Annotated in this window: 41 protein-coding genes; 22 read left to right on the forward strand and 19 right to left on the reverse strand. The window is 72.2% G+C overall.

The window, feature by feature from the left end; all coding sequences use genetic code 11:
• Together VG276_29405 and VG276_29410 are read right to left on the reverse strand one after the other, a co-directional pair.
• Window positions 1-227, reverse strand: a 227-nt coding sequence (locus VG276_29405; GenBank protein HEV8653404.1) for a hypothetical protein, incomplete at its 3' end; no start/stop codon positions are given.
• A gap of 151 nt (window positions 228-378) precedes the next feature.
• Window positions 379-1,848 (reverse strand): aminotransferase class I/II-fold pyridoxal phosphate-dependent enzyme, encoded by a 1,470-nt coding sequence (locus VG276_29410; GenBank protein HEV8653405.1) that lies wholly within the window; start codon window positions 1,846-1,848, stop codon window positions 379-381.
• A 457-nt stretch (window positions 1,849-2,305) separates the two neighbouring features.
• Here VG276_29410 and VG276_29415 point away from each other — a divergent pair, with 457 nt between their 5' ends.
• Both VG276_29415 and VG276_29420 read left to right on the forward strand, forming a co-directional pair.
• Window positions 2,306-3,844 carry a hypothetical protein gene (locus tag VG276_29415; GenBank protein ID HEV8653406.1) on the forward strand — a complete coding sequence of 513 codons (1,539 nt, stop codon included), beginning with the start codon at window positions 2,306-2,308 and terminating at the stop codon, window positions 3,842-3,844.
• Between the two features lie 62 nt (window positions 3,845-3,906).
• Window positions 3,907-5,790 carry a prolyl oligopeptidase family serine peptidase gene (locus VG276_29420; protein HEV8653407.1) on the forward strand — a complete coding sequence of 628 codons (1,884 nt, stop codon included), beginning with the start codon at window positions 3,907-3,909 and terminating at the stop codon, window positions 5,788-5,790.
• Window positions 5,791-6,037: 247 nt separating this feature from the next.
• Here VG276_29420 and VG276_29425 read toward each other — a convergent pair whose 3' ends face one another.
• Window positions 6,038-6,964 (reverse strand): hypothetical protein, encoded by a 927-nt coding sequence (locus tag VG276_29425; protein ID HEV8653408.1) that lies wholly within the window; start codon window positions 6,962-6,964, stop codon window positions 6,038-6,040.
• Window positions 6,965-7,349: 385 nt separating this feature from the next.
• Between VG276_29425 and VG276_29430 the strand changes: the two genes are divergently transcribed.
• From VG276_29430 to VG276_29450, 5 genes are all read left to right on the forward strand, one after another.
• Entirely contained in the window at window positions 7,350-7,985 is a 636-nt protein-coding gene (locus tag VG276_29430; GenBank protein ID HEV8653409.1) for a 50S ribosomal protein L25/general stress protein Ctc, read from the forward strand.
• 47 nt (window positions 7,986-8,032) lie between these two features.
• Window positions 8,033-8,644, forward strand: coding sequence for an aminoacyl-tRNA hydrolase (pth, locus tag VG276_29435; protein ID HEV8653410.1), 612 nt, complete (start codon window positions 8,033-8,035; stop codon window positions 8,642-8,644).
• A 77-nt stretch (window positions 8,645-8,721) separates the two neighbouring features.
• On the forward strand, window positions 8,722-9,492 hold the full coding sequence (locus VG276_29440; protein HEV8653411.1) for an ABC transporter ATP-binding protein: 771 nt from the start codon (window positions 8,722-8,724) through the stop codon (window positions 9,490-9,492).
• Window positions 9,468-11,126, forward strand: coding sequence for a hypothetical protein (locus VG276_29445; protein HEV8653412.1), 1,659 nt, complete (start codon window positions 9,468-9,470; stop codon window positions 11,124-11,126). The genes VG276_29440 and VG276_29445 overlap by 25 nt, the downstream gene beginning before the upstream one ends.
• Before the next feature lie 85 nt (window positions 11,127-11,211).
• The gene (locus VG276_29450; GenBank protein HEV8653413.1) at window positions 11,212-12,168 is read left to right on the forward strand and encodes a threonine/serine dehydratase; all 957 of its coding nucleotides are present in this window, start codon (window positions 11,212-11,214) and stop codon (window positions 12,166-12,168) included.
• Between the two features lie 43 nt (window positions 12,169-12,211).
• On the opposite strand, the gene VG276_29455 is transcribed toward VG276_29450, so the two are convergent.
• Window positions 12,212-13,045, reverse strand: a complete 834-nt coding sequence (locus tag VG276_29455) for an IclR family transcriptional regulator (GenBank protein ID HEV8653414.1) — start codon at window positions 13,043-13,045, stop codon at window positions 12,212-12,214.
• 85 nt (window positions 13,046-13,130) lie between these two features.
• Between VG276_29455 and VG276_29460 the strand changes: the two genes are divergently transcribed.
• From VG276_29460 to VG276_29510, 11 genes are all read left to right on the forward strand, one after another.
• Window positions 13,131-13,715 carry a flavin reductase family protein gene (locus VG276_29460; GenBank protein ID HEV8653415.1) on the forward strand — a complete coding sequence of 195 codons (585 nt, stop codon included), beginning with the start codon at window positions 13,131-13,133 and terminating at the stop codon, window positions 13,713-13,715.
• A 308-nt stretch (window positions 13,716-14,023) separates the two neighbouring features.
• Window positions 14,024-15,529 carry an APC family permease gene (locus tag VG276_29465; GenBank protein HEV8653416.1) on the forward strand — a complete coding sequence of 502 codons (1,506 nt, stop codon included), beginning with the start codon at window positions 14,024-14,026 and terminating at the stop codon, window positions 15,527-15,529.
• A gap of 219 nt (window positions 15,530-15,748) precedes the next feature.
• The gene (locus tag VG276_29470) at window positions 15,749-16,138 is read left to right on the forward strand and encodes a hypothetical protein (protein ID HEV8653417.1); all 390 of its coding nucleotides are present in this window, start codon (window positions 15,749-15,751) and stop codon (window positions 16,136-16,138) included.
• 130 nt (window positions 16,139-16,268) lie between these two features.
• Window positions 16,269-17,666, forward strand: a complete 1,398-nt coding sequence (locus tag VG276_29475; protein ID HEV8653418.1) for a glutamine synthetase — start codon at window positions 16,269-16,271, stop codon at window positions 17,664-17,666.
• Window positions 17,667-17,736: 70 nt separating this feature from the next.
• The gene (locus tag VG276_29480) at window positions 17,737-18,666 is read left to right on the forward strand and encodes a glutamine amidotransferase (GenBank protein HEV8653419.1); all 930 of its coding nucleotides are present in this window, start codon (window positions 17,737-17,739) and stop codon (window positions 18,664-18,666) included.
• A 71-nt stretch (window positions 18,667-18,737) separates the two neighbouring features.
• Entirely contained in the window at window positions 18,738-19,562 is an 825-nt protein-coding gene (locus VG276_29485) for a GXGXG motif-containing protein (protein ID HEV8653420.1), read from the forward strand.
• A gap of 56 nt (window positions 19,563-19,618) precedes the next feature.
• On the forward strand, window positions 19,619-21,013 hold the full coding sequence (locus VG276_29490; protein HEV8653421.1) for an FMN-binding glutamate synthase family protein: 1,395 nt from the start codon (window positions 19,619-19,621) through the stop codon (window positions 21,011-21,013).
• Window positions 21,014-21,026: 13 nt separating this feature from the next.
• Window positions 21,027-21,518 carry a hypothetical protein gene (locus VG276_29495; GenBank protein ID HEV8653422.1) on the forward strand — a complete coding sequence of 164 codons (492 nt, stop codon included), beginning with the start codon at window positions 21,027-21,029 and terminating at the stop codon, window positions 21,516-21,518.
• A 182-nt stretch (window positions 21,519-21,700) separates the two neighbouring features.
• Complete coding sequence (locus VG276_29500; GenBank protein ID HEV8653423.1) at window positions 21,701-23,035, forward strand: FAD-binding oxidoreductase; 1,335 nt, start codon at window positions 21,701-21,703, stop codon at window positions 23,033-23,035.
• Window positions 23,036-23,094: 59 nt separating this feature from the next.
• Complete coding sequence (locus VG276_29505; protein HEV8653424.1) at window positions 23,095-24,504, forward strand: acyl-CoA dehydrogenase family protein; 1,410 nt, start codon at window positions 23,095-23,097, stop codon at window positions 24,502-24,504.
• 60 nt (window positions 24,505-24,564) lie between these two features.
• Window positions 24,565-27,012 carry a DUF1989 domain-containing protein gene (locus VG276_29510; protein HEV8653425.1) on the forward strand — a complete coding sequence of 816 codons (2,448 nt, stop codon included), beginning with the start codon at window positions 24,565-24,567 and terminating at the stop codon, window positions 27,010-27,012.
• A gap of 192 nt (window positions 27,013-27,204) precedes the next feature.
• Here the strand turns inward: VG276_29510 and VG276_29515 are convergent, their stop codons facing one another.
• The 3 genes from VG276_29515 to VG276_29525 form a co-directional block, all read right to left on the reverse strand.
• Window positions 27,205-27,669, reverse strand: coding sequence for a CYTH domain-containing protein (locus VG276_29515; GenBank protein ID HEV8653426.1), 465 nt, complete (start codon window positions 27,667-27,669; stop codon window positions 27,205-27,207).
• 124 nt (window positions 27,670-27,793) lie between these two features.
• On the reverse strand, window positions 27,794-28,147 hold the full coding sequence (locus VG276_29520; GenBank protein HEV8653427.1) for a hypothetical protein: 354 nt from the start codon (window positions 28,145-28,147) through the stop codon (window positions 27,794-27,796).
• 23 nt (window positions 28,148-28,170) lie between these two features.
• A complete protein-coding gene (locus VG276_29525) occupies window positions 28,171-28,560 on the reverse strand; it encodes a MarR family transcriptional regulator (GenBank protein HEV8653428.1) in 390 nt (129 codons plus the stop codon).
• 260 nt (window positions 28,561-28,820) lie between these two features.
• Here VG276_29525 and VG276_29530 point away from each other — a divergent pair, with 260 nt between their 5' ends.
• Window positions 28,821-29,390, forward strand: a complete 570-nt coding sequence (locus VG276_29530) for a YceI family protein (protein ID HEV8653429.1) — start codon at window positions 28,821-28,823, stop codon at window positions 29,388-29,390.
• Between the two features lie 330 nt (window positions 29,391-29,720).
• On the opposite strand, the gene VG276_29535 is transcribed toward VG276_29530, so the two are convergent.
• Window positions 29,721-30,263, reverse strand: coding sequence for a plastocyanin/azurin family copper-binding protein (locus VG276_29535; GenBank protein HEV8653430.1), 543 nt, complete (start codon window positions 30,261-30,263; stop codon window positions 29,721-29,723).
• Window positions 30,264-30,532: 269 nt separating this feature from the next.
• On the opposite strand from VG276_29535, the gene VG276_29540 reads away from it, so the two are divergent.
• Complete coding sequence (locus VG276_29540) at window positions 30,533-31,687, forward strand: hypothetical protein (protein HEV8653431.1); 1,155 nt, start codon at window positions 30,533-30,535, stop codon at window positions 31,685-31,687.
• A 42-nt stretch (window positions 31,688-31,729) separates the two neighbouring features.
• Here the strand turns inward: VG276_29540 and VG276_29545 are convergent, their stop codons facing one another.
• The 10 genes from VG276_29545 to VG276_29590 all read right to left on the reverse strand — a co-directional run bounded on the left by VG276_29545 (window position 31,730) and on the right by VG276_29590 (window position 44,015).
• Window positions 31,730-32,350 (reverse strand): cyclodeaminase/cyclohydrolase family protein, encoded by a 621-nt coding sequence (locus VG276_29545; protein HEV8653432.1) that lies wholly within the window; start codon window positions 32,348-32,350, stop codon window positions 31,730-31,732.
• Window positions 32,347-34,050, reverse strand: coding sequence for a formate--tetrahydrofolate ligase (locus VG276_29550; protein ID HEV8653433.1), 1,704 nt, complete (start codon window positions 34,048-34,050; stop codon window positions 32,347-32,349). Before VG276_29550 ends, VG276_29545 begins: the two co-directional genes overlap by 4 nt.
• On the reverse strand, window positions 34,047-34,790 hold the full coding sequence (locus tag VG276_29555) for a sarcosine oxidase subunit gamma family protein (protein HEV8653434.1): 744 nt from the start codon (window positions 34,788-34,790) through the stop codon (window positions 34,047-34,049). The genes VG276_29550 and VG276_29555 overlap by 4 nt, the downstream gene beginning before the upstream one ends.
• A complete protein-coding gene (locus VG276_29560; protein HEV8653435.1) occupies window positions 34,783-38,151 on the reverse strand; it encodes a sarcosine oxidase subunit delta in 3,369 nt (1,122 codons plus the stop codon). Before VG276_29560 ends, VG276_29555 begins: the two co-directional genes overlap by 8 nt.
• A 28-nt stretch (window positions 38,152-38,179) precedes the next feature.
• Window positions 38,180-39,370 (reverse strand): FAD-dependent oxidoreductase, encoded by a 1,191-nt coding sequence (locus VG276_29565; protein ID HEV8653436.1) that lies wholly within the window; start codon window positions 39,368-39,370, stop codon window positions 38,180-38,182.
• A gap of 361 nt (window positions 39,371-39,731) precedes the next feature.
• Window positions 39,732-40,373, reverse strand: coding sequence for an XRE family transcriptional regulator (locus tag VG276_29570; GenBank protein HEV8653437.1), 642 nt, complete (start codon window positions 40,371-40,373; stop codon window positions 39,732-39,734).
• A 453-nt stretch (window positions 40,374-40,826) separates the two neighbouring features.
• Window positions 40,827-41,249: a PIN domain-containing protein gene (locus tag VG276_29575; GenBank protein ID HEV8653438.1), complete on the reverse strand. Its 423-nt coding sequence runs from the start codon at window positions 41,247-41,249 to the stop codon at window positions 40,827-40,829.
• Window positions 41,246-41,464, reverse strand: coding sequence for a CopG family transcriptional regulator (locus VG276_29580; protein HEV8653439.1), 219 nt, complete (start codon window positions 41,462-41,464; stop codon window positions 41,246-41,248). Before VG276_29580 ends, VG276_29575 begins: the two co-directional genes overlap by 4 nt.
• Window positions 41,465-41,495: 31 nt before the next feature.
• Window positions 41,496-41,861, reverse strand: coding sequence for a DUF742 domain-containing protein (locus VG276_29585; GenBank protein ID HEV8653440.1), 366 nt, complete (start codon window positions 41,859-41,861; stop codon window positions 41,496-41,498).
• 27 nt (window positions 41,862-41,888) lie between these two features.
• Window positions 41,889-44,015, reverse strand: a complete 2,127-nt coding sequence (locus tag VG276_29590) for a nitrate- and nitrite sensing domain-containing protein (GenBank protein HEV8653441.1) — start codon at window positions 44,013-44,015, stop codon at window positions 41,889-41,891.
• Window positions 44,016-44,227: 212 nt separating this feature from the next.
• Between VG276_29590 and VG276_29595 the strand changes: the two genes are divergently transcribed.
• Together VG276_29595 and VG276_29600 are read left to right on the forward strand one after the other, a co-directional pair.
• Entirely contained in the window at window positions 44,228-45,190 is a 963-nt protein-coding gene (locus VG276_29595; protein HEV8653442.1) for an ABC transporter substrate-binding protein, read from the forward strand.
• A gap of 200 nt (window positions 45,191-45,390) precedes the next feature.
• Entirely contained in the window at window positions 45,391-46,359 is a 969-nt protein-coding gene (locus VG276_29600; GenBank protein HEV8653443.1) for a hypothetical protein, read from the forward strand.
• Window positions 46,360-46,493: 134 nt separating this feature from the next.
• Here VG276_29600 and VG276_29605 read toward each other — a convergent pair.
• A partial coding sequence (locus tag VG276_29605; protein HEV8653444.1) for a hypothetical protein occupies window positions 46,494-46,965 on the reverse strand: 472 nt, incomplete at its 5' end.

A 46,965-nucleotide genomic window follows, 5' to 3' on the forward strand; every position in this document is an offset into this window, starting at 1 on the left:
GTTTGGCCGGCGACGGCGACCGGCCAGGTCCAGATGCCTCTGGGCCCGGCCGTGCTGAGGAGGAACCCGAAGGTGGTGAAGATGCCGGTGGTGACCGAGATGAACGAGAATCCCACCCCGAACGACTCCCCCCAGCCCAGCATGCGGGCGAGCTTGGAGTGGTAGCCGAAGCGGCGCACCAGCGCGTCATCGTCGGGGGGTGCGGTGCGGTCGGGGGTGGGATGCATCCCGGGGGGCCTCCAGGTCGTCGGGGGTGGTGGGGTCGTCGGGAGTGGTGGGGCGGTCGGGAGTGGTGGGGCGGTCGGGGTACGCGTCGGGCCAGGCCAGCCCGAGGCTGGTCGTGCGGAGCGGGGATGCGGGACGGGCGGAGGTGGCGGGTCAGCCGCCGCGGTCCCGCGCCGGTGCGTGCGGGGCGAGGTCAGCGCGGATGGCGTCGACCACGACCGGGTGGAGCAGCCCGTTGCTGGCCACGGCCAGCTGCCCCTCAACCCAGGGCCGGCCGGTCAGGTCGGTGACCTGCCCGCCCGCCTCCTGAACGAGGAGGATGGGGGCGGCCAGGTCCCAGACCCGGTCGCCGGGCTGGCCGACCACGACATCCACGGCGCCGTCGGCCAGCAGGCACCACATGAGGAAGTCCCCGATGCCGCGGGTGCGCCAGCACACTCCAGCCAGCCCGAGGAACCACGGATCAACCCGCAGGTCGCCATAAGCCAGGTGCGCGCCGGACAGCGCCTGCACCCGCGACACCGCCAGCGGCCGCGGCGTCGGGTCCAGCGGGCCGGTGGTCCAGGCGCCCTGGCCGCGGACCGCCCACCAGCGCCGCCCCAGCGCCGGGGCCGACACCAGCGCGACCTCGACCTGCCCGTCAAAGGCGTCGTTGTCGGCCGGGGTGCCCACCGTGACCCGCAGATGGCCGGCCAGGCCCGGCTGGTCGGATACATCCCGGACGGCGACCCCCCGATCCAGCAGTGCCCCCCGCACCCCGGCAGCCGTTCCCGGGACGGCAAAGCACACGAAGTTGGCCTGGCTGGGCCAGGGCTCGACCCCCCGGCCGCGAAGCCCCAGCAGCGCACCGACGACCCGCTCCCGTTCGGCGACGACCCGGGCGATGGTGGCCTGCAACTCCGCCAGGTGGTCCAGGGCGAGCAGCCCGGCGGCCTGGGCGAACCCCGACGGGTGATAGGGCAGGCGCACCCGCTCAAGCCCCGCCACGACGGCCGGGTGGGCCAGCAGGTAGCCAAGCCGCAGGTCGGCCAGCCCCAACGCCTTCGAGAAGCTGCGGGCCACCACCAGGTTGGGGTGCTGGCGCAGTAGCCCGACCGCGTTGGGCGCGCTGCTGAACTCGGCGTAGGCCTCGTCGACTACCGCCAGGCTGGTCGGATGCGCTTGGCAGAGGTGGGCCACGACCGGGGGCGGTATCACCTCGCCGGTGGGGTTGTTCGGCGAGCAGAGCACCAGGACGTCGGCTGCTGTGCCGTGTGGGACCGTGGTGGTACCGGTGATGGCGGCGAGATGCCGGTAGCCACCCCAGGTTGGCTCCGGGATGTGTACCGTCCGGCCGGAGCCGGCGAAGGCGAGGAGGACCTGCTGGAGAATTTCCCAGATGCCGGCGGCCACCCAGACCCCCTCGGCGGCGTGCCCATGTCGCTCGGCGAGCCGAGCGCGGAGCTGGACAGCGTCGAGGTCGCCGTAGCAATGCCACGAATGGTCCCTGGCAAGCTCGGTCAGCGCGGCGCGCAGCCCGTTCGGCGGCGGGTAGGGGCTCTCGTTGGTGTCCAGCCGCACCGGCACCCACGGTCGCGGTGAGCTGTAGGGCACGTGGGCGGCCAAGTCGGAGCGGAGCGACACTCTGACTCCTGGTAGCACGGTCGCTGCCGGCCCGCCTGATGCTCCTGCTGGCGGAGCCGCCGCCGTGACCGACGCCTGGATGGCCGCCTTGCCGACATAGGGCCGCCGCTGATCTGGTGGCCATGCGCTCACCTGCGCCCACCTCCCCTGGCGGCCCTCATCACAGGGGCAAGCGGGGCGTCAACCAAGACACGAGCGCCGGGTTCGACGCTGACGGCGAACCCGGCGCCGTCGGCAACCCACGTCCTCATATTGCTGCCCTCGCGGTCGACGGCTGTCTCGCGACCCAACGTCGCGTATCCGCTGCAGCGTCGCCATTGGTCCGTCGTCCAAGTAGGATGACCAGCACGAATGGGGCGACCTGCCCGGGTGGGGCAATGGCAGGCCTACAGAGCGGCGGACGTGAATCGTTGAGCCTACGCAGCCCGGAACGGGTCGAACGAACAAGGCAGGTGGTATGGGGCGACGCAAGGCCGAGGTGAGCCGGGCGCGTCGGCGGCAGCTCATCCAGGAGGCGCGCTGGATCGCCACCCTCGGCCGGACCCGGGAATGGACCGTCGAGCAGATCCAAGACGAGATCCTGCGCCGCTTCGGTGGCGAGGTGTTCCCGGCCGAGGCCCGCATGCACGCCAACGGGTGGGGGGTCAGCTTCGTCCGCGAGGCCCTGCAAGCTCTGGCGACACAAGAGGGGCTGGATGCTTCCGGCTTGCAGGACGCCGACGTGCTGCGCTGGCTGCGCGGCGAGGTCTATCCCCGGGACTCCCTGGACCGGCTGTGCCGGCTGTTCGCCTGCCACCAGGCCAGACTCGGCTGGCCGGTGATCGGCAACGCCGACCCGATCGACTACACCCCAACCCAAGGCCCAGCAGAGCAGTCCTCCGGTCCGGCGGCGCAGGCGGCGCTGCCGGCTCCGCTCATCGGCGACCCGCCGGCCGACGACCAGCTCGACGACATCGGCGCCTCCGACGGCGAGCGCGCACTGCTGGCTCAGGTCGCCGCAATCCTTGGCGTGGCCGGCGGACCCGACATGCGGAGCGTGGTCGGCCAGCACGTCCACACTGGGCCGCTGGATCGGCTGTCGCTGGCCGTCCGCCGCCCAACGCGCGTGGATAAGGTCACGGTCGACCGGCTCGAGCGGGTGACAGCCATCCACCGGGAGCTGTACCACAGCCTGAGCTCCTACGAGCTGGTCGACGAGGTGACCGGCCACCTGCACGCGGTGACCCGGCTGCTGCATGGCACCCAGCAGGGGGTGCTGCGGCGCAGGCTGGCCGCCATTGCCGGCGAGACGGCCGGGCACGCCGCCTGGTTGTCCCATGACCTCGACGACCGCCGGGCGGCCGAACAGCACTACGCCACCGCGGCCATCGCGACCCGCGAGGCGGGCGACCCGGCCCTTGACGCCTATATCCGCGGGTTCAGAAGCCAGGTCCGGGGCAGCGACGGCGCGGTCGCCGACGCGCTCGCGCTGGCTCGCGGGGCGAGCGCGTCGGCCGCGCGTAGTGGGACGGCAACCGTCCGGTCGTGGCTGGCGACCCTCGAGGCGCAAGCCCTGGCCGCCATGGGAGACGCCGAGGGGTGCCTTAAGACCCTCAATCGCGCCGAGGTGGCGATCGAGCAGACTAGACCGGAGGAGGACCCGGCCTGGATGTACCGGTTCGACCGCATCAGGTTCGCCGCCGTTGCCGGCTGCTGCTACCGGCGGCTGGGCGAGCTTGCAACGGCCGAGTGCATGCTCGGCAAGGCGCTGGCCGCCCTCGAGCCGTGGTGCACCAGGCGCCGGGCCGAGGTGCTGCTGGAACTCGCCTACGTCAAAGCCGACCAGCGAGACATCGACCGGGCGGGCTGGCTGGCGGCCGAGTCGCTGACGGCAGCGTTGGAGGCTCGGTCGGTGGCGGGCGTGGACCGCGTCCGCCGGTTCCGTAACGCCTACGAGCGGTGGCGCGACACCGAGGCCATGAAGGCCTTGGATCAGCGGCTCGCCGAGTGCCTGTGACGACTGCGTCCATGAGAGCGGCACGAGGACGGCGGCGGGCACGGGGCGCGTCGGCGAGGGTGATGCCCTATGGGTCGTGGCCCTCCCCGATCACCGCCGAGCTGGTCGCCAGCCGGTCGACCGCCTATGACGCGGTACAGATGACCGACCGGGCGGTGTACTGGTTGGAAGGCCGACCCTGGGAGGATGGCCGCACCGTGGTGGTCCAGTGGACCGCCCAGGAAGGACGGGTGGACGCCGTGCCGCCCGGTTTCAACGTCGGCACGCGGGTGCACGAGTACGGCGGCGGCGCCTACCTGGTCGCTGGCACGACGCTCCTGGTGTCCCGCCTGGACGATCAGCGCCTGTATCGGCTGGACGAGGGTCGGCCACCGCGACCGATCACCCCGGCACCGGCCATACCAGCGACGATCCGCTACGCCGACGCCCGCCTCACCGCGGACCGGCGGCTGCTGATCTGCGTCCGCGAGCGGCACCAGGAGGGGGAGGTGATCAACGAGCTGGCGGCGCTGCCGTCGGACGGGTCGGCCGCTCCATGGGTGGTGGCCGGCGGGCGGGACTTCTACGCGGCACCCCGCCCGAGCCCCGACGGCCGGCGGCTGGCCTGGGTCACGTGGGATCGCCCGAGCATGCCCTGGGACGGCACCGATCTGTGGGTCGCCGACCTCACCGCCGACGGCCGGCTCGGCCCGGCCCGCCACGTCGCCGGCGGCCCTGCCGAGTCGATCGTCCAGCCCGAATGGCACCCCGACGGCACGCTGCACTTCATCTCCGACCGCTCTGGCTGGTGGAACCTGTACCGGCACCGCAACGACCGGACCGAAGCCCTCCTGCCGATGCAGGCCGAGTTCGCCGACGCGCCGTGGGAACTCGACTACGCAACCTACGCGTTCCTCGCCGACGGCCGCCTGGCCTGCCGCTACCACCAAGATGGCACAGACCACCTCGCTCTCCTCGACCCGCGGACCGGTCGGCTTGAGGACCTGCGGTCGCCGTTCACCTCGATCAAGCCCTACCTACGCGCCGTCAACGACCGCATAGCCCTCATCGGCGCCAGCCCAACCCACTACCAGACCGTGGCGACCGTCGACCTTGCAAGCGGGCGGGTGGAGGTGCTCGCCGGCACCGACATCGCGGTCGACCGCGGGTATGTCTCGGTGCCCCGCGCGATCTGGTTCCCGACCGTGGGCGGCCAGACCGCTCACGCGCTCTACTACCCGCCGACCAGCAAGGACGTGACCGGACCGGACGGGCAGCAGCCGCCGCTGCTAGTCCAGCCTCACCCCGGCCCCACCGCGAACGCCAAAGCGCGGCTCGACCTGCGCACGCAGTTCTTCACCAGCCGCGGGTTCGCCGTGGTCGACGTCAACTACGGCGGCTCGACCGGGCTCGGTCGCGCCTATCGGGAGCGCCTGACCGGCCAGTGGGGCGTCGTCGACGTCGACGACTGCCTGGCGGCTGCTCGCTACCTGGTCGAGGCGGGCCGGGCCGACCCCGAGGGCCTGCTGATCGCCGGGGCGAGCGCCGGTGGCTACACCGCCCTGTGCGCCCTTGCCTTCCGCGATCTGTTCACGGCCGGCGCCAGCTACTTCGGGATCGCCGACCTCGAGACCTTCCGCCACAAGGCCCCCAAGTTCCAGGCCCATTACCTCGACCGTCTCGTCGGACCCTACCCGGAGCAGGCCGATACCTACCGGGCAAGGTCACCCCTCCACGCCGCCGACCGGATCGCCTGTCCTGTCATCCTCCTGCAGGGCCTCGACGACACGATCGTCCCCCCGGCCCAATCCGAGGCGATGGCCCAGACGCTCGACCGCAAACGCATCCCGCATGTCTACCTCATGTTCCCAGGTGAAGGACACGGCTTTCGCCGAGCCGAAAGCATCCGGCACGCCCTCCGGGAGGAGGCGGCGTTCTATCGGCGGACGCTGGCTGAGCGCCGCTGAACCACCGGTCAGGCGAGCGCAGCGGCCGGTCCTTGGCGTGAAGTTGACCCGCTCTGCTGTGGTGGACATCTCGACACCGGGGACGACCGTTCCCGGAGGAGTCCACGTCCCACGCACTCGTCGCCCTACCCGCAGGAGTTCCGCACTGAACCAGTCTGGCTGATCCGCTCCAGCCGCCAACACGCCGCGGCTCCGGGAGCGCTCCCGGAGCCGCGGCGTGAGCCGGCGATGACTGGCCTGGAATGGGTCAACTCAGCGGCCGTGTCCGGTCATCGCCCGGCCGGTCCGGTACGGCCTCGCCTGGCCGGTCGGACGGCACCGGGCCTGGCCGGTCGGACGGTGCCGGGCCGGGCCGGTCCGGCGGCACCGGCACCGCGCCCGGCTGGCCTGATTCGGCGGCGCGCCGCCGGTCGGTGGCGATCGTGGTGGCGCCGGGGTCGACGGGGGGTGCGTCGGGCCGCACGGTCTGGGCCTGGGCCGAGGTCCGCACCTGGTCGCGGTACACGGGTCCGCGCTCCTCGACCCGGCTGGCGGCCCGCTCCCAGTACCGCTGCATGGTGCGGATCCCGCCGCCGCCGATGGCGACGACCGCCGAGCCGACCACGATCGCGAGCAGGGCGTACCACAGGCCGGTGACGATCCGCGGGGCGATCTTGAGCTGGTCGAGGGCGGCGAAGACGCCGAAGACCAGGATGGCCACGCTGGCCGCGGTGGCGATGAACCGGCCGCCCTCGACCGCGCCGAGCAGGCTCGTGAGCAGGTCCTTGACCGCCCGCGCGACGACCCCGGCGACCACGACGATGATGATCGCCACGACGACGTTGGGCAGGTAGGCGATCAGGCCCTCGAGCAGGTCGCTGACCGGGTTGCTGCCGAACACGCCGAAGGCGAGCTGCAGGGTGATCAGCACCAGCGTCCAGAACACCAGCTTGGCCAGGATGTCGGAGGCGTCGTACTTGCTGCGGGCCAGCAGCTGCCTGATGCCGCCGCGCTCCACCGCGCGGTCGAAGCCGACCCGCTCGAGCACCTTGTTCAGCAGGCTCGCGGCCAGCCTGGCCACGAACAGCCCGACCAGGATGATGACGATCGCGGCGACCAGCTTGGGCAGGAAGGTGGCAACGTTCGACCAGGCGTTCTCGAAGCCGCGCCGGTACTCGATGGCCAGGATGCCCATGTCCGTGCTCCTCTCGGGCGCGGCACCCTGCCGCGCTTCGCGTCGGCCTTGCCGGTGCGCTCGGGTTTCAAACCAAGCACTGCACAACCACCGAACGGGTTCCGGCACGAGGTTGGCCCACGGAATGGGGGGTACCAGGCCGCCATGGCCAGGATCCGGCGGGTCGACTGCTCCGGCCCCGGCATCGTACGCAGGCGCCACGGCCGGGGCTTCTCCTATACCGACGCGGCCGGGCGGCGCCCGCCTTCGACCTGTCCGCCTGAAGCGTGCTACCCTCGCCGGGCCCCGCCGCAGGCCGGGGCTCTCGGCGCTGGCCCGCGCGTGCGGCGCGTGGCCGCGCCGCACCAGGATTCTGCGCTGTTCAACCTCGAGGAGGCCACCCCCCATGTCCGAGTACAAGCTTGCCGCCGAGCCCCGGTCGGACACCGGGAAGGGAGCCAACCGCCGCGCCCGCGCCGCCGGGCGCGTGCCCGCCGTCCTCTACGGCCACGGCATGGCGCCGGAGCACCTGAGCATCGACGCCCGGGAGTTCGGCCACGCCCTGCGCACCGGCGCCAACGTGCTCATCGCGCTGTCGGTCGGCTCGAAGCGGCGCCTCGCGCTGGCCAAGGAGGTCCAGCGCCACCCGGTCCGGGGCACCTTCATCCACGTCGACTTCCTGCTGGTCCGCCGGGGCGAGAAGGTCCACGTGCAGGTGCCGGTGCACCTGGTCGGCGAGGCGCCCGGCGTGCGCGAGGGCGGCATCGCCGACCAGGACCTCTACCAGGCCAACGTCGAGGCCGAGGTGACCAGCGTCCCCGAGCAGATCGAGGCCGACGTCTCCGGCCTCGCCCTCGGCGACGTGCTGCGGGTGGCCGACCTGAAGGCGCCCGAAGGAGCCACCATCCTCGACGACCCCGAGGCCCCGGTCGTCTCCATCGTGGCCCCCAGGGTCGTCGAGGAGGCCGAGGAGGCCGAGGAGGCCGCCGAGGGCGAGGAAGGCACGAAGGCGACCGCCGAGGGCGGCGCGGAGGAGGCGTAGGGGCCACGGTCGCACTGCGGTTCCCCGGTCTCGCCGCGCTCCGCGCCGTGGCCGCGCCCACCACCGCACCCGGTGTCGGTACCGGTACCGACACCGGGCCCTGGCTCGTGCTCGGGCTCGGCAACCCCGACGACGGGTACGCCAACACCAGGCACAACGCCGGCGCCATGGTGGTCACCCGGCTGGCCGAGCGGTACGGCCAGAAGCTCAAGAAGTCGCGCAACCGCGCCCGGGTCGCCGAGGTCCGCGAGGGCGGCACCCGTGTCGTGCTGGCCCGGCCCGACAGCTACGTGAACGACTCGGGCGGGCCCGCGTCCCTGCTCTCGCGGTACCACAAGGTGCCGGTGGAGCGGGTCGTGATCGTGCACGACGAGATCGACCTGGCCGAGGGCCGGCTCCAGGTCCGCCAGGGCGGCGGCACGGCCGGCCACAACGGCCTCAAGGACATCGTCAAGGCGCTCGGCTCGCCCGCGTTCTACCGCGTCAGGCTCGGCGTCGGCCGTCCCCCGGGCCGCCAGGACCCGGCCGACTACGTGCTGGAGCCGATCCCCAAGCGGATCGCGGAAGACTTCGGGGTGCTCGTCGAGCGGGGCGCCGACGCGGTCGTGGACGTGGTCACCCTCCCGCTCGAACGGGCCCAGGACCGCAACAACCGGTGAGCCGGGGGGGCCGGCGGCGCACCGCGACCCGGCCCAGGCAGGCAGGAACAGGCAGGCACGAAGGAGGACCCGCCAGCATGCCGGTGCTCCAGATCCACGGGCTGGCCAAGCGCTTCGGCGGCAAGGCCGCGGTCGCGGGCATCGACCTCGAGATCGAGCCGGGGGTGTTCTACGGCCTGGTCGGCCCGAACGGGGCGGGCAAGACCACCACGATCCGCATGAGCGTCGGCATGCTGCGTCCCGACGCCGGCAGGGTCCTGGTCGACGGCGTGGACCTGTGGCGGGACCCGGTGCGGGCCAAGGCGCGCCTCGGGGTGCTGCCCGACACCCTCAACCTCTACGAGCGGCTGACCGGCGCCGAGTACGTCGACTTCGCCGGCCACATGCAGCGCCTGCCCGGCCCCGAGGTGGCCAGGCGCCGGGACGAGCTGCTCGGCGTGCTCGGCCTCGAGCGGGACGCCGGCCGCCTGATCGCCGACTACTCCCAGGGCATGCGCAAGAAGGTGGCGCTGGCCGCGGCGATCATCCACTCGCCCAGGGTGCTCTTCCTGGACGAGCCGTTCGAGTCGGTCGACCCCATCTCGGCCCGCACGATGTCGGAGGTGCTGCGCCGGGTGGTGGCCGGCGGGGCCGCAGTGGTGATGACCTCCCACGTGATGGCGCTGGTGGAGCGGACCTCCGACCTGGTCGGCGTGATCCACGAGGGTCGCCTGGTGACCCAGGGGAGCGTCGAGGGGCTCTGCCGCCGGCACGGCGTGGCAGACCTCGACGAGCTGTTCTACCGCCTGATCGGGGTGGAGAGCCTGGCCGCATCGGACCTGGCATGGTTGGCCGCATCGTCTGGCTGAAGTGGCGCCTGGCCGCTGGCGCGGTGGCGCGGGACTGGCGCCGGGCCCTGGCCCTGGTGCTCGCCCTGGTCGGGCTGCTGCCGATCGCCCTGCTGCTGGCCATCGGCACCCTGGTCGCCTACCGCCGCCTGAGCCCCGACGCCGCCCGCGAGCTGCTGTTCACCGTGTTCTTCACCGTCTGGGTCCTGTGGCTGCTGCTCCCGGCGATGGCGGTGAGCCTGACCGAGGGGCTCTCTCCGGCCCGCCTGGCCGTGTATCCCGTCGCCGGCTGGGAACTCTTGACCGGACTGCTCGCGGCGAGCGCGTTCGGCCTGCCCACTCTGCTCGGCGGCCTGTTCTTCCTGGCCGCCCTGGCCGGCTTCGGAGCGGGGCCGCTGGTCTGGCTCGGCGTGCTGCTCGGGCTCGCCCACGTCCTGGTCGGCAACCAGGCACTGGTCACCCTCGCCTCCGGGTTCCTGCGCAACCGGCGCACCCGCGACCTGGTCGCGCTCCTGGTCCCCGTGGTGGCCGCCTCCCTCTGGCTGATGGTGCGCTTCGCCGAGGCCGACCCGTTCGGCGGCGCAGCCGGCGGCGCGGCGGCCGGGGACGCCCAGGGGCCGGGCAGCCCGCTGCTCTCGCTCGGGCCGTCGCGCTTCCTGCAGTTCACCCCGCCCGGGACCGCCGCCCGGGTGGTCGAGCGCGCGGCCGCCGCCGACGTGCCCGGGGCGCTCGCCTGGGCGCTGGCCTCCGCGGCCTTCCTGGCCGCCTCGGTCGCCCTGTGGCGCATGGCCCTGCGCCGGGCGATGACCGGGTCGCCGGCCAGCGGGGACCAGCCCGGCCCGGGGTCGCGCCGGCGCGGACTGCTCGGCGCCAGGACCAGGGGCGTCGGCGGGTCGGTCATCGCCAGGGGCGTCGGCGGGCCGGCGCTCGCCTTGGCCGCCAAGGACCTCCGCTACGCCTGGCGCGCACCCCGGCTCCGGGCGGCCTGGGCCTCGGCCGTGGTCACCTCGCTCGTGCTGGTGGCGGCCGGTCTGGTCAGGGGCAGGGTGGGGCTCGGGCCACGCGAGCTCGAGCCGGCCCTGCTGCTGCCCACGGTGGTGCTGTTCGGCACCCTGAACGTCGGCTTCAACGCGTTCGGCTGGGAGGGCCATCCGCTCGCCCAGCTGCTGGCCGCGCCGGTGCACGCGCGCGAGCTGCTGCTCGGCAAGCACCTGGCCCTGGGCGCCGTGCTGCTGGCCGGTGTGGCCGGGGTGGGCGCGATCCTCGCCGCCGTCACCGGCCGGGTGGGGGAGAGCCTGGTCGGGCTGGCCGCCGCCCCGGCCACGCTGGGCGTGGCGCTGGCCGTGGGCGGGCTCTGCTCGGCCCTGCTGCCCTACCCGGTGCCCGACGACGACGCGAACCTGCTGGCCACGTCCGAGCGGCAGGGGTGCACGGTGGCGCTGTTCCAGCTCGCCGCCTTCGCGGTCGTGTCGGTCCTGCTCGTCCCGGTGGCGGCGGCCGTGGCCTGGCCCCTGTTCGCCGGCCGCGCCTGGTGGGCGCTCACCCTGCCGCTGGCCACCGGCTACGGCCTCGCCGCCTACGCCGTCGCCCTGCTCCTGGCGGCCGCCCTGTTCGAGCGCCGCGGCCCCGAGATCCTCGCCGCCACCCGCCCCTAGGATCTCCGGCGGCCCGGCGCCGGCGCGGTAGGCTCAGTGGGCGCCGAGGGAGCCCTCGGCGGGGGACAAACGAGAGGAGCACGGGGTGGACGCAGACGCGGTACGGTCGGCGGCGGCGCGCATCGCCGGCCGGGTGCACCGCACCCCGGTGGTCACCTCGGCCACCCTGGACCGCCGCACGGGCGCGACGGTGCTGCTCAAGAACGAGGCGGTCCAGAAGACCGGCTCGTTCAAGGCCCGCGGCGCGCTCAACCGGCTCATCACCCTGCCCGACGCCGACCGCGAGCGCGGGCTCGTGGCCGTCTCGGCCGGCAACCACGCTGGCGCCCTGGCCTGGGCCGCGGCCCAGGTGGGGGCGAAGGCCACAGTGGTCATGCCGCGCACCGCCCCCGCGACCAAGGTTGCCGCCTGCCGCGACTACGGCGCCGACGTGGTGCTCCACGGGGAGACCACGGTGGAGTCGTTCGCCGAGTGCGAGCGGCTGCAGCAGGAACGCGGCCTGTACTTCGTGCACCCGTTCGACGACCCTGAGATCGTGGCCGGCCAGGGCACGGCAGGGCTGGAGCTGGTCGAGGGCGCCGGTCCGGTCGACCTCTGGGTCTGCTGCGTCGGCGGGGGCGGGCTGATCTGCGGCACGGCCCTGGCCGTGCGCGACGCCAACCCCGGGTGCCGGGTCCTCGGGGTCGAGCCGGAGGGGGCCGCCGCGCTCACCGCCGCCCTGGCCGCCGGCCACCCGGTGCCGGTCGTGCCCCGCTCGGTGGCCGACGGGCTCTGCGCGCCGTTCGCCGGGCCGGTCACCCTCCCGCTGTTCCGCGAGGTCGTCGACGAGGTCGTGCTCGTGACCGACGGCGAGATCCTGGCCGCGGTGCGCTTCGTGATGGAACGGATGAAGGTCGTGGTCGAGCCGGCCGGCGCGGCGGCGGTCGCCGCCCTGCTCACCGGCCGAGCCGGGGACGTGGCCGGCGCGCGGGTGGGGGCCATCCTGTCGGGTGGCAACGTCGACCTCGGGGTGGTCGTCCCCCGGTTCCCCGCCGATGCTTGATGCCTTTGCGCGAAGCACCTGCTCAGACCAAGCCGGCGGGCGCTCAGGCGAACGGGTCCGGGGAGGGGATGACAGCGCCGGTGGGCGCGCCCAGGTTGCGCGACAGCTCGCCGGCGCGGGGGAGCAGCAGGTCCAGGGCCCGGCGCATGCCGATGCGGTCGAAGCGTTCGGCGGGCCCCTCGATGGCCAGGGCGGCGATGGCCCTGCCCGTCGCGTTCTCGACCGGCGCGGCGATCACGTTGACGCCGGGCTGGTGCTCACCCTCGGTGACGGCATAGCCCAGCCTGCGGATCTCGGCGAGCTGGGAGCGCAGCGCGGCCGGGTCGGTCACGGTCCGCGGGGCGAGCCGGTCCAGGGCGCGGCCCAGCTCGGCCTCGGAGACCTCGTCCGGGGCGTGGGCGAGCAGCACCTTGCCGTCCGCGGTGGCGTGCAGCGGCCGGCGCATGTTGAGCCAGGCGAGCTGCGGTGCCGACCGCCGGCTCGGTACCACGTCGACCAGGGTGGCCGTGGCCTGGCCGCGCACGTCCAGCACGACCGTCTCGCCCGTGCCCTCCTCCAACAGGTAGAGGGTGCGGCGGGCGACCTGGCGGAGCTCGCGCTCGCCGGCGGCGACCGCCACCGGCGCCGAGCTGGCCAGGCGGACGGCGCCCAGGCCCATCCGGTACCGGCCGGTCACCGGGTCGCGGGCGGCGAGCTGGGCGGCCACCAGCGAGGCGAGCAGCCGGGAGGCCGTGCTCGGGTCGACGCCAAGGCGCTCCGACGCCTCCACCACCCCGAGGCCGGCTTCGCCGTCCTCGTCGGCCAGCATCCACAGCAGCGCCAAGCCGCGGTCGACCGACTGCACGGTCCGTGTGGCGGGCTTTCCGGTACGCGGCACTTGTGTCCCCCTGCGCGACACGCTAGGCTTTTGGGTGAGCCGCAATAGCAATTGGCTCCTTGGCAATAATAGCAGAGGAGGTCCGTTGCTCGCCCACCAGGAGGACACTGGCCGGGAGGTCCTCGACCACCGTGCCGGCGTGCCGCACGCCGACCTCGGCGCCGACGCCGCTCCGGTCGAGCTCGACGAGGACGCCGAGCGGATCGCCGTCGAGGACTTCAAGCGCGCCGCTGGCTCGTTCATCACCGGGGTGACCGTGGTGACCACCCGGGCGCCCGACGGCAAGCTCATGGGCTTCACCGCCAACTCGTTCACGTCGGTGTCGCTCGACCCGCCGCTCGTGCTCGTCTGCCTGCACCGCAACGCGCCCAGCCTGCAGGCCTTCCAGGTCGGGTGCGGCTACGCCATCAACGTGCTCAGCGCCGACCAGGAATGGGTCTCCCGCCACTTCGCGCGGCCCTCGGACGACAAGTTCGCCTCGGTGCCCTACTGGATCGGGGCGACCGGGGCACCGCTCATCGAGGGGTGCATCGCGCACATCGACTGCTCGCTCGAGGTCTCCTACGACGGCGGCGACCACGTGATCCTGCTCGGCAGGGTGCAGAGCGTGGCCACCGACGACGGCTCCCCGCTGATCTTCCACCGTAGCCGGTACCTGCGGGCCGTGTAGGAGCTACGCAGGAGCTACGTAACGAGCTGCTAGGTGCGCGCTGGCGCAGGCGCTATGGTATGGCCCGTTTGGCCCCCTATCGTCGGAGGTGGCCTGGCCACCAGAGAGGATGAGCCGTCTTGGCCTGCTCGGGCACGCGCCTCAGCCGCTCCCCGCCGGACTGACGCCACGCACCGGCACGCCTCCTGACGGCAGCCGGGGTCGCCGCGCACCCGACCCCGACCCGGACCGAGGGGTCCGTGCCCGCTCGTGGTCCCTGCCAGCTAGTGCAACGCCCCCAACCTTCTGACACCGGCGGGAGAAGGACCATGGATCATGTTGCCCCAGCACAAGGCGGCGTCGTCGAGGTCGACGACCGCCAGTTGCTGAAGCTGCTCCACTGGTACGACGGCTTCGTCGTCTGCCTGGCCAACCCCGGCTTCCTCATCGCCAGCCTCGGAGCCTCCATCGGCTCGCTCGGCGCGTGGGGAGCCTTCGCCCTGTGGACCGCGTCGATGCTGATCGCGGTCGTGCAGAACAAGGTGTACACCGAGCCGGCCACGATGTTCCCCGACCGCGCGGGCGGCATCCCGATCTACGCCCACGAGGGCTGGCGGCGGTACTTCACCCTGGCCGGGCCGATGGCGGCGCTCGGCTACTGGGCCGGCTGGACGGTCGTGCTCGCGATCAACGGCCTCGTGATCGGCGGGCTCATCCACGCCCAGTGGTTCGCAGACGCCACCTGGGAGACCAGCATCCTCGGCGTGACCCTCACGTTCCCGCGGGTCGTCGCCATCGTGCTCATCGTGGCCGTGTGGGTGCTGAACACGCTGGGCGTCAAGCCGGCTGTGTGGGTCGCCTACGTGACCGGCGCGCTGCTGCTCATCCCGCTCGTGCTGTTCATGTTCGTCCCCTACCTCACCGGTGACTTCCACGGCTCCAACCTCACCTGGGAGATCGACGCCGCAGGCACGACGTGGGACAGCTGGCGGCTGGCCCTGGTGTGGCTCTACCTGATGGCCTGGTCGTCGTATGGCGTGGAGGCGGCGGCCACGTTCGCGCCGGAGTACAAGGACTCCGAGCGCGACACGGCGCTCGCCCTGCGCCGGTCCGCGATGTTCTCGCTGGTGGTGTACGCGCTCCTCCCTATCGGGGTGGGCGGCGTGCTGCCGGGCAGCGAGATCGCCAAGGGGGCGCTGGACTACACCTTCTACGTCACCGAGCTCAACCAGATAGTCGGGGTGGGTGCCAACCTGGTGATCCCGCTGCTCATCGCGGCGTTCATCCTGGCCATGAACACGGCCACCATGGACGGCTCCCGGGCCCTGTACGGGATCTCCAAGTCGGGCATGACGGTCCGGTGGCTCGGGCATCTCAACCGCTTCCACGTGCCGGCCCGGGCGATGACCGTCGACATGGTCGTCAACGTCGTCGCGGTGCTCGTGCTGAACTCCACCATCGCCATCCTGGCCGCCAGCAACCTCGGCTACGTCCTGTGTCACGTGTTCGCGCTGTCGGCCATCCTGCTGCTGCGGCGGGACCGGCCCGACTGGCCGCGACCGCTGCGCCTGGCGCCCGTGTGGCTCTACGCGGCGGGGATCCTTGCCGTGGTCAACCTGGTGTTCCTGCTCATCGGCGCCCCCTCGTTCGAGCTCACCGGCTACGGCAGCTTCAAGGAGCTGCTGATCGGGATCGTGACGCTCGTCGTGGCCATCCTGCTCTACGTCTACCGGCGGGTCGTCGAGGACAAGCTGCCGTTCCGGCTCCAGGACAACACCCCGGCCGTCCCGGCCCAGGCCGACCGGTCGGCGACGGAGGCCGCGCCGCCGAGCTAGGCGGACGAGCATCCTCGCCCCAGTGGGCGGCAGACCGGTCCCGTCCAGGCCCCCACTGGGGCGAGGGGCGAGCCCCCGGCTCGCAGGCTCGCAGGCTCGCAGGCAAGGACGAACGACGGAAGAGGCAAGGACGAACGACACAACAGGCAAGGACGAACGACAACAGGTGAGGACGAACGACAGAAGAGGTCGTATCGCTCGACAGAGAGGTCCGTATCGGTGGCAGAGGTGGAGAAGGTCCCCCACGTCCAGGGCGTGTCGCTGAAGGTCACCTGCACCTGCGGCGAGTCTGCCCGGGTGCCGATCGGCACGGTCTGGCGCTGTGGGCGCTGCGGGACCGCCTGGGACACCGGCAAGGTCCCGGCCGACGAGTACCGCGCCTACGCGCTGGCGGTCCGCCGCGCGAAGTGGACGACGTTCGCCGGGGTGCTGGTGATCGTGCCCGTGTTCGCCGTGCTGGTCCTGTTCGTCGACCGGTCCTTGCTGCTGGCCGGCCCAGTGGCCCTGGGCGTCTGGTACTACTTCTCCCTCCCCGGCCACCGGCGGCGCGTACGGAAGCTGTACAGGAATCTTCCCCGCTGGGAGATCCGTCCGGAGCCGCCCGACTAGATGGCGAGGCGCCTCTTGCCCGGCCTCCTCCTGCTTCGTATCATCCGAGGAGATCTCGTTCACTCGAAGGAAACGATTACCGGCCTGATCCTGCCAGGTTCGCGCCGGTTCTGACCGAGAGGGGAAACGCTTGCCTACCGACCTGGAACGTTTCCTCGCCCAGGACGGGCGTGACGACGCGATCGCCGAGGTGCGTCGACGGATCGACGCCGACGGCATCACCTACGTCTACTACCAGTTCGTGTCGGTGACCGGCCGGATCGTCGGCAAGGGCATCCCTACCCCGCACTGGGAGGCGATCGCCCGTAGGGGCTTCCAGCTCGTCTACGGAGCCACCGCGAACCTGTTCATCGACCGGCACGGCGACTACATCGGCTACGGGCCTGAGGCTCGCGAGCTGGTCGGCCTGCCCGACGTCGACACCTTCCAGGCGCTGCCCTGGGACCCGAAGGTGGCCCGGGTGTTCTGCACCCTGTTCCGGGGCCGCGAGGAGGAGGTCGACGGCGGCGCCTACCTCACCTCCGACTGTCGCGGCAACTTGAGGCGCATCCACGACCAGTTCGAGCAGGACACCGGCCTGCACCTGCGGGCCGGCTGCGAGCCCGAGATGATGTGGCTCAAGCTCGGCCCCGACGGCAAGCCGAGCGTCGAGGGCATGACCAAGCCCTACTGCTACCACATCGACCAGTTCTCCGAGCTGCAGCCGATCATCCACAAGGTCGTCGAGTACGGCCAGAAGCTGGGGCTGGACATGATCCAGGGCGACCACGAGGACGCCCCCGGGCAGCTCGAGCTCAACTTCATGTTCGACCGGGCCGAGCTCACCGCCGACCGGCTCACCACCTACCGCCAGATCTGCCGGCAGGTCGGCCGCGAGACGGGCACCTTCGCCTGCTTCATGCCCAAGCCGTTCATGGGCGTGTCGGCCAACGGCTGCCACCACAACATCTCGCTGTGGCAGGGCGACGAGAACATGTTCCTGCCCGACGGCGACAACCCGCGCCTGCCGGGCAAGACCGGGCTGAACGCGATCGGCGGGGTGCTCGAGCACCTGCGCGGCCTGTCGGCGATCACCTCCCCGACGGTGAACTCCTACCGCCGCTTCGCCGACGCCGGCTTCTGGGCCCCGATCTTCGCCGACTGGGGCTTCCAGAACCGCACCACGGCCCTGCGGATCAGCGCGCCGGGCCGGTTCGAGTTCCGCTCTGTCGACTCCGCGGTCAACCCCTACCTGTCGTTCGCCGGGCTGCTGGTGAGCATGAAGGACGGCATCGAGCGCAACCTCGACCCCGGCCCGCCCGAGGAGCGCAACATCTACGAGGCGATCCAGGCAGGCAAGCCGGTGCAGCGGATCCCGTCCACGCTCGGCGAGGCGCTGGACGCGCTCGAGGGCGACCAGATCGTCAAGTCAGCGCTGCCCGGCGAGATGTACAGGGTCTTCATGCACTACAAGCGCGACGAGTGGGAGCGCTTCATCGCGACGGTCTCGGACTGGGACGTGAAGGAGTACCTCGACATCCTTCCGTGAGGCGTCCTGCCGGACCGCGACAAGGCAGCGGTCCGGCAGGCCCGGTATGGCGTAGGCAGGAGGCACCCGTATGTGCGGTATCGCCGGAATCATCCACAGGGACGGCCCCGCGGACATCGGCCAGGAGATGACCCGCATGCTCCAGGCGATGAAGCACCGGGGGCCCGACTCCAGCGGCTTCGCGCTGTACGGTCCGCCCGGCGACGGGCTGGTCATGCGCCTCAAGCTCGCCGACGCCAACACCCCGCGCGACTTCGGCTTCGCCGAGCGGCTCGAGCAGCACCGCATGGAGCTGGACGCGCGGCTGGGCAAGATCGGCGCCACCGTCGACCGCGTCGAGGGGGCCACCGAGTACGCCTACCGGGTGCGGCTGAGCTACGACGGCGACCTCAAGGCGCTCACCGACTACGTCGAGGACATCCCCGACTGTGAGGTGCTCTCCCTCGGCAGCTCCCTCGAGATCGTCAAGGACCTCGGGGACGCCGAGACGGTCGCCCGCCAGTACGGCCTCGAGTCGTTCCGCGGCACCCACGCCATCGGCCACGCGCGCATGGCCACCGAGTCCGACGTGGACATCTCCGGCGCCCACCCGTACTGGGCCTACCCGTTCTCCGACATCGCCGTCGTCCACAACGGCCAGCTCACCAACTACCACCAGTGGCGGCGCCGCCTCGAGCGGCTCGGCCACCGCTTCCAGTCCGAGTGCGACTCCGAGATCATCGCGGTCTACATCGCCGAGAGGCGCGCCGAGGGCCTGTCGCTGGAGACGGCGATGAAGCAGAGCCTCGAGGACTTCGACGGGGTCTTCACCTACGCGGTGGTCACCGGCGACAGCCTCGGGGTGGCCAAGGACGAGATGGCGGCCAAGCCGCTGGTGCTCTACGAGACCCCGGCCCTGGTCGTCCTGGCCTCCGAGGAGGTCGCGATCCGGGCCGTCGTCGACCGCGAGATCGACACGGTCGACCCCTACGAGAGCGAGGTGCTGGTGTGGAGCAGGTAGGGGGCTTGGGGGCTCGGGCAGGCGGACCCGAGGGCGGTGGCCCCCAGACGAGCCAGGCCGGTGGCCCCCAGATGAGCCAGGCCGGTGGCCCCCAGATGAGCCACCAGCCTGGTGGCCCGAGCGCGCGGCGCATCACCTACGACGCGCGGGGGCTGGTCGAGCCGGTCGCCGAGGTGCCCAGGATCGCCAAGATCGAGGGTGACCGGGCCGAGTTCGACGCGGCCGAGCTGACCGCCCGCCGGATCAACCTCGAGCTGCGCTGGCTCCTGTACGAGCAGGGCGTGCGCGACGTGGTGGTGCGCAACCCGGGCGCCAAGCACTCCATCGGCGTGGGCATCCTGCAGCGCTGCACCCTCCGGTTCGAGGGCAGCTTCGGCTACTTCGGGCTCGGCCTCATCGACGGGCCGGAGGTGACCGTGACCGGCCGGGTCGGCTGGTCGGTGTGCGAGAACATGATGTCGGGCGTGGTCGTGATCGAGAAGAACGCGGGCTCGCTCACCGGAGCGGCCCTGCGTGGCGGCGACCTCGTGGTCAAAGGCAGCGTCGGGGCCCGCACCGGCATCGACCAGAAGGGCGGCACGATCGTGGTCGGCGGCGACGCCGGGCTCATGAGCGGCTTCATGATGCAGCGCGGCCGGCAGATCATCTGCGGCAGCGCCGGCCCGGGCCTCGGCGACTCGATGTACTCGGGATCGATCTACGTGGGCGGCAAGGTCGCCTCGCTCGGCGTCGACTGCGTGGAGGCCGAGCTCGGGCCGGCCGACGAGGAGCTGCTCGACCGCAAGCTCAGCGCGTACGGGGTCGACCGGCCCGACTCGTTCCGCAAGTTCGTCTGTGGCAAGAAGCTCTGGAACTACGACAGCCTCGAGCCCAGCGAGCGCAAGCTCGTCCTGTAGGCACCCCTGTGGGCGCACCCGTGTAGGCACCCTCCGCGAGCCAGGAGCATCGATCGATGGAAGACGCGGTTTCCAGAAAGAACGTCCTCGGCAGGAGCAGCGTCTTCACGCCCGACGTCATCAACGACATCCACGTGAAGGCCGAGATCGGGCGCTACCGGATGCGCGGGTTCTCGATCTTCAAGCCGATCCCGAGCTGGGACCAGCTCATGTTCCTGCCCGGGACGCTCACCCGGTTCGTGATCGAGGGCTACCGCGAGAAGTGCGAGACCAGGACCGTGCTGGGGGCCCGCTTCGCCAGGAAGCCCCTGGAGCTCGACATCCCCGTCTACATCACCGGGATGAGCTTTGGCGCGCTGTCGCTCGAGGCCAAGATGGCGCTGGCCAAGGGCGCCTCGATGGCCGGGACGGCGACCTGCTCGGGCGAGGGCGGCATGATCCCGCCTGAGCGGGACCTCTCCACCAAGTGGTACTACCAGATCATCCAGAGCCGCTACGGGTTCAACCCGCACCACCTGATGCTCGCCGACGGGGTCGAGTTCTTCATCGGCCAGGGCTGCAAGGTCGGCCTCGGCGGCCACCTCATGGGCCAGAAGGTCACCGAGCAGGTCGCCGAGATGCGCTCGCTGCCAGCCGGTATCGACCAGCGCAGCCCCGCCCGCCACCCCGACTGGCTCGGTCCCGACGACCTGTCGCTCAAGGTCCAGGAGATCCGCGAGGCCACCGACTACCAGGTCCCCATCCAGCTCAAGCTCGGCGCCGCGCGCGTCTACGACGACGTGCGCATGGCCGCCAAGTGCGGGCCGGACATCATCTACCTGGACGGCGCCGAGGGCGGGACCGGGGCCGGCCCCCACATCGCCACCGAGGAGACCGGCATCCCGCTGATGGCCGCGATCCCCGAGGCCCGCCGCGCCCTCGAGGACGTCGGCCTGGTCGACGAGATCGACCTGGTGGTGGCAGGCGGCATCCGCAACGGCGGCGACATCGCCAAGTGCCTGGCGCTCGGGGCCAAGGCGGTCGCCATCGGCCACAGCGCGCTGATCGCGCTCAACTGCAACAAGGAGATCCCCGGGGTCACCGACTACGAGGGCACCATCGGCGTCAAGGCCGGCCACTGCTACCACTGCCATACCGGACGGTGCCCGGTCGGCATCACCACCCAGGACCCCGAGCTGCGCCGGCGCCTGGTCGTCGACGAGGCCGCCGAGCGCGTCTACAACTTCCTGCACACCCTCACCCTCGAGGTGCAGATGCTCGCGCGCGCCTGCGGCAAGACCAACGTGCACAGCCTCGAGCCGGAGGACCTCTGCGCCCTCACCGTCGAGGCGGCCGCCATGGCCAAGGTGCCGCTGGCCGGCACCACCTACGTCCCGGGCGTGACCGAGGAGCGGACCCTCGAGGAGATCCGCACCCTGCTCGCCAAGCACCTCAACGAGCCCGGCAGCTAGAGGGGTCCTGACAGTGGCTGAGACGGCACCCGACGAGACGGCACCCGACGAGGCGGCCGCCATGGCCAAGGCGCCGCTGGCCGGCACCACGCGGCGCATCGGGATCGACGCCGAGGAGCTGGCCGGGCAGAGCTTCCCCTACCAGCACGACATCTCGCTGGTGAAGGACATCGACCTGATGGCCGCCACGCCCGGCCCCGACCTCAACTGGCTCGAGGACGTCGAGCTGCTGAGCGAGGACGGGGTGCCCGCGGTCTTCGACCGCTACTCCAACTCGTTCCTGAAGATCCACTTCCCGATCCCGGCCGGCCGGGAGGACGAGATCGCCCGCAAGGTGCTCATCGCCCATCTGCAGGCGGGCAACTCCTACGGCATCCAGCTCAAGCGGCGGCACGCCAAGTTCCCCCAGCCGGCGCTCGGGCCCTGGGTGGAAGGGTCGGAGACGGTGGGAGAGCACTGGCAGCCGCCCAGGCTGGAGGGCTGGGAGGCCCCCACAGGTCACTAGGTCACCAGGAGGGCCGGGGAAAGGCCCACAAAGAGGCTGGAGGCCCCACAAGGTCACGAGAGGGCACAAGGTCACTGGCAGGGCTGGGAGGCCCCGCAGGTCGCTAGGAGGGCCGGGGAGGCCCCACAGGTCACTGGAGAGGGCTTTGGGAGGCCCACACAGGTCCTAAAGGAGGTACCAGCGTGTCGCTGCCGGAGGGCGCGCGGTTCGTGGTCATCGGGGCCGGCGTGCACGGGCTGTCGACGGCCTGGCACCTCGGCGAGCGGCTCAGGGCCCGCGGCCTCGGGTCGGGCCGGGACGTGGTCGTGCTCGACAAGGCCGGGATCGGCGCGGGCGCGTCCGGGATCGCCTGCGGGGTGATCCGCAACAACTACTTCCAGCCGGCCATGCGCGCGCTGATGGCCCACTCGGTCTCGGTGTGGGAGTCCGACCCGGAGGCGTTCTCGTTCCACCCGGTCGGCTACATGCAGGTCGCCCCGGAGGTGATGCACGCCGACGTCGCGCAGATCTACGCGGAGCAGCAGGCGATCGGCTACCCTTCGACCCTCATCGAAGGGAAGCGGGACTGTGCGCTGTACATGAAGAACCTGTTCCACGACTGGCAGGCCAAGGGCATCACCTGCGTCCTGCACGAGAAGCGCGGCGGCTACGCCAACAACCTGGCGTCGCTTCGGGGCCTTGCCGCCAAGGCCGAGGCGACCGGGGTGCGGGTCTTCCCGGGGGCCCCGGTGACCGGGGTGCGGACCGCCGGCGCCGCGGTGACCGCGGTCGAGACCGGGCAGGGCACCATCCGCTGCGAGCAGCTCGTGGTGGCCGCCGGGCCCTGGGTGCGCGACCTCTGGAGCATGCTTGGCCTGCCCGACACGGTGCGCGTCCTCGGCCGCGACGGGCAGGTCTACGACCGGCCCGCTTGGACCTACTGGTCGCTGCAGGAGGGGACGCTCAAGGTCGACCCGAGCTTCCTCACCGACAACGACGGCAACCTGCCGCCGGTCGTGCACGTCGACACCGACGCCCCGCTGTACGACGACGCCGACGGCTCGCTCGTCACCGACCGGCTCTGGGGCATCTACTACAAGCCCGACTTCTCGTTCGGCGGCGTGCAGGGCGGGGCCATGCCGTTCGTGGTGGACCGCCCGGCCGACGACGTGGCCGTCGACCCCTACGGCCCGGCCAGCCCCGACTTCGTGGTCGGCCGGGAGTTCGCCCGCATGTGGACCTCGGCGCTGGCCCACTGCCACAAACGGTTCGAGGGCAAGGGCCACCTGTTCTCCGAGGAGCCGTCGGGTGGCATCGGCGCGTTCACGCCCGACAGCTTCCCGGTCTTCGACGTGTTCGCCGGCAACGCCTACGTCATCGCCGACTCCAACCACGGCTACAAGATGATCGGGGTCGGCGCGCTGGTCGCCCGCGAGCTGCTCGGCGAGCGGCAGGAGCTGCTCGAGCCGTTCCGGTTCTCCCGCTACGCCGAGGGGCGCCTGCACCCCGTCAGCCACTCACCGTTCCCCTGGAGCTGACCGGGCACCCCCGGGCGCCCGCCAGCCCAAATCGACAACTATCCACAAGGAGGAGCCTCGTGCCGGACACCGAGAAGATGTGGGGCAGCGAACCGTTCTGGGGCCTCGGGTATGACTGGGACCCCGACTGGGTCCTGACCGACAGGCAGAAGGAGCTGCGAGAGCAGCTCATCGAGCTGTGCCAGCGAGAGATGCGGGCGAACGCCAAGCGCTTCGACGACGGCTTGGAGTTCCCCAGGCGCAACCTCGAGATTCTGGGCGAGCACGGCTTCCTGGCCCTGACCGTCCCCGAGGAGTACGGAGGCCTGGGCGAGAACCATGCCGCCTACGCGATGGTGTGCGAGACGATCGCCCGCTATGGCTGCGCCTCCACCGCCATGTGCTACGTGATGCATATCGGCGCGGTGAACTGCATCATGCTCCGCCCCACCGAGTACCTGATCGACAAGTACATCCGGCCGCTTGGCACCGGCAAGATCGGCACCCTGTCCTACTCCGACCCGGAGACCGGCAGCCACTTCTGGTACCCGATCTCGTCGGGGGCCGAGCGAGTCAACGGCGGCTTCAAGGTCCGCAAGAAGGCGTCCTGGACGACCTCGGCCGGGTTCGCCGACTTCTACGTGGTGCAGACCACCAGCCCCGACTTCACCGGCTACGACGACCTGTCGGTCTTCGTGGTGGACGCGGCCGACGCCCAGGCCCGGCCCGAGCTGTGGGACGCGCTCGGTCTGCGCGGCAACCAGTCCGGCTCGCTCAACGTCGACGGGCTGGTCCCCGGCGAGCAGGTGGTCGGGCCGGTTGGCGACGGCGCCGCCTCCAACGACGAGTCGGTCGACCCCTGGTTCCTGATCGGGTCGTCGTCGGTGTGGAACGGCATCTCGCTGGGCGCGATCGACATCGCCAAGCGCCACACCACCCGCAAGCGGCACGTGGACGTCGGTCTGCGCGTGGCCGACTACCCGACCATCCAGGACTACGTGGGCGAGGCGCTGATCGACACCAACGCGTCGCGCCTGTTCGTCTACTCGGTCGCCCGGGCCCTCGACAGGGCCACCGACGACAACACCAGGGTGCTCGGCCCGGGCGAGACCGCCCGCGCCGACTTCCTGCACTGGTGCTGGCAGGTCAAGTTCGTGGCGGCCAAGAACGTCGCCCACGTCACCGACAAGATGCTCCACGCCTGCGGCGGGTCGGGCTACAAGCGGGACATGGAGCTGGAGCGCTACCTGCGCGACGGCAAGGCCGGCTGGGTCATGGGGCCGACCAACGAGGTCCTGCGCCAGTTCGTGGGCAAGGCCGTGCTGCTCGGCTTCGACTCCCTCGACTACTGGAACCAGCACGTCAACGAGCGGGCCATCCAGAACGAGACCAAGAAGCTCGACCCGGCGGGCAAGCGCGCCCTGGCCGAGAAGCTGCTCGCCGAGGCGGAGAAGGACGAGGCCAAGGAGCGGCAGCCCGCGGGAAGGTGAGGGAGCTGCGATGACCACGGCGGGCGCCACCCCGAAGCCACGCGGACAGGAGGAGCGCCGATGACCGTCCTGGACCGGCCCCGGCTGATCCTCCCCGGGCTCGCGCCCGTCGAACCCGGGGTGGAGCGCTACTGGGTGAAGGGGGGCGGCGCCACCGTGCTCCGCCTCGAAGGCGGCGACGAGCTGACGGTGATCGACTGGCACGGCCGCCAGCCCGGCGAGCTGACCTTCCTGCGACCGGGCCGGGGCGAGGGGCGGTCCGCGTCCGTGCGGCAGGGCCGGGGCGACGGGCGGTCCGGGGGGCTCAAGGGCAGCCTCCCGGTTGGCGGGTCCGGGGGGCTCAAGGGCAGCTCCCCGGTGGACGGGTCCGCGGCCGTGGGCGCCCGGGCCGACGCGCCCGCGACCGGCCTCGCGGACCTGGTCCGCAGTGACGCCGAGGACGCTGCGGCCGTGCTGGCCGCGCTGGCCGGCATGGGGCTCGACCCGGGCCAGGCACGCGCGGTCGCGGTGTTCGGCCCCTGGTCGGAGCCTGGCGAGTCGGTCACCTTCACCGCCACCGACGAGGTCGTCTGCGTGGCGGTCGCGCCCGGCGGCCCCATGGCCGTGGACGAGCAGAACCCGCCGTCGGACCTGCGCCTGGTCGTGCGCCGGGCCCGGCCCCGGGTCTCCGACGAGGTCGAGCCGCCACCGCCGCTGGCCGCGCCCCTGGTCGACCTGCGGGTCGACCGGGCGACCGCCTCGGCCTACGAGGTCAAGGCGGGGGAGTACATCCAGATCATCGACGTGCAGGGCCGGCAGTGCTCGGACTTCCTCGCCTTCGACCACCAGCGGCTCGACGCGGGCGTCGAGCGCGGCCTGGACGGCACCACCACCCGCACCCTCATGGGCAACGCCTACCCCGGGCCCGGGCTGTACTCCAAGTTCTTCGACCAGGACATGCAGCCGCTGGTCGAGGTCGTGCGCGACACCGTCGGCCGGCACGACACCTTCAACCTGGCCTGCACGGCCAAGTACTACGAGGACATGGGCTACCCCGGCCACGTCAACTGCACCGACAACTTCAATCAGCAGCTCGACCGGTACGGCATCGCCGCCCGCAAGGGGTGGCCGGCGATCAACTTCTTCTACAACACCGGGATCGACGCCAACAACGCGATCTACTTCGACGAGCCGTGGTCGCGGCCGGGCGACTACGTGCTGCTGCGGGCGCTCACCGACCTGGTCTGCGCCTCGTCGGCCTGCCCCGACGACATCGACCCGGTGAACGGGTGGGACCCGACCGAGATCCATGTCCGCACCTACCCGGCCGAACGCACCTTCTCGAAGGCGGTGGCACGCCGAGTGACCCCTGATGCCGAGCCCGTCCTCACCCGCGAGACCGCCTTCCACCCGCGTGTCTCGGCGCTGACCAGGCGCCTGGTCGAGTACCGGGGCTACTGGCTGCCGAGCAGCTTCTCCTCCCAGGGATCGCTCGAGGAGTACTGGGCCTGCCGGGAGCGCGCGGTGGTGATGGACCTGTCGCCGCTGCGCAAGTTCGAGGTCACCGGCCCGGACGCCGAGGCGCTCATGCAGGCGACCGTGACCCGCAACGTCCGACGCCTGGCCGTCGGCCAGGTCGTCTACACCGCGATGTGCAACGACACCGGCGGGATGATCGACGACGCCACGATCTTCCGGCTCGGGCAGGACAACTTCCGCTTCGTCGGGGGCGACGAGCACGACGGGGTCTGGCTGCGCGAGCAGGCCAGGCGCCGCGGCCTGCGGGTCTGGGTGAAGAACTCCACCGACCAGCTCCACAACCTGGCCGTGCAGGGCCCAGCAAGCCGGGACCTGCTGCGCGAGATCGTCTGGACCCCGCCCGCCCAGCCCCGGTTCGAGGAGCTGACCTGGTTCCGGTTCGCGATCGGCCGGATCGGCGACTACAACGGCATCCCGATCCTGGTCTCGCGCACCGGCTACTCCGGCGAGCTCGGCTACGAGCTGTGGTGCCACCCGCGCGACGGGCTCGCGCTGTGGGACGCCGTGTGGGCCGCGGGCCAGCCGCACGGCATGCTCCCGCTCGGCCTGGACGCCCTGGATGTGCTCCGGATCGAGGCCGGGCTCATCTTCGCCGGCTACGAGTTCGACGACCAGGTCGACCCGTTCGAGGCCGGCATCGGCTTCACCGTCCCGCCGACCAAGGAGGACGACTTCGTCGGCAAGGACGCCCTGGACAAGCGCCGGGCCCACCCGCAGCGGGTGCTGGTCGGCCTGGAGCTCGAGGGCAACGAGCCAGCCGGGCACGGCGACTGCGTGCACGCCGGCCGCCCCCAGGTCGGGGTGGTCACCAGCGGCACCCGCTCACCGACCCTGCGCAAGAACATCGCCTTGTGCCGCATGGCGGTCGAGTACTCGATGGTCGGCACCGAGGTCGAGGTCGGCAAGCTCGACGGCTACCAGAAGCGCATCCCGGCAACGGTCGTGCCCTTCCCCTTCTACGACCCGAAGAAGGAGCGACCGCGGTCCTGAGCGCCTGCTCAGAAGTCCTGTCCCTACCTTGGGGCGAGCGCACGGTCCCGCTCCAGTCCGGTGCGGTGTAGTCGACGGCCGCCGCGGCCCCGAGCCGGCGTACGCGCTCGAGCTTGGCCGCGCCGCCGGCGACGCCCCCCGGCGACTGTGCCGCCGGCGACGCCCACGACGACCGCGCAGGCGGCGGGCTGCTCAGCCGTCCGGATGGGACGACAGGTGGGCGGCGATGAGCTCGTAGGCGGCCGGGTGCAGGGTGCCGTCGGCACCGAGCGGGACATCGTCGGCGGCGAGCGGGGCACCGTCGGCACCGAGCGGGGCACCGTCGGCGGCGAGCTGGGCGAGCACGACGTCGAGGGCGGCCGGCGACCAGGGCGCCTCGATCTCGACCCGCTCGGCGCCGACCGCGGTCCGGCGGACCTGCGCCTTGTAGGTCAGCAGGACCGCGCCGTCGACGGCGCGGACCCGCAGCGCGATGCTGCGCGTGCCCAGGGCCCGGTCGGGCGTGTCCACGTAGGTGTCGCGGATCGACTGGGCCGGCCGGCCGATGAGCCGGAACCCGGGCAGCGAGCCCAGCCCGGCGAGCCGTTCCCGGACCGCCAGTGGTGCCGGGGAGCAGACCACCAGCGCCGCCTCGACCTCCCGGGCTTGCTGAGTCAACCGGACCTCCTCCTGGCCGTCGGCCCCTTCGTCACCCACGACACCCTGGCGGTTGCCCACGACACCCTGGCGGTTACCCAGGACACCCCGGCGGTTACCCACGACACCCCGGCGGGCACGGTCTTCAGCAGGGCCAGGCGCCACCGGTGCTGGTCGTGCAGGGCGTGGCAGTCATCTCCGCGCAGGCCCGGGTGGCCTCGCGGTCGACGAACGCGACCGCCGCCGCCCGGCCTTCCCGGGCACGGAGCTTCTTGGCCCGCCCGGCGATGTCGAGCACGGCCACGTACTGGGTGCCGGTCAGGGCCATCTCCTGGTAGTCGTACCCGGCGGCGTCCTTGGCGTCGAGCAGGACGGTGCCCCAGTGGCGGAGCTGCCCGGCGCAGACCTGGACCGGGTTCGAGGTCTGGGTCGTGGCCGCCGCCGTGGCAGCCGTGCTCGACGGCCCCGAGCCCGAGCAGGCGGTCAAGACGAGTGCCATCGCGACCAGCAGGATCCGGCGGGTCACCACGCCGGCCGGCCCAGGGTTGGTGAGGATCTCGGTGAGGCGGCCTTCTCGGCCGTCTCGGCGGCGACCATCTTGCGCAGCAGCTCGACGAAGTCCCGGCGCTCACGCTCATCGAGCCTGCGGATGCCGGGCAGGTCATCGAAGAACTCGTGCTGCAGCCTCGACCGCACCGCCGCTCCCTTGCCGGTGAGGACGAGGTTCTTGCTGCGCCGGTCGGTGCGGTCGATCTCGCGTCTGGCCAGGCCTCGGTCCTCGAGCACGTCGGCGATGGCGGTCACGAAGGACGGGTCGCATCCCAGCTTCCTGCCCAGCTCCTTCATGGGGACGGTGCCGTCGATCTGCGCCAGTGCGAGGGCGTACGGGGGCGGGAGCTCGAACTGCCGCATGGTCTGCTGCAGGCCAGCGTGCATCAGTTCGAATAGCTCGAACAGGGTGTCAAGGATCTCTCGCGTCGGGAGGGGGCCTTGCGAGCTGTCGTCCGCCTCTTCGCGTGACCGTTGCGTCGGGCTCACGTCCAAGAGATTACCTGAGCGACTGAACGGTTGACAAGCTCAAGCGCATCTGGCTAGGCTCCGTTCAGCGGCTCAACCATTGACCCGCTCAGAGATTTCCACCGACGGCGCGAGCGTCAAGGAGGACGGCTGCGATGGCCACCACAGAGGACGGAGCACCGGGCTCGACTCCGGTGGCGGTTCGGCTGCGCGACGGGTCCATGGCGGGCGTCTGGGAGCTGGACCCACGACGATCCAGCGTGGAGTTCCACGTCAAGCACTTCTGGGGGATGGTGACGGTCCGCGGACACTTCACGAAGTTCCAGGGAGCAGCCACCATCGACCGCTCTGGCGCCATCTCGGGGACGATGCGCATCGACGCCACCTCCGTCGACACCAAGCATCCAAAGCGCGACCCCCACCTGCGCTCGGCCGACTTCTTCGACGCTGACAACCACCCCTCGATCACGTTCCAGACCCGCGACGTCAGCCCACGAGGAGGCGACCAGGTGTGGGTGGCCGGGGACCTGACCGCAGCGGGACGCACGCGGCCGATCGAGTTCGAGACGCGCGTCACCGCCGCAACGGCTGAGCGCCTGACGGCCCGTGCCGAGATCACCATCGACCGCACCGAGTTCGGGATGACCTGGAGTCCCATGCGCACGGCCTCACCCCAGGTGCTCGTAATCGTCCAGGGCGAGCTCGCAAGGTCCCCCTCAAGCTAGAGGCGCAGGCCAAGGTCCCCCTCAAGCTAGAGGCGCAGGCAGAGAAGCCTCTACGTGGCCCGCGCGGGCAACGAGCCCGCGCGCCAGCGCCGGCTCGGCCGCCTCGAGCTGGGTGACCACCCCGGTCAGGCCCTGGGCCAGGGTGTCGCGGATCCCTAGCCGCTCCCAACCCGCCCGCTCGCCCTCGGGCAGCTCGCCTCGCCTATGGCGCCGCGCGGCCGGAGTCGGCTCGGCCACTACGCCGCCGGACCCGGGGTCGGCCGATCGGCTGATGGCGCCCGGCGGCCGGCCCGCACCCAGCCCGGACCGGGTACGGGCGCGGCCGCGGTGCTACACCACCGTGATGCTGCCTTTCATGCCGGCGGCGTAGTGGCCGATGACGTGGCAGCCGATGAGCACCGTGCCGCGGTCGGGGAAGCGCCAGGTGAGTCGCTTGGTCTGGCCGGGCAGGACGGACACGGCGTTGAGGTGGTCGTGCATGCGCGTGTCGTCCAGCTGCTGCATCATCAGCTCGTGTTCGTCCTGGGCGGCCCGGTTCCCGATGACGAACTCGTGCTCGAGCTTGCCGACGTTGGTGATCAGGAACGTGACCGTCCGGCCCCGCTCGACGGTGATCCGGGACGGCCGGAAGCGGAACGCGTCGGTCATCTCCACCTCGACTGTTGCCGACCCGGCCGGCCGGGTCGCCGGTAGCGGTGCCTGCGGATGGGACGGGCTGTGCTGCTCGTGGGAGGCGGCGCCCGCCTGCCCGTGCCCTGACCTGGAGTGCTGGTGGGACGGGGCGCTGGCGCCGGGCGCCGCGCAGGCGGCGAGCAGCGCCGCGCAGGCGGCGGCGAGCAGCGGGGGGCGGCGGGGGACGGGGCGCTGCGGCATGGGTGCTTCCTCCGGAGGGCCGGGCGCAGGCACGGCGGGAAGGGCTGACCGCCGTGCCTGCGCCCGGGGGTCGCCGAGCGGACTGGTGGAGCGTGGCAAGCCCGGCTAACGGGTCGGTAACCGCCCGTTCGCCTCCCCCGCGCGGGGGAGGCGGAAGATCCCTCGGCGGACGGAACCCGAGCGGGCCGCCGCCCGTAGACTCCTTACCAACAAGGAACCAACAGGACCAACAAGGAACCAACAGGGAAGCAGCAGCGAGGAGGTCCCCGATGCCGCCGTCGTCGCTCCCGACCCATCCCGACGAGACGGCGCGGACGCCCGCGGCGGCTGGCGCGAACAGGCCGAGCCCGGCCAGGACGGTCCGGGCGCCCGCGACCCGCATGAGCTGGGGGGCCGACCTGCTCACCGTCGTCCTGTCCGCCTGGCTCATCGGCGGGCTGTTCGTGGACGGCTGGGCCCACAGCACCCGCCCCCTGCTCGAGACGTTCTTCACCCCCTGGCACGCGATGTTCTACTCGGGCTTCGCGGCCACGGCGCTCTGGGTGGGGTGGTCGGTCTGGTCCCGCCACCGGGCGGGCGCGGCCTGGCGGGACTCGGTCCCGGCCGGCTACGGGCCGGCCCTGGCCGGCCTCGTCCTGTTCGCCGCCTCCGGGCTCGGCGACATGGCCTGGCACCTCGCCTTCGGCATCGAGCGGGACGTCGCCGCCCTGCTCAGCCCCACCCATCTGGGGCTGTTCACCGGGGGCTTCCTGGTGGTGACGGCGCCGCTCCGGTCGGCCTGGGCCGACCCGTCGCTCGGCCGCCGCGCCGGCCTCGGCGCGCTGCTGCCCGCGGTGGCCTCGGCCGCCCTGACCGGGAGCGCCACCGGCTTCTTCTTCATGTACCTGCACCCGGCTTATGACAACGTCGTGAGCCTCGGCCACGGGAGGTTCCTCGAGCAGTTCTTCACCCCGTCGCAGTCCGGCTTCGTCCAGGATCTCGACCTGGCGGCGGGCGTGGCCGGGTTCATCCTGGCCACGGTGTTCCTGCTCGGGCCGGTGCTGTATCTGCTCCGTCGCTGGGACCTGCCCGCCGGCAGCGTCCTCCTGGTCGCCGGCCTGCAGTTCGTCCTGATCCAGGCGCTGACCGGCTTCGCCGACGGCGGGCTGGCCGTGCTCGGCGTGACCGGCGCGCTCGCCGTGGAGCTGCTGCTGCGACTGCTGCGCCCCAGCGCGGCCGCGCCGGCCAGGCTGCGGGTGTTCTGCGCGACCGCGCCCGTGGCCCTGTGGGGGGTGTGGTTCGCCGGCATCGCCCTCCACGACCGCGGCCTGGGCTGGGAGCCCGAGGTGTGGGGCGGCGCGCTGGTCTGGTCGGGCCTGTCGCTGCTCGCCCTGAGCCTCTTCATGGTCCCGCCGCCGGTGCCGGTCGCGGCCGAGCCACGCTGAGCCAAGGGAATTGCCGTCGATGACGCTGGCGGCCACGTCCCCTTACCGCCTGGCGTCCATCGCCCGGCGCGCGGCCCCGGCGGCCGCGTGGGCCAGGTTCCCCGCCCGCACGGCCCGCTGGTCGCCCGCGCCCACGTTGATCTCGACCAGGCAGGCGGCCGACCAGGCCCCCGCCTCGGCCAGCAGCGCGGCCGTGACCGCGTCGCCGCGCAGGTTGGGGTTGCCCCCGGCCGCCAGCACGGCGGCCAGGTCGGCGACGTCCGCGGCGATCTCGGCCACGGTCAGGGGCACGTCGGCGGCCCGCGACAGCGCGGCCCGGATCTGCCGGCGCCGGGCCTCCGGCTTGGGCTCCCGCGGCAGGCGGGTGGCGGCCAGGTAGTCCCGGTAGGCGTCCGCGTCGGCCTGGGCGAGCGGTGCCACCCGCCGCCGCAGCACCTCGGCGCAGGACACGACGTCGGTGGCGTCGGCGAGGTGGTCGACGGCGAAGCGGGCCGCCATCCCGACCAGGCCGGCGGCCATCGCCACGGTCACCGCGGCGGCGGCGCCACCCCCGGGGGCCGGCTGCTTGGAGGAGACCTGCTCCAGGAAGCACCCGAGCGTGCCGTCGAGGTAGCTGGCCGCCTGAGGCTCGGCCGGCGCCTCGCGTGCGGTGACCGGAGTCATGACAGCCCCACGATCTGGTCGTGTTCGTCGATGTCGATGCGCTCGGCGGCCGGGTGCAGCCCGAGACCCGGCATGGTCCGCATGTCGCCGCAGATGGGGTAGATGAAGCCGGCCCCCACCGACGCCCGCACCTCCCGGACCGGCAGCACCCAGCCGGTCGGGGCGCCCTTGAGGGCGGGGTCGGACGAGATCGACAGGTGCGTCTTGGCGATGCAGACAGGCAGGTTGCCGAAGCCGTTGCGCTCGTAGCTGTCGAGCTGGCGGGCGGCGGCCAGGTCGTACTCGACCTCCGCGGCGCCGTACACCTTGGTCGCGATGGTCTCGATCTTCTCCCGGAGCGAGGCCGAGTCCGGGTAGAGGAAGCGGAAGTCGGTCGGCTCCTCGGCCGCCTCGGCGACCGCCTCGGCCAGCTCGACGGCACCGGTGCCGCCGTTGGCGAAGTGGGTGCAGACCGCGGCCCGGGCGCCCATCGACTCGGCGATCTCGCTGACCGCCGCGTGCTCCGACGGGTGGTCGCCGGGGAACGCGTTGATCGCGACCACCGGCGAGACGCCGTGCAGGCGGATGTTCTCGATCTGCTTGCGCAGGTTGGCGCCGCCCATGTGGACCTCGTCGGGGTTCTCCTCGAGCAGCGCGGGCGGCAGCGGCCTGCCGGCGACGATCCGATGGCGCCCGGAGTGGGCCTTGAGGGCGCGGATGGTGGCCACGACCACCGCGGCGTCCGGGCGCAGGCCCGATGTGCGGCACTTGATGTTGAAGAACCTCTCGGCGCCCATGTCGGCGCCGAACCCGGCCTCGGTGATCAGGAAGTCCCCGCCGTGGATGCCGATGAGGTCGGCGACGACCGAGGAGTTGCCGTGGGCGATGTTGCCGAACGGGCCCGCGTGCACCAGCACCGGGGTGTTCTCCATGGTCTGCAGCAGGTTCGGCTTGATCGCCTCGCGCATGATCACGGTCATCGCGCCGGCCGCCTTGAGCTGCTCGGCGGTGATCGGCGCGCCGTGGCGGTCGTAGCCGATCACCACCCGGCCGAGGCGGCGGCGCATGTCCTGCAGGGAGGTGGACAGGGCGAGGACGGCCATCACCTCGGAGGCGGCGGTGATGTCGAAGCCGCTCTGGCGGGGCACGCCGTCGGGCTTCGCGCCCAGTCCCACGACGAGGTTGCGCAGGGCCCGGTCGTTGACGTCGAGCACCCGGCGCCAGGTCACGTCGTGCTGCACGATGCCGAGCTCGTTGCCCTGGTAGATGTGGTTGTCGATCATCGCCGCGAGCAGGTTGTGGGCCGCGGTGACCGCGTGCATGTCCCCGGTCAGGTGAAGGTTGAGCAGCTCCATGGGCACGACCTGGCTGTAGCCGCCGCCGGCGGCACCGCCCTTGATGCCGAAGGTCGGTCCCATGGACGGCTGGCGGACGGCCACCGTGGCCCGCCTGCCGATGTGGCTGAACGCCTGGCCGAGGCCGACCGTGGTGGTGGTCTTGCCCTCTCCGAGCGGGGTCGGCGTGATCGCCGAGACCACCACGTAGCGGGCCCGGGGCCGGTCGGCCAGCTCGTCCACCGCGGCCAGCTTGACCTTGGCGACGCCCTCCCCGTAGGGCTCCAGCAGGTGCTCGCCGAGTCCCATCTGGCCGGCGATGTCGGACAGCGGCTTGAGCTTGGCGCTGCGAGCGATTTCGAGGTCGGTCGGAAAGGTGACAGTCATGGGTCAGATCTCCTTGTCCGTGAACCGGTCGCCCGTGAACCCGTGCCCGTGAACCCGTCGGGCTCGATGCCGAACTCGCGGCCAGCGTCCAGGATCGCGTCGAACAGGTACTGGCCGGAGGAGCGCTCGCAGTGGAGCAGGTAGGAACGGGTGCCACTGCTGCTTGCCTGAGGCGCGCCAGGCGGGGTTGCCTGAGGCGCGCCAGGCCTGTCGTCGCGCACGACGTCGGTGGCGACCTTCGCGACCGAGCTGCGGAAGGCCGTGCCGTCGGGCGTGACCCGGTCGGCGAAGTCGACCGAGCAGACCTTGGCCAGCAGGTGCGGTGCGTCGGCCCCGGTCAGGCGCATGAGCGCCCGCCCGTGGGTGAACAGCTCGACCACGCTCACCAGCCCAGGGTCGTGCTCGCCCGTTGCAGCGCGGGCAGCAACCGCCCGGACCCGCTCGGCCACCTCGGACTCGGTGCCCGGCGGGGCCAGCAGCAGCCATTCGTCCGGGCCGGAGCCGACCACCAGGGTGCCGTGCCGGTCGCGGCGGGACCGCCCATGGCCGACGCCGAGGTGGCGGGCGACCGGCCCGTCGGGGTCGGCGCGGACCAGCACCTTGGCCAGGGGCGTGCAGTCGACGAGGCGCAGAGGCGCGGTCGAGCGCCGGCCCGACACCTCCCAGCCGTCCATCACCACGACCGGAGCGGCCGGGGCGACCGGGCTGCGGGCCACGGGGATTGTGAAGGCGTCAGCCACGCAGGCGCACCCCCTCGGGGTCGAAGTGGGCGTGATGGGCCTGGACGGTGGCTGGGACGCGCCGCCCGTCGGGCAGCTGCACGGTGACGACCGTGCCCGGCTCGGCCAGGTGGGGCGCGACGAACCCGAGGCAGATGGACCGTCCCAGGGTGGGCGACATCCGGCTCGACGTGACCCGCCCGACGATGGTGTTGCGGCCCTCCACGATCTGGCTCGCCTCGGCCGGCACCACCTGCCCGTCGACCGGCTGCAGCCCGACCAGCCGCATGTCGCCGTTGACGCGGCGCTGCCAGACCAGCTCGGGCTTGCCCAAGAAGTCGTCCTTGTCGAGCTTGATGGCCCAGTCGAGGCCGGCGCTGAACCCCTTGGTGAGCCCGTCGGTGTCCTGGCCGACGATGAAGTGGCCCTTCTCGAGGCGCATGATGCGCTGGGCCTCGACCCCGAACGCGGCCACGCCGAGGTCGGCGCCGCGCTCCATCAGGGTCTCCCAGACAGCCAGGCCGTAGGCGGCGGGCACGTGGATCTCGTAGCTCAGCTCGCCGGTGAAGCCGATGCGCCACATGAAGCAGTCGGGCACGCCGGCCACAGCGCCGAGCCGCACCCGCATGTACGGGAATGCCTCTGGCGACAGGTCGACGCCCTCGGTCACCCGGCCGAGCAGCTCGCGGGACCTCGGCCCGGCCACGTTGATGCTGGCGTACGCGGTGGTGACCGGCGTGACGTGCACCCGCCAGCCGGGGTGCTCGGTCTGCAGCCAGTTCTCGACCAGCTCCCAGACGGTGGCCGCGCCCGAGGAGGTGGTGGTCATCAGGTAGCGGTCGTGGTCGAGGTGGCCGGTGACCCCGTCGTCGGCGACCACGCCGTCCTCGGCGCACATCACCCCGTAGCGGACCGAGCCGATGTCGAGCTTCGACCACTTGTTGACGTAGAGGAGGTTGAGCAGCTTGGGCACGTCCGGGCCGCGCAGCTCGAGCTTGCCGAGCGGGGTGACGTCGATCAGGCCGACGTGCTCGCGCACGTTGCGGACCTCGGCGGCCGGGTCGCCGTAGCTGTCGGGCCGGATCCACTGGCCGGCCACGAGTGGCCGGGCCCCGTGTGCCTCGTGCCAGGGCTGCATGGGGGAGTAGCGGACCGGCTCGAACACCCGGCCGGCCAGCGCACCCAGGCTGATCGGCACATAGGGCGGGCGCCACACGGTCGTGCCGAGGTCGCCGATGGTGCTGCCGACGGCCTCGGCGAGCACCGCCACCGCGTTGACCGTCTCGAGCTTGCCCTGGGACGGGCCCATGGTAGCGGTGGTGAAGCGCTTGACCAGCTCGATCGAGTCGTACCCCTCGCGGGCCGCCGCCACGATGTCCTTGGACGACACGTCCTCGCTGTAGTCCACCATGCCGTGGGTACTGGCCCGGAACAGCGCCGGGTGGGACCGGACCGGCAGGCTCGGCACGGCCCCGTCGTCCGGACCACCCGAGGCCGCGTTGCCCGGAGCGCCCGAGGCCCCGTCACCTGAAGCAGTTGCCGCGTCGCCCGGAGCAGTGGACCCGTTTCCCCGGACGCGGGAGGCTCGGGCGGCGGCGGTGGTGCCGACCGCGCGGGCGTGCTCGAGGAGCTCGTCGAGGGTGCCGTCGCCGGCCAGCCCGCCGGCCACGAGCACCGAGTCGGGCAGCCCGCCGCCGGGCACGAAGCGGGCCGCCTCGGGCACGTAGACCGGGCGGTCGCCGGCCATGTTGAGCAGGGAGGTGGGCGCGGTCCAGCCGATCGAGGTGACCAGCAGGTCGCAGTCGACCTTGGTGCCGTCGGCGAGCACCACCGCGCCGACGCCGCGCCCGCCGGTGGCCCGGCGGATGCCCTCGCCCTTGCGGGCGTCGACCACCCGGGCGACCTCGACACCGGCCCGTTCGAGGTCGGCCACGGCGGCGTCGCCCTCGGCGTTGGCGGTGAGCACCACCGCCCGCTCGCCCGGCCGGACCGCGTAGAGGTTGACCAGCCTGCGCACGGCCGTGCCGAGCATGACGCCGGGCAGGTCGTTGCCCTCGAACACGTAGGGCCGCTCGACCAGGCCGGGCGCGGCCACCAGGGTGGCCGCCCGGGCCTTGACGAGCCGCTCCTCCACGTGGGGGTCGGCCGGGCTGTGGCCGAGGCCCGGGCTGTGGCCGAGGGCCGGGTCGCGCTGCAGGATCGCGACCCAGTTGTCGTCGTAGCGGCCGGTGACGGCCGAGTTGACCAGCACCTCGATGCCGGGCTGGCCGGCCACCGCCTCGCGCAGCTCGGCCAGGACGGCCAGCTCGCTGGCGCCGCCCCAGCGGAGGTGGCCGCCGAGCTCGTACTCCTCCTCGACCAGGATGACCAGGGCGCCGGCGCGGGCGGCGGCGAACGCGGCCGCCATGCCGGCCGGGCCGCCGCCGGCCACGATCACGTCGGCGTGCGCGTAGCGCTTGTCGTAGTAGCCGTGGGCCGCGTCCGCGCGGACCCGCCCGCCGGTCGCGAAGCGGGCCAGGACCTTCTGGTAGGCGGGCCAGAGGCGCTGCGGCTTGATGAAGGTCTTGTAGTAGAAGCCGGCGGTGAGGAAGCGGCCCACGGCCTGGTTGGCCGCTTTCATGTCGAAGCGGAGCGACGGCCAGGTGTTCTGCGAGCTGACCGCCATGCCGGCCGCGAGCCGGCGGTGCGCGCCGCGCACGTTCGGCTCGTCGTCGACCTGGACCGTGCAGCCCGGGTCGAGGAAGTCCCCGGAGAGGATGCCGCGCGGGCGGTGGTACTTGAAGCTGCGCGAGAACACCCGCTCGCCCGAGGCGGCCAGCGCCGACACGATCGTGTCGCCCGCGAACCCGGTGCGCTGCCGGCCGTTCCAGGTGAAGTCGAGCGGCGCGTCCCGGTCGATCACCTCGCCCGGCTGGGGCCCGAGGCGCATGGAGGTACTGGCTTTCCTGGCCATCGCGCTCACGGCCGGCCTCCGGCACCCGCCGCAGTCCCGGCACCCTCGGCGGTCCCGGCACCCGCCGCGGTCCCGGCACCCTCGGCGGTCCCGGTGCCATGGTTCGCCTGTTCGCCGCCGCCAGCGGCGGCGGGCGGGGCGGCAGCAGGCGGGGGGGGCGGCGGAGCGGGTCCGCGGCTGGTCCGCCGGCTCGGCCCGCCGGACCTCGCCGCTGACCGTGTGGCGCTCGACCACCAGGTACTTGCGGCAGCCGAACCGGTGGTACCAGTTCTCGCTCGTCCAGCCGGCCGGGTTGCGCTTGTCGTAGAGGTAGGAGCGCCACTCGGCGGGCGTGGCCGCGTTCGGGTCGGGCCGCGGCCTGCGCTCGCCGACGTAGGCGAACTCCGAGGAGTTGCGCGGCCCGCAGTGGGGGCAAGGGATGAGGATCATCGAAAGCGGCTCCCGTCTCCGGTCCTGCCTAATGCCCGACCGACGCCGCGCCCTTCTCGCCCACCAGGCGGCCCTCGGCGAAGCGGGCGAGGTCGAAGGCGGCGATGATCTCGGGGGTCTTGCCGGTCGCGACCAGCTCGGCCATGGCCTCGCCGGCCACCGGGCCGGCCTTGAAGCCGTAGGTGCCCCAGCCGACGTCGACCAGGAACCCGTCGACGGGCGTCACCCCCATGACCGGGGAGTAGTCGGGGGTCATGTCGCACAGGCCGGCCCACTGGCGCAGCACGCGCAGCCTGGCGATGGAGGGCATCAGCTCGAGGACGTGGCCCGCCAGCTCCTCGGTGAACTCGAGCGAGCCACGCATGGAGTACGACGGGTAGGGGTCGACGCTGGCCCCGAACACCAGCTCCCCACGGTCGGTCTGGCTGACGTAGATGTGCAGCGTCCCGGACACGACCACCGTCTCGAGGAAGATCTTGACCGGCTCGGTCACCGCGGCCTGCAAGGGGCTGGTGATGATCGGCATGGTCACCCCGGCCATGCCGGAGATGAGCGAGGACCACCCGGCCGTGCAGTTCACCACCGTCGGGGTGGCGATCCGGCCCCGGCTGGTGCGCACGCCGGTGACCTTGCCGGCGGCACCGCCTGAAGCGGGCGCGGCCTCGACGTCGATGCCGAGCACCTCGGTCTTCTGGTGGATCTGGACGCCGCGGGCGTCGGCGGCGCGGGCGTAGCCCCAGTTCACCGCGTCGTGGCGGATGGTCCCCCCGGGCGGGTGGTAGAGCGCGCCCAGGATCGGGTAGCGGGTCTCATCGGAGACGTCTATGAACGGGACCAGCCTCTTGATCTCGGCCGGCCCGATGACCTCGGAGTCGATGCCCTCGAGCTTGTTGACCTCGGCCCGCCAACGCATCGTGCGCAGCGAGCTGTCGTTGTGGGCCAGGGTCAGGTGGCCGCGCTGGGAGAACATCACGTTGAAGTTGAGGTCGGCCGCGAGCGCCTCGTACAGCTTCACCGACCGGTCGTAGAAGCGCACGCCCTCGGGGGTGAGGTAGTTCGAGCGCACGATGGCGGTGTTCCGCCCCGAGCCGCCCCCGCCGATGTAGCCCTTGTCGAGCACGGCCACGTTGGTGATGCCGTGGTTGGCGGCCAGGTAGTAGGCGGTGGCCAGGCCGTGCACGCCGGCGCCGACGATCACCACGTCGTAGCTCGGGGCCAGGTCGTGCTCGCGCCAGCTGCGGGGCCAGTCGGTGTGGGCGAGGCCCCGGCGGAGGAGGCCGAGGGCGGAGTAGCGGGCGGGCTTGCGAGAGCCGTTCGCCTGGCCGTTGCGGCCGTTGGGATCGTTCACCCGCACGATTCCCCTGGTCGGGCGTGGTCGTGAGACCCCGCTGCTGGTCGTAGCCGACGGGGTGCGATGCGTCGGCATGCAGACCTTAACCTAACAGGGTCTAGGAAACAATGTCCACCGGCAGTGAACTGTGGTTCGCGAGCTCAGGACCGTGACCGCTCAGCAGGGCCCATGACCGCCCGCTCAGCTCAGCGGCGCCTGTGACGCTCAGCTCAGCAGCGCCCGTGACCGCTCAGGGCCCCGTGACCGCGCCGTATGCCTTGACTGAAAGGAACTGGATCGGCAGGGACTGAAGCTGCGACGGCCCGTGGGTGACCTCGCCGTTGAACTGCAGGGCGTCGCCAGGTTCGAGCAGGTAGGTGGCACTGCCGTAGCTGTACTCCATCTTCCCGGCCAGCATGTAGATGAGCTCGGTGCCCGGGTGCTGGTAGGCGGGGAACACCTCGCTGCGCTCCATGAGCGTCACCAGCAGCGGCTCCATCCGCTTCTGGGGGCCGCGCATGCTGCCGAGCATCTGGTAGCGGTGCCCCGCCCTCGACCCGCGGTGCATGACCTCAAGACCCTGCCCCGCCTTGACGAACAGGACGTCGCGCTCCTCGTCGAGCCCGCGGAAGAAGGCCGTGATCGGCACCGAGAGCGCCCCGGACAGCCGTGCCAGCGTCGCCAGGCTGGGTGAGGCCTGCGCGTTCTCCATCTTCGACAGCATGCCCTTGGACAGCCCGCTGAGCTGGGCGAGCTGCCCGACGGTGAGGCCGAGCAGGAGGCGGTACTCGCGGACCCGCTGGGCGATGACCGAGCCGAGGGCCCGCTCGAGCTCGAAGGGGTCGACCTCCGGCTGGTGGAGGTGCTCCGGGAGGTGCTCCGGTTGGTCCATGGCGCCGGCCTCGGTGCGTGCGCGTGACGCGGGTGTGGCTCCGGGTCCGCTGGGACAGGAATCAGTATCTTACGGAACTCGCCCGGGACGCGCCGGATTCTCGTATCTCCTCAGTGGACATTGGTACTTGCATGGAAACGTAGAGGGAGTCAAGCTCACCCCACCTTGTGCCCTTGAGACGCCGCCCTCGTGCCGTGTTGGAAAAGGGGGTGCCGATCGACCGAGCGAACGAGCCGATCCAGGCGACCACCGCGTATTGCCGCGAGCCAAGCGCAGAAGGGGTGGGAAGGCAATTGGCTACTCCGATGGACAAGCTCGAGTACTCCGGGGGCGGCCTCCGGCAGGAGACGGACTGGCGGGGCGCCTTCGTCATCGAGGCGACCGCCATGGCCAAGGTCCCCTGGCCGGCACCGACTGGATCCCCGGCCACCCCGCCTCCAGGTGAGGTGGCGCTCAGCGGCCGTCGGCCGGGAGCAGGGTGAAGGCCTCTCCCCAGAGCGGCCGCATGCACCGGAAGTGCCGCTCGTCCAGGGTGAGGAGGCGAGTGGTTCTCGACTTGGCCGCGATCACGGCCACAGACGCGTCCGCCAGGCCGATCTGGAGGTCCCGGTACCGCTCGATCAGCGCCACCGCGTCAGGGACGTCCGCCGTCCCGAACGACACGAGGTCGTAGGCACCGCCGGCCAGCTCGCGCAGGAACGCGACCTCGGCCTGGACCCCGACCTTGGTGAGCAGCAGGTAGTCCAGCTCGGCGAGGACGAAGGGGGAGAGCAGCAGCGGGCCCGGGTCGGACTGCAGCACCGCTCGCGCGCGCTCGTGGTGTCGCTGGTCGGCGTCGAGCGCGGCGAGCAGGCCGCTGGTGTCGAGGACGATCACTCCCCGAAGCCTGCCAAGGCGTCGTCGACCCGTTCGGCGAGCGTCGGGTCGCCACTCCGGAACAGCGGCAGCGTGGGCCGCGGCCGCGCCTCTTCGGCCAGGAGCCGCTCGATCGCCGTGCGGATGAGCACCGCCTCCGGTTCTCCTCGCCGATGTGCGGCTTGGGTCAAGCGGCGCTTGAGCGCGTCGGGCAGGTAGACGGTCGTCTTGTGCATGAACGTATGGTAACAGGTATGGCAGTGTTGGTCACAGGCGCTGCAGGCCTCGCAGTACCTGCTCGAGCAGGGCGACGCCTGCGGGCCCCTCGTGGTCGGGGGCCCGGTGGACCACCACGATGCCGCGGTCGACCAGGTCGCTCACCAGGATCCGGGCGACGCCGAGGGGGAGCTCGAGGCGGGCGGCGATCTCGGCGACCGACAGCACCTCCCGGCAGAGCCGGGCGATCGACCGGTGCTCGAGGCTCAGCCCGGTCGGGCTGGTCCGCTCCGCCGCCGGGACGGCCCGGACCAGGTCTTCGATGGCCAGGTCGGCTCGGCTCGACTCCGTCCGCCCGCCCGTCAACGCGTAGGGCCGTAGGAGCGGGCCCGGGTCCAGGCCCCCGGCGGCACTCACCGGGCTCGCCGCCGGCCGGAGGCACGCTCAGTCGGCCGGGCCATCGTCGACCTGCATGACCGGCGAGTCCACCGCGCCCGGCCCTGGAAGCCGCTCCGCGGCGACGGCGCCCCGTCGCCGGACGTGGGAACGCCAGCCGTTGGGGGAGGCGCCGTCCGGGGCGGCCGTCTCGAGCGCCGGCGCGGGCGCCTGCGCCGGCACCGGTGGCGCGGTGGGGCCGCGGCCCGCCCCAGCGTCCTCGGGCGCCGTTTCCAGACCGGTCTCGAGGAGCTCGCTGAGGAGGCTCGGGGGCAGGAGGACGAGGGCGGTCACCCCACCGAACCAGGAGGGCCGGAGCCGGACCTTGATGCCGTGCCGGACGGCCAGGCGGGCGACGACGTCGAAGCCGAGGCGCCGCGCGGCCGTGAAGTCGACCGCCGGGGGGCTGGCGAGCTGCTCGTTGATCTCGGCCAGGTCGCCGTGGCTCATGCCGATGCCCCGGTCCTCGATCTCGACCAGGTAGCCGTGCGGTGTCGGCTCGCCGGTGACCTGCACGCGCGTCCCGGGCGGGGAGAACGTGGCCGCGTTCTCGATCAGCTCGGCGAGGAGATGGATGACGTCGCTGACGTGCTGCCCGACGATGCGGGCGTCGGCCATGGGCATGACCGCGACCCGGCTGAAGTCCTCGATCTCGGAGCTGGCGGCTCGGATGACGGTGGCGAGCGGGATGGGGTCGCTCCAGCGCCGGACGGGCTCGGCGCCTGACAGGACGAGCAGGTTGTCGGCGTTGCGGCGCATGCGCGTGGCCAGGTGGTCGAGGAGGAAGAGGCTTCGTAGCTGCTTGGAGTCCACCTCCGTCCGCTCGAGCTGGTCGAGCAGCTCGAGCTGGCGGTAGACGAGCGCCTGGAGGCGTCGGCCAAGGTGGAGGAAGAGCTCGCCGACACTGCGGCGCAACGCCGCCTCCTCGGCCGCGACCCGCACGGCAACGCTGTGGACCGTGTCGAAGGCCCTGGCCACCTGGCCGATCTCGTCGCGCGCGCCGATGCCGATCGGCCGCGACTCGGCGTCGAGGTCGATCGGCTCGGACCGCTGGAGCTTCTCCACGACCCCGGGCAGGCGCACCTGGGCGACGTCCTCCGCGGTGGCCTTGAGCAACCCGAGCGGGCGGAGCATGGAGCGGGCGACCAGCAGCGAGAGGCCGACCGCGAGCGCGAGCACCAGCGCGACGACGATGCCGTCGAAGGTCGCCCGCTCGCGCGCGTCCGACTCGATCGCCTGGCTGCGGGCCACCGAGGCGGCACCGAGCCGCCCCTCGACCTGGTGCAGCAGCTCGATCTCGGCAGTTGTCACCGACCACCATTCGGCCGGGTCGACGTCGGTCGCTCTGCTGCCCTCGCTGGCGACCACGGAGGCCTGGAGCTCCTTGGCCCGTTGCACCTCAGGGCCGACGAGGGTGTCGACGAACTGCGCCCGCTGGACGTCGTTGGCGGCGCCTCGGAACTCCGACAGCAGCACCGCCCGGGTCGCCAGGGTGGAGGTGAAGCGCCGGTACTGCCCGGTCGCGAAGCGGCCGCGTGCGAGCACGCTGGTGACCAGCTCCCGCTCCAGGGCCGCCAGCTCCTTGATGCGGGAGAGGGCCACGAACGCCCCGACGCTCTGGGCCAGCTCGCGGTCGGCGATCCCGGCCGCGATCTCGCGGTTGGTGTTCAGGAGGTCGGCGATGGTGCCGTTGTAGAAGTCCAGCGCCGCGGACACTGCGACCACCCTGCCGTCCGCGTCCCGCCTCAGCTGGGCGAGCCCGTCCAGCCGGTTGCTCGCCGAGCGGAGCTTGTCTCGGGTCGACGGCGCGAGCGCGCCCTCGTCCAGCACGCCGACGCTGGCGCGGTAGGCGGCCAGGGCGCGGTCGACGGGGCCGCGCTGGGCGGGCAGGGCGCGGCGGTCCGCGCCGGCCTTGGGAGCGAGCAGGTAGCGGACGGTCAGGCCACGCTCCTTCTGCAGCTCGTGCGCGAGCGCGGTGCCGCGCAGGGCGAACTCGGTGAGCTTGGTCACCCGGTCGGCCTGGCGGCTGGTGGAGACGGCCGAGCCGACCTGGAGACCCGCAAGCGCCACCAGGGCGACGGCCGGGATGATGAGGATGAGCGCGAGCTTCGGCCTGATCGGGAGATCGTTCAGCATCACGTGCCTCCCCGGGCGGCCCGTGCATGCAGCGGCAGCACAGCGAGCGCGCCGTTCGGCCGTCCGGACGTAGGGCTCGGGGGACTCGGGGACTTGGGGGACGCCGGCGCGGCGGCATTACCGAGGTAGTCTTACGGCCTCGATGAAGCGATGCAAGTCGTGCGCGCTGATCTTTCAGGTTGGGGCCCGATCCGAGGAGCACGGAGGAACCCATGAGGAGCACGGAGCAACCGAGGAGAACGCTCGAGCCCCGTCGCCTGCTGCTGCCGCTGCTCGCGCTGGCCCTCGTCGTCAGCGTGGCCGCCTGTGACGGCCCGGCGGGGCGAGCCGGCGAACAGCGCCAGGACCAGCCCGTGCGCGAAGGCCTGACCGACCTCGGCAGGCGGCTGCCGGCGCGCATCCAGCGCGCTCGGGAGATCAAGGTCGCCTCGGACGTCTCGTACGCGCCAGTGGAGTTCTACGACGCCTTCGCGCCAGACGTGCTGGACCGTCCCGTCGGCGAGCCCGAGCCGCAGGTGCGCGGGATCGACCCGGACCTGGCCTCCGAGCTGGGCCGGAAGCTCGGGGTGCGGTTCGTCTTCAGCAACGTCGCGTTCGACCAGCTGATCCCGGCGCTCCGGCAAGGCCGCCACGACGTGGTCATCTCCTCGATGACCGTCACCGCCGAGCGTGCCAGGCAGATCTCCTTCGTCGAGTACTTCCAGGCGGGCACCTCCATCATGGTCGCCAAGGGCAACCCGAGCCGCATCCGCTCGCTGGCCGACCTGTGCGGCAGGACCGTGACCCTGCAAGCCGGCACCATCCACGAGGAGCTGGTCGCCCGGCAGCAGCGGGGCTGCGGTGCGCGGCCGGTCAAGACCAAGGTCCTGGACAGCGGGACCCAGGTCATGCTGGAGGTGAAGTACCGACGGGCCGACGCCGCCCTGGCCGACTTCCCGGTCGCCGCGTACAACGCCAAGGTGTCCGGCGGGGGCAGGGACTTCCAGGTGGTCGGGGAGCAGATCGAACCGGGTCCCTACGGCATCGGCGTGCGCAAGCAGGACGAGCAGCTCCGGGACGCCTTGCAGGCAGCGCTCCAGCGGATCATCGCGGACCGGAGCTACGACCAGGTGCTGGCCAGGTGGAACGTGAACGACGGTGCGCTGAGGACGGCCCGTCTCGCCGGCGCCCCGTAGCCGCCGTCCACCGTGACAGGTTCGACCGTGACAGGTTCGACTCAGTTGATCGAGGCTTGCCCAGGGGATCAGAATTCCCCGACACCGTGCTGACCGACGAGATGGTAACTGCGGGCGCCGTACGAGCCCGGACCTGAAGGGCTCGCCCTGGATCTGCGTCTCCGGCCCGCCATCCCCCACGAGTCCAGGGAGGTTCTCCATTGAGTGTCTTCGAGCAGAGCGCGACGAAGACCCTGCAGGCCGAGCAGACCCGGCCGCAGTTCCAGCGGGTCGTGCGCGGGTACGATCCGCTGCAGGTCGACCGGTATGTGATGCAGCTCATCGCGCTCATCGAGCAGCAGCACCGCCGGGCCGAAGAGGCCGAGCAGGCGTCGCGCCAGCTCCAGGTCGACCTGGACACCGCCCGCGGCGAGCAGGCGCCGCCCTCGTTCGTCCATCTCGGCGCCGAGGCAGCCAAGATCCTCGAGCAGGCCGGGAACTCGGGCGAGCGCCTGCTCGGCGAGGCCAAGGACCGGGCCCGGGCGATCGTCCAGGCCGCCGAGGAGGAGGCCGCCGACCGGGTCAAGGAGGCGGAGGATCGCGGCGCCGACCTCGAGCTGGCCGCCCGCCAGACCCTGGAGGCGGCGGAGGCGCAGCGGGACGAGACCATCGCCGACGCCAACCAGACCGCCGGCCAGACCCGCGCCCGCGCCGACGAGGAGGCCCGTCTCGTGCTGGCCGAGGCGCGCGACGCCAGCGACATGGTCTGGCAGGAGCTGCAGCAGGACCGCGCCATCGTGGAGACCGAGACCAACCGGCTGCGGTCGTTCCGCGAGAACATGCTCGAGCACTTCGAGCAGATCCACTTCCACCTCCGTGACCTGCTCGAGGACGCCCGCGACGGCGACGACATCCAGGCCGAGGCCCGGGCGGCTGAGGCGAGAGCGGTCGCGGCCGAGGCGCAGGCCCAGGCGAATGCCGAAGCGCGGGCCCGGGCCGCGGCCGAGGCGCGGGCCCAGGCAGGGGCCAAGACCGCCGGCGAAGAGGCGGAGGGCGACGTCCCGGCCGAGGCGGCGCGCGAGCAGTCTGCACCCGCACAGCCCACCCTCCCGACGGCGCAGCCCGGGCCGGCCAAGGCCCAGGCGCCGCAGGGCGGCGGCAAGCCGGCCGCCAACCGCCCCGAGGCGTAGCGCGGCCGAGGTCGCGACCGGGCCGAGGCGTGGCGCGGCCGAGGTCGCGGCCAGCCGGCGTGCCGGGACCGCGCTGACGGTAGCGGGTCGAGAGGAGCCTTCCTCTCGACCCGCTACCGTCCTGGCCGCGCCTGCTACCGCTCGAGGGCGCCGCGGTCGTCGTAGGGGCGCGGGCCGGTGCCGGTGTTGGCCACGCCGGGGTCGTCGACCCGGGCGTGGCCCTGGGCGTCGCTGGCCTGCTGCCCGCTGGCCCCGGAGGCGGCCGAGTCGACCGCGGGCGAGCCCGCGCCCAGGCGGAAGTCGCCCGCGCCGGCGCCGGCGAACCGCGGGTTGGCCTGCAGGCCGTGTGGCTCCTGCCCGCTGGCCGCCCGGAACGCCGCCAGCGAGGCGTAGCCGGTCGAGCCCCAGGTGTACATGACCGCGGCGGCGCGCAGAAACACCAGGTTGGCGTCCACGGTCGTGCCGGCGACCGAGGTGGCGTCGACGCGGATGTTGCCCCTGGTGCGGGGGGAGCCGATGGCGTTGTCGACGCTGAGGTTGTTGGCCACGGTGGCGCCGGGGGAGTCGCCCTCGACGTTGATGCCGGCGGTGACGTTGTCGTAGACG

The organism is Actinomycetes bacterium (genome assembly GCA_036000965.1).
Lineage (GTDB): Bacteria > Actinomycetota > CALGFH01 > CALGFH01 > CALGFH01 > DASYUT01.

Bases quoted from the DNA above. Each gene is read 5' to 3' on its own strand.
- VG276_29415 (HEV8653406.1), top strand. From the start codon at position 2,306: ATGGGGCGACGCAAGGCCGAGGTGAGCCGGGCGCGTCGGCGGCAGCTC.
- VG276_29420 (HEV8653407.1), top strand. From the start codon at position 3,907: ATGCCCTATGGGTCGTGGCCCTCCCCGATCACCGCCGAGCTGGTCGCC.
- VG276_29425 (HEV8653408.1), bottom strand. From the start codon at position 6,964: ATGGGCATCCTGGCCATCGAGTACCGGCGCGGCTTCGAGAACGCCTGG.
- VG276_29430 (HEV8653409.1), top strand. From the start codon at position 7,350: ATGTCCGAGTACAAGCTTGCCGCCGAGCCCCGGTCGGACACCGGGAAG.
- VG276_29440 (HEV8653411.1), top strand. From the start codon at position 8,722: ATGCCGGTGCTCCAGATCCACGGGCTGGCCAAGCGCTTCGGCGGCAAG.
- VG276_29445 (HEV8653412.1), top strand. From the start codon at position 9,468: ATGGTTGGCCGCATCGTCTGGCTGAAGTGGCGCCTGGCCGCTGGCGCG.
- VG276_29465 (HEV8653416.1), top strand. From the start codon at position 14,024: ATGGATCATGTTGCCCCAGCACAAGGCGGCGTCGTCGAGGTCGACGAC.
- VG276_29480 (HEV8653419.1), top strand. From the start codon at position 17,737: ATGTGCGGTATCGCCGGAATCATCCACAGGGACGGCCCCGCGGACATC.
- VG276_29485 (HEV8653420.1), top strand. From the start codon at position 18,738: ATGAGCCAGGCCGGTGGCCCCCAGATGAGCCACCAGCCTGGTGGCCCG.
- VG276_29490 (HEV8653421.1), top strand. From the start codon at position 19,619: ATGGAAGACGCGGTTTCCAGAAAGAACGTCCTCGGCAGGAGCAGCGTC.
- VG276_29510 (HEV8653425.1), top strand. From the start codon at position 24,565: ATGACCGTCCTGGACCGGCCCCGGCTGATCCTCCCCGGGCTCGCGCCC.
- VG276_29520 (HEV8653427.1), bottom strand. From the start codon at position 28,147: ATGGCACTCGTCTTGACCGCCTGCTCGGGCTCGGGGCCGTCGAGCACG.
- VG276_29525 (HEV8653428.1), bottom strand. From the start codon at position 28,560: ATGCGGCAGTTCGAGCTCCCGCCCCCGTACGCCCTCGCACTGGCGCAG.
- VG276_29530 (HEV8653429.1), top strand. From the start codon at position 28,821: ATGGCCACCACAGAGGACGGAGCACCGGGCTCGACTCCGGTGGCGGTT.
- VG276_29535 (HEV8653430.1), bottom strand. From the start codon at position 30,263: ATGCCGCAGCGCCCCGTCCCCCGCCGCCCCCCGCTGCTCGCCGCCGCC.
- VG276_29540 (HEV8653431.1), top strand. From the start codon at position 30,533: ATGCCGCCGTCGTCGCTCCCGACCCATCCCGACGAGACGGCGCGGACG.
- VG276_29545 (HEV8653432.1), bottom strand. From the start codon at position 32,350: ATGACTCCGGTCACCGCACGCGAGGCGCCGGCCGAGCCTCAGGCGGCC.
- VG276_29550 (HEV8653433.1), bottom strand. From the start codon at position 34,050: ATGACTGTCACCTTTCCGACCGACCTCGAAATCGCTCGCAGCGCCAAG.
- VG276_29560 (HEV8653435.1), bottom strand. From the start codon at position 38,151: ATGATCCTCATCCCTTGCCCCCACTGCGGGCCGCGCAACTCCTCGGAG.
- VG276_29570 (HEV8653437.1), bottom strand. From the start codon at position 40,373: ATGGACCAACCGGAGCACCTCCCGGAGCACCTCCACCAGCCGGAGGTC.
- VG276_29580 (HEV8653439.1), bottom strand. From the start codon at position 41,464: ATGCACAAGACGACCGTCTACCTGCCCGACGCGCTCAAGCGCCGCTTG.
- VG276_29590 (HEV8653441.1), bottom strand. From the start codon at position 44,015: ATGCTGAACGATCTCCCGATCAGGCCGAAGCTCGCGCTCATCCTCATC.
- VG276_29595 (HEV8653442.1), top strand. From the start codon at position 44,228: ATGAGGAGCACGGAGCAACCGAGGAGAACGCTCGAGCCCCGTCGCCTG.